This window comes from Halorubrum alkaliphilum, assembly GCF_017873815.1.
Classification (GTDB): Archaea; Halobacteriota; Halobacteria; order Halobacteriales; family Haloferacaceae; genus Halorubrum; species Halorubrum alkaliphilum.
In genome coordinates this window covers 1-57,343 of the sequence record NZ_JAGGKQ010000015.1, presented here as the reverse complement: position 1 = coordinate 57,343, position 57,343 = coordinate 1, and the positions used below count along the sequence as shown (strand labels likewise).

Sequence of the window (57,343 nt, the reverse complement as noted above, 5' to 3'; positions counted from 1 at the left end):
ACCGTGCGGACGACTCCGACTCGCCGACGAGCGCGTCACGGATCGCGTCGTCGCCGACCGCAACGATCGCATTGGCGGTCGCTCGGTCGACGAGCTGGGCTCCCACCTCCTCGATCGCTCGACGGACACGGCACGCCGGCCCCCCGTTTCCGATCACGGCAACGCGGGACGTCGGCTCTCCCATATCCGGAGGGTCCGCGCGGGACGATGGAAAAACCCCCGGTTCGACGGTGTCCCCGATCCCCCGTGTGTGGCCCATGCGGAGTCGATCGATCCGGAACGCGCTCCGGCCGCCTGTCGGCGCTCGATCCTCCGTCACGGGTCGTCGTAACGACTAAGAACGAAACGCTCCTCGGTTACGGTAATGAATCACGAGTTTTTCGCCCGAGGTGGTCCCCGTGGGCGTCGAAATTAAGGAGACGGAGGTGGCGGACGAGGATTTCGAGGAGATGAAGGGGTTCGTCAGGGACTACCTCGCCGCTAGCGTCGAAAGCGAAGAGGACGGCGGCCGGATGCGGTGGTACCCTTGGCACTCGGCCGACTACCGGTTCAACCACATCCTCAACGTCGTCGACCTCGCGGCGGAGATCGCCGAGGCCGAGGGTGCCGACGTCGACGTGGTCCGCGTGGCCGCGCTGTTTCACGACGTCGCCAAGTTGGAGGCGGAACAGGACGTCCACGCCGAGGCCGGCGCGCGCGTCGCCCGCGAGTACCTCCGGAGTCGCGGGAACTACCCCGAGTCGTTCATCGAGGAGGTGTGTAGCGCGGTCGTCGACCACTCGTACACCGGCGACCTCGCGGACGTGCCACTGGAAAGCCGCTGTCTGATCGAAGCCGACGTGCTCGACAAGGTCGGTGCGAACGGAGCCGTCCTGATGCTGTTACGCATGGGCTACGAGTCGCGGACCCACATGGACTCGGCGAAGATGGTGGACCGGGTCCTCGACCGAGGACACGATCACACCGATCGCGTCGTCTCCGACACTGCCGAGAGCATCGCCCACCAGCGGATCAAACGCGTGCGGTGGCTCCGCGAGTGGCTCGAAGAGGAGGTGAGCCGGATGGACTCGGACGGCGTCACCGAACGGTAGGAGCCACCGTCAAGCGTCGGGACCCGTCAAGCGTCAGGGGCCGTCAAGCGTCAGGGGCCGTCAAGCGTCAGGGGCCGTCAAGCGTCGGCGTCGACGCTCGGGAGCGTCGTCGAGAGGTAGCGATCGATCCCCCGCCCGACGTCGTCGACCCAGTCCCGGTCGTTCGTCGTCGCCCACCGGAGCATCGCACCGGAGGAGAGGGCCTGGAGGGTGGCGGCGACCTCGGCGGGCGTGACCGACTCGTCCCCCTCACGCGGGTCAGCGGAGTCATCACCGTCACGCGGGTCAGCGGGGTCGTCCGTGCGGACGGCGACTGCCGCCTCGCGGACCGATCGTTCGAGGAACCGGTGGAACACTCGGTCGCTGCGATCGAAGTGCGCTCGGTAGGCCGCATCGGTCGCCGCCTGTGCGCGCAGTTCGACGACGGCGGTGAGAAACCGAGCGTCCGGCGCGTGCTCCGCGTCGACGGAGGTCGGGTCGGTCATCGCCGCGACGTACGCGTCGAGACGTGCCCGTGGGGAGAGATCGAAGGCGTCAGCGGCGAGTGCCGACTCGAAACCGTCGAGCAGGTACTCTAGGAGGTCCACCAGCAACTCGTCTTTTCCATCGTAGTGGTGATAGACGAGCGAGGGGCTCTTCTCGAACTCCTCGCCGATCCGTTTGATCGTGAGGTCGGCGTAGCCGTGCTCGCAGAGCGCCCGGAACGCGGCCCCGAGGATGGCCTCGCGCGTGTCCGTCGGCTCCGCGAACGGATCCTCCATGCCCGACGTACTACGCCGGGGCATATATCGCTCTTGATTGAACGTTCATTCAACATGCTTATGAGTCGGGAAGCCGAGACGACCGTATGACTCGATTCTGCGGAACCGGGGGGTCGGGATCGCGGGGATCCTCCGGTTCGTCTGCGGACCGCCCCTTCGGACGGATCGCGTTCGGGGGCCACCCATGACGGAGCGAACTCGGCGACGAGGATCGGTGTTGGTGGTGCTCGCCGCCGGCTGTCTCCTCGCTCTCGCCGCCGGCATGGCGTTCGCGGGAGTCGCTGCGGACCCGATCGCCGACGCGGACCCGGCTGCCGACGGCGACGCCGGTACGACGATGGCGCTCGCGGACGATGACGGTCCGATCGCACAGGCCGGCGGCAGTGGCGGTCAGGTCCGCGGATCGCCCGCGTTGGATCTCTTCCTCTCCCAGCCGACCGTCCCGACGGGCGGGACCTCGCAGGTCACCGTCGACGTGCTCAACACCGGCGAGATGCGTTTCGGCAACGAGCTTGACCCACGCGTGACGACCGCCCGGGGGCTCCGGCTGGAGGCCGAGGCGGACGATGACGATCCGATCGAGGTCGAATCCGGGACGATCGCCGTCGGCGACGTCGCCACGGGCGCGCCGACGTCGGTTCCGATCGACATCGCCGTTCCCGACGACACGCCCGACGGCGAGTACGACGTCGAGGTGACCGCACGGTACCGGTTCACCGCGCAGGTGCTTCCGGAGTCCACCAACCACAACGACCGACGAGGAACCGACCGGTTCGACGTCACCGTCGTCGTCGACGACGGCGCTCGGTTCGCGTTCGTCGACGCCGAAACCGACGCGCAGGTCGGCGGGGACGGCGACGTTCGAGCGACGCTGGAGAACGTGGGCGAGGAGACCGCTCGCGACGCGGTCGTCTCCGGAACCGCCTCGGGCAGCGGCGTACAACTAGGCGTCGAGGGGGCCGGTTCGGACGTGTTCGTCGGCGACTGGGAACCGGGCGAGAACCGGACCGTGACGTTCGACTCGACGGTCGGTCCCGACTTCGCGAGCGAGCGTTACGTGCTCCGGTCGACCGTCGAGTACCGGAACCGCGACGGTACCGAGACGACGTCGCCGGCCTCCCGCGTCGGTGTGACGCCGATCCCGGAACAATCGTTCGACGTCGCTGACGTCGAGGGGACACTCGAAGTCGGCTACTCCGGGACCGTCTCGGGGACGATATCCAACGACGGACCGCTCGCGGTCGAGGACGCCGTGTTGGTCGCCGAACCGCAGAGCGCTCGGGTCAGCCTCGGCGAGGACCGATACGCCCTTCCCGATCTGGCGGACGGCGAGTCGGTCGACTTCTCGTTCGACGCGGACGTGAGCGGCCAGGCCGACCCCGGACCGCGACAGGTCCGGTTCACGGTGGAGTACACCGCCGGCGACGCGACGATGACCGCCTCGTCGAGCGATCGCGTTCAGGTCGATCCGCGTCGGCCCGAGTTCGACGTCTCTTCCGACGGAACGTCGATCCCGGCGGGCGAGACCCGACGGGTCACCTTCGAGATAACGAACCAGCGGCCGGAATCTCTCTCGTCGATAAACGCGGGACTGTACGCCGATAGCCCGCTGACGGCCGTCGAGGACGACGCGTTCGTCGACGAGCTCGCACCGGGAGAGTCGACGGAGATCTGGTTCGAAGTCGCGGCGGCCAGGGGCGCGAACGAGCGAACGTATCCGGTCGAGCTGGACTTCCGGTACGACGACGAGCGTGGGAACGACCGGATCTCCGACGTGACACAGTACCCGATCGACGTGACCGAACCGGTCGATGACGACGATGGACTCCCGATCGTTCCGATCGTTATCGGGGTTCTGGTCCTCGTTGCCGTCGGCGGCGGGGCGGTCTGGTACCGCGGTCGAGAGTCGTAACCCGATGACTAGACCCGTCAGGGATCCGATCGATCACCCCGGTCGTGAGCAACGGCGGGGTAACGGTCGACAGGGGCGACCGTGACCGCCGCCGATCGGTTCGTCGAGCGCGTCGACGCGGCCGTCACCGACCGGCCGGCCGTCGTCGTCGCGCTCTTCGTCGTCGTGAGCCTCGTCGCCATCGGGGGAGTGGTCGCGGTCACGACCGCGGCCGGCGCGGACCAGTTCACGCAGGACATCCCCGCTCAAGAGGCCCTCGACGACATCGACGAGGAGTTCGAGTCGTCGATCGGCGGTGCGGCCACCTCGGCCCAGTTGATCGTCTCCGACGACAACGTGCTCTCCCGGCCCGCCTTGGTGCGGATCTTGGAGACACAACACAGACTGGAGACGCGATCGACGCTCCGCGTGGGATCGACATCGAGCCACGCGAACGCGATCGCGACCCGACTCGATCCCACGGCGGAGACCGCCGCCGAACAGCGTGACGCCGTCGAGGAGGCGACGCCGCGCGAGCTCGCGGCCGCTATCGAGGAGGCGGACGCCGCGGGCGCGGTGGGCGCACAGGTGTCCGCCGACTACAACCCGACCGCCCAGCGCGCCGGGACCGCGATCGTCGGCGTCACCTACGACCTGCCGGAATCGGCCACGAGCGTGCGCGTCGAGGAGCTACAGACGCGCAGCGTCGGCGTCGTCGACTCGGTTCCGGGTTCGGAGGCGGGCGACAACGTCATTCTCTTCGGCGACGGGATACTTCAAAACGAGATCGCCGCGCTGCTGACCGACACCGCGATCATCGTGTTCCCCGCCGCACTCCTCTTTATCCTGCTTTTCCTACTGTTCGCCTACCGGGACCCGATCGACATGACGCTCGGGCTCACCGCGCTCGGGATGTCCGTGCTGTGGACGTTCGGGTTCATGGGATACGCGGGGATCCCCTTCTCCGACTCGCTCATCACCGTGTTCCCGCTGCTTCTGGCGGTCGGGATCGATTTCGGGATCCACATCATCAACCGGTATCGCGAGGAGCGACTGGACGGGGGTGAGATCGGAGATTCGATGCGGATAACGACCGATCAGCTGCTGATCGCCTTCATCCTCGTGACGATCACGACGGTGATGAGTCTGCTCGCGAACGTCGTGAGCCCGTTCGAACCGAACCGCGACTTCGGGATCGTCGCCGCCGTCGGGATGGTGTTCACCCTGCTGGTGTTCGGGATTTACCTTCCCGCAGCGAAGGTGCTCGTGGATCGCGGGCGGACGCGACTCCCGATCCCGGAATTCGGAACCACGCCGCTCGGGTCAGGCGGATCGCGGCTCGGTAGCGTGCTCCACGTGGGCGTCGACCTCTCGCGGATCGCCCCGGTCGCGGTCGTCCTCCTCGTGCTCGTCGGCGGGGCCGCCGGTGGCGTCTACGGAACCGGCGTCGACACCGAGTTCTCCGAGGAGGCGTTCTTCCCGGACCAGGACCGACTGGACGCGTACACGCAGTTGCCGGAGCCGTTTGCGCCGACCCAGTACACGTTCCTCCAGGTGTTGACGCTGTTCGAGGAGGAGTTTGAGCAGGACTTCATCGGCTCCGTAACCCTGTACGTCGACCAGTCGGTTCGTGACGACGACAGCCTCGAGCTCATCGATCGCACCACTCGTAATCCGCCGGACACCTTCGAGACGACGGACGACCGGCGGGCCGAGTCGACAAGCATCGTGACCGTCATCGACGATCACGCGGAGGCGGACCCCGCGTTCCGGGAGACCGTCGAGCGCAACGATCGGTTGGGGACGGGCGTTCCCGACCGCAACGTCGACGAGGTGTACGACGAGATACTGGCCTCGCCCGCGGAGGGGCAGGCGCGCGGCTACCTCGCCGCGGATCGAGGGAGCGCTCGGATCGACTACACGATCCGGCCGGGCGTCGACGGCGGGGAGGCTGTCGCCGACGTACAGGCGCTCGCCGACCGAACTCCCCTCGATGCGGTGGCGACCGGCCAGCTCGTCGTGGACGAGGAGGTGATCGAACTGCTGCTCGACTCCGCCGTTCGGAGCCTGATCGCAGCGTTCGTCCTCACCGCGCTCTTCTTGACCCTCTCGTACCGGTATCTGGAGGGAAAGGCGGTGTACGGACTGATCAATCTCATCCCCGTGTTGACCACCGTCGGGCTGCTCGTGGGATCGATGCGGCTGCTCGACATTCCGCTGACGCCGATCAACGCGCCGATCCTCTCGGTGTCGATCGGGCTGGGCGTCGACTACACCGTCCACTTCGTCCACCGGTTCGTCGACGAGTACAAGGGCGGCAAGCCGATCCACGAAGCGCTGGAGGTCACGATGGGCGGTACCGCGGGCGCGCTCACCGGGAGCATGCTCACTACGGTGACCGGGCTCGGCGTGCTCTGGCTCGCCGTGATCCCGCTGATCCAGGACTTCGGCGCGTTGCTCGCGCTCGGCGTGTTCTACGCCTACCTCTGTTCGATCGTGTTGGTCCCGTCGCTGGTGGTCGTGTGGGACCGCTTCGGCTCGGTCGTCGGACTCGGGCTGGAGGCGAACCTCCGCTCCGAGGAGGAGGTTCGGACCGACGGCGGTCGCTGATCGAAACCCACGTAGCAGAACGACTAACTATGTCGCCTCCGCTTTTGACGACATGGACGGACGCGGATCGGACGACAAGGGAACGCTCGCACCGATCTATCCGAGCGAGGCCCCGTCGCTCCCGGATACCGGACGACGATGGGTCGCTCTCTTCCTGTTAGTAGTATTTATAAGTGGATTCGTCGTCTCGTCCGCGCTGTGGATCGTCGGTCTGTTTTAGGCCGCCGAGGCGGTTCGGATCTCACTTCGAGTGCGCTCGTCGGAACGGTCCCGGCGGGAGGCGGAGCTCGTCGAGCTCGGGGACGTGTTTCACGTTGAACACGATCTTCAACTCGTCGGAGACGGGATAGCCGTTACACGAGAGCCGGAACCCCTGCTCCGTGTGGTCCTCGGAGAGGATGGTGTTGACGGGCTGGGAGAGCTCGCCCTCGGCGAGGTAGACCGCGCAGTTCGCGCACGCGCCACCGCGACACGAGAACGGCCACGTGAACCCCCGGCTCTCTGCCGCCTCAAGCAGGCTCTCGTCGGGATCGACCAGCAGGCGACCGTAGTCGGTCGCCCTCAGATCCGCGTCCGACGCCTTCACAAACAGGTCGTCGTCGTCGAGCGCCCAGCCGCGGTCGACGAGGACCTCGTAGTCGAGGAACTCGACGCGAGCCGGCCCGACGGCCGTCGCATCGTCGTCGGTCAGATCGACGTCCCCCACGTCGGCCCGGTCGCCGTTCGACCCGTCGGCCGGTCGCTCCTCCGTGAGTGTCCGATAAGCGCGCCTGACCAGCTGGAACTCTTCGAGGCTGCCGCCTTGGTCCGGATGCGCTCGTTTCACTCGCTCGCGGTAGGCCCGTTCGATCGCGTCCTCGTCGGCGTCGTCGTCGATATTCAACACGTCGAACGGCGACACCATTTGGCTGTCCGATCCTTGCCGTGGGACACACATAAACGTCCCACAACGCACCGCGGCTGCCGGTGTCCTCGCGGCGAGATCACTGGTATATCCGCATTGACGCCGGCGTCGCTCGCCGATGTGATGGTTTAAGAACCGGCGACCCGATAAACCGGTAATGGGAAACGCGGATCTTCGTGACCTCGCGTCGATACGGGAGGTGGCTTTCGAGGAGCTGGACGGAAGCGTCGTGGCCATCGACGCGCACAACTGGCTGTACCGCTATCTGACGACGACGGTCAAGTGGACGAACGACGGAGCGTATACCACCGCGGACGGCACCGAGGTCGCGAACCTGATCGGGATCGTTCAGGGGCTCCCGAAGTTCTTCGAGCACGACCTGATCCCGGTGATGGTGTTCGACGGCGACGTCACCGACCTCAAGGCCGATGAGGTGGCGGAGCGACGGGAGAAACGCGAGGCCGCGGAAGAGCGGCAGGCCGCGGCCGAGGAGCGCGGCGACGCCGTCGAGGCCGCCCGCCTCTCCGCACAAACGCAGCGGCTCACGGACACCATCCAGGAGACGACTCGGGAGCTGTTCGCGTTGCTCGACGTTCCCGTGGTCGAGGCACCCGCGGAGGGGGAGGCACAGTGCGCGCACATGGCCGCGACCGGGACCGTCGACCACGCGGGCAGCGAGGACTACGACACGCTGTTGTTCGGCGCGCCGACGACGCTCCGTCAGCTGACGAGCAAGGGCGACCCGGAGCTGATGGACCTGGAGGCGACGCTCGCGGATCTGGAGCTCGACCGCGAGGGACTGATCGACGTAGCGATGCTGTGTGGCACCGATTTCAACGAGGGCGTCCACGGCGTCGGCCCGAAGACCGCGGTCTCGGCGGTGAAAGAACACGGCGACCTCTGGGGCGTGCTCGACGCACGCGACGCGGAGATTCCGAACGCGGCGGCGGTCCGGCAGTTCTTCCTCGATCCGCCCACCTCGGACGAATCGTTCGACACGGCGATCGAACCGGACGTCGAGGCCGCGCGCGCCTACGTCGTGGACGAGTGGGGCGTCGACCCCGAGGAGGTCGACCGCGGGTTCGAGCGCATCCGCGAGTCGCAGGTTCAGGCGGGCCTCGACCGCTGGACATAGGCGAACCGACGGTCCGCTCGCCCGCGTTGTCGTCGCGGTAGGTTTACGGTGATTCCGCATGAGTAATCGAGCATGAGAGTACTGGTTGCCGGCGGGACGGGATTCATCGGATCGTACCTGTGTCGGGCGCTCGCGGACGGAGGCCACGAGGTGACCGCGCTGTCGCGGTCGCCGTCGGAGACGCCCGAGGGCGTCGACTCCGCCGTCGGCGATGTCACGGCGTACGACTCGATCGCGCCGGCCGTCGACGGCCACGATGCCGTGGTAAACCTCGTCGCGCTCTCGCCGCTGTTTGAGCCGAAGGGCGGGAACGTCATGCACGACCGCATCCACCGGGCGGGGACCGAGAACCTCGTCCGGGCGGCCGAGGAGGCCGGTGCCGACCGGTTCCTCCAGATGAGCGCGCTCGGAGCTGATCCTGACGGCGACACGGCGTACATTCGCTCGAAGGGCCAAGCCGAGGAGATCGTCGCGGGAAGCGACCTCGACTGGACGACATTCCGTCCCTCCGTCGTCTTCGGTGAGGGCGGCGAGTTCGTCTCGTTCACCAAGCGACTGAAGGGGATGTTCGCCCCGCTCGTCCCGCTGTACCCGCTTCCGGGCGGCGGAACAACGCGGTTCCAGCCGATCCACGTCGAGGATCTCGTCCCGATGCTCGTCGCCGCCTTGGAGGACGATGAGCACGTCGGCGAGACCTACGAGATCGGCGGTCCGGAGGTGCTGACGCTCCGCGAGGTGACGAACCTCGTGTACGAGGCGGAGCGGAAGGGCGTGACGATCGTTCCCCTGCCGATGCCGCTCGCGAGGCTCGGACTCACGGTTCTCGGGGCCGTCCCCGGCTTCCCGATGGGGCCCGATCAGTACCGCTCGCTGAAGTTCGACAACACCACCGCCGACAGCGATATTGGCGCGTTCGGCGTCGACGCTTCGGGGATGACGACGCTCGGGGAGCACCTCGGCCTCGAATGACGACGGCGCACGATCCCTCGGCGTCCTACCGGGCCACCGAGTCGCCGGGCGAGGTCACCGAGTCGCCGGGCGAGGTCACCGAGTCGCGCGGGATCGTCGGCGAACCGCCGAGCGATCGTCCTCGAATCGCCGGACTGAAGCGAGGTAGAGTGCGAAACTGTGGGGGCGTGGATCTCAACTCTGGTAACGTCACCAGAAGCCTTATATCCGAGATACCACTCTCATAATTTCAAAGGCCGAGGGAGTTCACGATGAAACTGGCAATGATCGGATTCGGACAGGCGGGTGGGAAAGTCGTCGACAAGTTCTTGGAGTACGACAAACGGACGGGCTCCGAGATCGTGCGAGCGGCCGCGGCCGTGAACACGGCCAAGGCGGACCTGATGGGACTCGAGCACATCGCCGAGGACCAGCGGGTGCTCATCGGACAGTCCCGAGTCAAGGGACACGGGGTCGGCGCGGACAACGAACTCGGCGCGGAGATCGCCGAGGAGGACATCGACGAGGTACAGGGGGCGATCGACTCGATCCCCGTCCACGAGGTGGACGCGTTCCTCGTTGTCGCCGGGCTCGGCGGTGGAACCGGCTCCGGCGGCGCGCCGGTGCTGGCGAAACACCTCAAGCGGATCTACACCGAGCCCGTCTACGGGCTGGGCGTCCTGCCGGGCAGCGACGAGGGCGGCATCTACACCCTCAACGCGGCCCGGTCGTTCCAGACGTTCGTCCGCGAGGTGGACAACCTGATGGTGTTCGACAACGACGCCTGGCGGAAGACGGGCGAGTCCGTTCAGGGCGGCTACGAGGAGATCAACGAGGAGATCGTTCGACGGTTCGGGATCCTCTTCGGCGCGGGCGAGATCCAGCAGGGACAGGAGGTTGCGGAGAGCGTCGTCGACTCCTCGGAGATTATCAACACGCTCTCCGGCGGTGGCGTCTCCACCGTCGGCTATGCGGAAGAAGAGGTCGAGGAACGTACGTCGGGCGGACTGCTCTCGCGGCTCCGGAACGACGACGACGGCGACGAACTCGACAGCGCGCACACGACCAACCGGATCACGAGTCTCGTGCGCAAGGCGGCACTCGGTCGCCTGACGCTCCCGTGTGAGATCGAGGGCGCGGAGCGCGCGCTGCTCGTACTCGCCGGACCGCCGGAGTACCTCAACCGGAAGGGTATCGAGCGCGGCCGCAAGTGGCTCGAAGAGCAGACCGGCTCGATGGAGGTTCGGGGCGGCGACTACCCGTACCGCGGTGCCGGCTTCGTCGCGACCGTTATCCTGCTCGCGGGCGTCACGAACGTCCCGCGGATCAAGGAGCTCCAGCAGGTCGCCATCGAGGCACAGGACAACCTCGACGAGATCCGCGACGAGAGCGAGGAGAACCTCGACGACCTCGTCAGCGACGACGGCGACGAGCTCGAATCCCTCTTCTAACGGGTCGAATGGAGGTTCTGGTCCCCTTCTCCGCTGACCGTCCGAAATCACGGCTTGCAGAGTTCTTTTCGCCGGACGAGCGTGAGTCGCTCGCCCGGTCGATGCTTGATGACGTGCTCCGTGCGGTAACCGGTGCCGGCGGCGACCCACGGCTACTCAGCACCGAGCAGCTGGACCCGCCGGTTGATCACCCGGTTACGGTCGACTCGCGGCCACTCACTGCGGCGGTAAACGCGGTTCTTGCGGAGCGCGAGCCCACCGAGAGCGATCCGCTCGCGGTCGTGATGGCCGACCTTGCGCTGGCGACGCCTCCGGTACTCGGTCGGCTGTTCGATGCCGATGGCGACGTGGTGATAGTCCCCGGTCGGGGTGGCGGAACCAACGCGCTCGTCGTCCGCACTCCCTCGTTCCGCGTCGATTACCATGGGTTGTCCTACCTCGATCACCGCGAGTCGGCCGCGGCGGTTGACGCCGCGGTCACCGTTTTCGACTCTCACCGACTTGCGACCGACATCGACGAGCGGGCGGACCTCGTCGAACTACTGATACACGGCGACGGGGCGGCCACGGACTGGCTTCGAGAGGCCGGCGTCACGCTCGATATCGACGAGGGACGTGTCGGCGTGGGCCGTAGCGACAACTGAGAGGCCGACCCGGATCCGGGACCACATCGCTTTTGAGACCGCATCGCGGAGAGGCTCTCGTGTTCACGGCGGCCGACGAGTACGGGATCCGGATCGACATCGACGACCGTGAGGTGGAGCGACTGCTTTCCGTGACGCCCGCGGACGCAGAGACGCCGGATCGGCTGTCGTTCGCAAGGAACGTGTTTATCCCGTTGACGACCGCCTGTCGATACACCTGTACCTACTGTACGTACTACGATGTCCCCGGGGAGGCGTCGCTACTGTCGCCCGAAGAGGTCCGTCAGCGATGTCGCGTGGGTGCCGACGCGGGATGTACAGAGGCGCTTTTTACCTTCGGTGACGAGCCGGACGATCGCTACACAGCGATCCACGAAACCCTCGACGAGTGGGGGTTCGACTCGATCCATGACTACCTCTATCGTGCCTGTGAGATCGCGTTGGAGGAGGGGCTGCTCCCGCACTCGAATCCCGGCGACCTCACCGAATCCCGGTTCGCCGATCTCCGTGAGGTGAACGCCTCGATGGGCGTCATGCTGGAGACGACCGCCGATGTCGACGCCCACAGTGGGGGCCGGCGCAAGACTCCCGGACAGCGACTCAACACGATCCGCGCCGCGGGTCGACAGGGCGTCCCGTTCACGACCGGGATCCTCGTCGGTATCGGCGAGGGGTGGCGGGATCGAGCCGAGAGCCTGCTCGCGATCCGCGACCTCCACGAGCGTCACGGCCACGTCCAAGAGGTGATCGTCCAGAACGTCGTCCCGAACAAGCGCTCGGACTTCCCGAAGCCGGATCTCGAAACGATGCGCCGAGTCGTGGCGATGGCGCGAGTCGCGCTTCCGCCGGAGGTGTCGGTACAGGTTCCGCCGAACCTCTCGCCGGCCGCGGAGCTCGTTGACTGCGGGATCGACGACCTCGGCGGCGTCTCACCGGTCACGGACGATTACATTAACCCGGAGTACGCATGGCCCGATCTCGACGGGCTCCGTGCGGTCGCCAACGCCGGCGGGATGCCTCTCCGCGAGCGGCTCCCGACGTACGCTCGGTTCCTACCGACTGATATCCGTCCCGCCAGCGTCGACGCCGCGCCGACACCGACGAACCGCGAGGCATGGCTCCCGGACGCCGTCACGGATCGGATCCGCGAGGACGACGTTCACGGTCGTCGGCTACGGGCGGTCGCACGCGGGGACGGGCCGCTTCGACCCGACGCGCGACAAAAAACCGCCGATGGGGCTCGGAATCGACGCCGCCAGTAGTTATTTTAAATACGGTCCGAAACAGGCGGGCAATGGTACCGCTACCGCTCCAGTTCGACGTGGACGCTCTGGTCGGAACGCTCGTCGATTTCCTGCTCGCGCTTCTCCTGTTCACGGTCGGGTTCGTCGGCGTGCTACTGATCGGTAAGCTCCTCGTGCTTCCGTCGATCCAGCGCGCGCTGGGCTCGAAGGAGTTCGACGACGCCGTCAAGAGTCTCGGAACCAGCGTCACGAACGCGGTGATCTGGGTCGCCGCGGTCGCGATCGGATTCACGATCGCCGGGTACGGCGCGTTCCTCTCGGCGTTCGCGGTCTTCGGCGGTGCCATCGCGCTCGCGGTTGGCTTCGCCGCACAGGACCTCCTGGGCAACTTCGTTGCCGGAATCTTCATCCTGAAAGACAAGCCCTTCGAGGTCGGCGATTGGATCGAGTGGGACGGCAACTCGGGTCGCGTCGAGGACATCGATCTCCGCGTTTCGCGGATCCGGACCTTCGATAACGAGCGGATCACGGTCCCGAACGGTGATCTCGCGAACAACGCGGTCACGAACCCGGTCGCCTACGAGACGCTCCGGCAGAAATTTGTCTTCGGTATCGGCTACGACGACGATATCGCACGGGCGACAGACATCATCGTCGAAAGGGCCGAGGCCCACGAGGCGATCCTGGAGGATCCCGGTCCGTCGGTCCGACTCGTCGACCTCGGCGACTCGGATGTCGGACTCCAGGCGCGCTGGTGGATCGAAGACCCCGACCGCGGCGACTTCGTGAAGGTCCGTTCCGAGTACGTGACGGACGTGAAAGAGGCGTTCGACGAGGCGGGGATCGACATCCCATACGTCCACCGCCAACTCACCGGGAGCGTCGAGGTCATCGAATCGGTCGCCGACGAGTAGGCGTCTCGTCGCGATCAACCCTCGATAGCAGTTCTCTTTCGTCCGCACGAGGAACGAGAGCGCAACCGTTTTGCGATTACCACCGAACCATACCACCGATGGATCCAACGACGTGGCGAACGTACCTCGTGACGGGAGCGGCTCACTCGGCCGGTCGTGACACTCCGAGCGTCGTCGCCGACGCGCTCGACGGCGGGATCGACGCCGTCCAACTCCGGGACAAGGAGGCCACCGCTCGCCAGCGGTACCACACCGGCCAGCGACTTCGAGAACTGACGGAGGCGGCGGGCGTTCCGCTCGTCGTTAACGACCGGATCGACCTCGCGCGGGCGATCGACGCCGACGGCGTCCACCTCGGACAGTCGGACCTGCCCGCCGAGGTCGCTCGCGACCAGCTCGGACAGTCCGCGATCGTGGGCGTTTCCGCGTCCACGGTCGCCGAGGCGACGACGGCCGAGGCCGCCGGCGCGGACTACCTCGGCGTCGGAGCCGTGTTCGGAACCACGTCGAAGGACGTCCCGGACGAGGAGAACGGGATCGACACGGAGCGGGTCAAGGCGATCGCGGACGCAGTCGACATCCCCGTCATCGGGATCGGCGGGATCGACGCGACCAACGCGGGTAGCGTCGTCGAGGCGGGGGCGACCGGAGTGGCAGTCATCTCCGCGATCACGGCGGCAGACGATCCGCAGGCCGCGACCGCGGCGCTTCGGGAGGTGGTCTCCGATGTCTGAGGAGCCGGCGTCGACGGCTTCGGAAGCCCTCGGCGACGACGGCCTCGCGGACGCGCTGACGGCGATCGACGAGACGGCTCCGCTGGTTCACCACCTCACGAACGACGTGACGACGAGCGAGACGGCGAACGTCACGCTCCACTGGGGCGGGCTCCCCGTGATGGCCGACGCGCCCGCGGAGGCCGGCGACATGGCTACCGGGGCGGACGCGGTCGTGATCAACACTGGGACGGCGTCAAGCGTCGACGTGGACGCGATGATCGACGCCGGGCAACGAGCCAACGAGACCGACGTGCCGGTCGTTCTCGACCCGGTCGGCTACGGCGCGACGCCGCACCGCGTCGAGTCGGTCGGCCGGCTGCTCGACGCCGTCGCGTTCGACGTCATCAAGGGGAACGTCGGGGAAATACGCGGGCTTGCGGGCGAAGAAGCGACCGTCAAGGGCGTCGAGTCCGTCGACGACGCCGTCGACGGCTCGGGCGTCGTCGACGCCGCGCGTGCGCTCGCGGCCGAAAGCGGCGCTACCGTCGTCGCGTCCGGTTCGAGGGATGTCGTCACCGACGCGGACGGGACGGCGTACGAGCTCGCGGTCGGTCACGAGCGGATGGGCTCGTTCGTCGGGTCGGGCTGTATGCTCGCGAGCACGCTCGGGACCGTGGCAGCGCTGACTCGCGAGCCGGACGCGACGATATCGACGGCGACGGAGGCAGCGCTGGTCGCGACCGCGGCGTACGGGCTGGCAGGCGAGCAGGCAGCGGCGACGGAGCCTCCCGGGCCGGCGAGCTATCGAACGGCGTTCATGGACGCGATCGCGGCGATGGCGGCGGATCCTTCGGGTGTCGACGCCGCTCTCGGCGATCGGCTGTCGAAGCTATAGGGGCGAACAGGCGGTGCGCGTGACCGGCGGAACCGCACGAGCCGGCTTCCGGTTCCGCCGGCGGCTCCGCGCGGGACCGCACCGCACACCCGCGTTCCCCCGCGCGGCGAGGAGGTCGGACACGGGGCGTCTGGCCTCGGTATCGGGTAAAAACAGTCGGGCCGCTCGGTCCCGGCTATCGTGTCGCCTGCTTCCACTCGCGCAGGCCGAGCCGGTCGCCGTCGAGTTCCTCGGCGGGTGCTTCGGTCGCCGCCCAGACGAACAGCGGGGCGACGCTCTCGGGGTCTCGGGCACGCTCCATGCCCGTGAGGTCGGTCGCGACGAGCCCGGGGTCGACGACGCCGACGGTCGCGTCGAGGTCGGCCGCAAAGCCGCGGGCGACCGCCTCGGCAGCGGCCTTCGAGACGGCGTACGCGCCCATCCCCGCCTTCGACTCGTGAGCGACCGAACCGGACGGCACGATCAGCCGGGCGTCGTCCGCGAGGTGCGGGACGGCTTCGGCGAGCGTCGCGAAGACGCCCCGGGCGTTCGTCCGCATCGTGTCGTCATAGTCGGCGTAGCTCGTCTCATCGGTCGGATTCTCGCCGGGTGCGCCGTGAAGGACTGCCGCGTTAGCGAGGACGACATCGATGGGGCCGGCCTCGCGGGCGACACGCTCGAAGAACCGCTCGAGGTCGAACTCGTCACGCACGTCGACGCGGGCACCCCATGCGGTGCCGGACGCGGAATCCGGACCTCCCGTGGTGGCCTCGTCATCACCGGGCTCGTTCAGCTTCTCGACGGTTCGATCGACCGCGTCTCCGTCGCGGCCGGAGACGGCCACGAACGCGCCCGCCTCGACGAACGCCGCGGCGGCCGCCCGCCCGATCCCGCTCGTTGCTCCGGTGATCGCGACCGTGAGATCCATGTGTCACGAAGTACGGCCGTGGTCGACTTAGTCGTACCCACTTGAGGCGTCTGTGTGGTATTTATACCGTTCCCGCCCTACGATCGGATATGGACGCGGCCCCGGACATCGACTCCGTAGCTGGCGAATCCATCGTCGTTATTGGCGGCGGGTTCGGTGGTCTCTCGACAGCCTGTTACCTCGCCGACGCCGGCGCGGACGTCACGCTTCTCGAGAAGAACGAACAGCTCGGCGGACGCGCGAGCCGCCTCGAAGCGGACGGGTTCCGATTCGACATGGGCCCCTCGTGGTACCTCATGCCCGACGTGTTCGAGCGCTTCTTCGGCCACTTCGATCGCTCGCCCGAGGAGTACTACACGCTCTCGCATCTCGACCCCCACTACCGGGTGTTCTGGAAGGACGGCGATCAGGTCGACGTGCTCCCCGATATGGAGCACAATCGCGACCTCTTCGAGTCATACGAGCCCGGTGCGGGCGACACGCTCGACGAGTATCTGGCGGAGTCGAAGCGGACCTACGAGATCGGCATGGAACACTTCGTGTACGAGGACCGCCCGAACCTGCGTGACTACGTCGACACGGACGTGCTCCGCTACTCGTGGGGACTCTCGCTTCTGGGCAAGATGCAGGGCCACGTGGAGGGCTACTTCGACCATCCGAAGCTCCAACAGCTGATGCAGTACACCCTCGTCTTCCTCGGCGGGTCGCCCACGAACACGCCCGCGCTGTACAACCTGATGAGTCACGTCGACTTCAACATGGGCGTCTACTACCCGGACGGCGGGATCGGTGCGGTCGTCGACGGCATCGTCGAACTCGGCGACGAGCTGGGCGTAGAGTACGTCACCGACGCCGAGGTGACGGCTATCGAGGGGCGGTACGGTGCGTTCGCGGTCGACACGGCCGGGAACGGGGACGGCTCAGACGGGGACCGCTACCTCGCCGACATCGTCGTCTCCAACGCCGACTACGCCCACACCGAGCAGGAACTGCTGCCGGAGAAGAAACGTCAGTACACAGAGGAGTATTGGGAGTCACGAACCTTTGCTCCCTCGGCGTTCCTGCTGTACCTCGGCGTCGAGGGCGACGTGCCGAACCTCGAACATCACACGTTGGTGTTGCCGACCGAGTGGAACCAACACTTCGATCAGATATTCGAGGAGCCCGCGTGGCCAGACGACCCGGCGTACTACCTCTGTGTGCCCTCGAAGACGGACGACACGGTCGCCCCGGAGGGCCACAGCAACCTGTTCGCGCTGGTTCCCATCGCGCCCGGGTTGGAGGACACGCCTGAGCTGCGCGAGGAGTATCGCGAGGTCGTCCTCGACGACATCGCCGAGAACACGGGCGAAGAGCTCCACGACCGGATCGTCTTTGAGGAGACGTTCTGCGTCGCGGACTTCGCCGACCGCTACAACAGCTACGACGGGAGCGCGCTCGGGTTGGCCCACACCCTCCGTCAGACGTCGCTGTTCCGCCCGCCACATCAGTCGGAGACGGTGGACGGACTCTACTTCACCGGGTCGACGACGACGCCCGGTATCGGTGTCCCGATGTGTCTGATAAGCGGCGGCATCACGGCCGAACGAGTTGCGGACACGATCTGAACGCGTGAAAACGACGGATCCGAACGGAACGGATGCGAGCCCCTCGAAGGCCGGTGACGGCGTACTCGGTCACCTCCGTTACCTGCTCGTGTTATCCCGGCCGCGGTTCTGGCTGTACCTCGCCGGCCCCGTCGCGGTCGGCGTCACCTACGGTATCGGTGACGTGAGCGAGCTGTTCACGCCCGTAACGGTCGCGCTCGCCGCGTACTTCCTCGTGCCGGCCAACGTCTTTCTCTACGGCGTCAACGACGTGTTCGACGCCGACATCGACGAACTCAATCCGAAGAAGACGGATCGGGAGGCGCGCTGGCAGGGGGACCGGCTCGTCGTCGCGGCCGTGCTCCTCTCGGCGCTGCTCGGGCTCGGGACGTTTTTCATTACGCCGACCGTCGCGTGGCCGTATCTCGCGGGGTTCCTGCTGTTGGCCGTCGGCTACAGCGCGCCGCCAGTCCGGTTCAAAACGACCCCGTTCCTCGACTCGCTCTCGAACGGGCTATACGTCCTTCCGGGCGCGGCGGCGTACGCGACCGTCGCGGGCGCGCACCCGCCACTCGCCGCGCTCGTCGGCGCGTGGCTCTGGACGATGGGAATGCACACGTTCTCCGCGATTCCGGACATCGAGCCGGACCGTGAGGCGGGTATCCGGACGACGGCGACGGTGCTCGGCGAGTTCCGGACGTACGGCTACTGTGTTGCGGTCTGGACCGCGGCGGCGATCGCTTTTGCCGCTGTCGACGTCCGACTCGGGGCGCTGCTCGGCGTCTACCCCGTGTTCGTGGCATGGGTCGCCGGGTCCGGTGTCGACGTCGCTCGCGCGTACTGGTGGTTCCCTGCGGTCAACACTGTCGTCGGGACGCTGCTCGCGATGGGCGGGCTCTGGCGGGTCTACCCGCTGTGGGAGGTGGTCGGATGAGCCGCGACGACTCGCCGACGGCGGCCTCGACGAGTGCGGCCGGATCGATTCGAAGCCGGATACCGGACACTCGCGAGGGGGTTGAGGCCGCCCTCGACCGGATCGTCCGTGAGAATCGGTTCACGATTGCCGTGCTCTTCCCCGCTATCGGCGCGATCACGCTCGTCGGGAGTGCGGAGGGGTGGATGCCCGACCCGCTCGCGTTCAACCCGTGGTTCGTGCTGTTCGGCGTCGCGGTGATGCGGTCTCCGCTCGTGGTCGGTGTGCTTCCGACGCTCGACCGGCGGGCGGTCGGCTGGATCGGCGTGTTGATCGCGTACACGTACTTCATCGAGCATCTCGGCGTTAGAACCGGCTGGCCCTACGGCACGTTCGAGTACACCATCAGTCTCGGCCCGATGCTCGGCGGGGTCCCGCTCGCGCTACCGATCTTCTTCATCCCGCTTGTGATGAACGCCTACCTGCTGTGTCTGTTGTTGTTGGGCGGACGGGCGTCGAGCGGGTGGGTTCGGCTGTTTGCCGTCATCCCGACCGTGGTGGCGATGGACGTGGTGTTGGATCCCGGCGCGGTCGCGGTCGGCTTCTGGGACTTCGGCGGCGGGGCCTTTTACGGAGTTCCGCTCTCGAACTACGCCGGCTGGGTGTTGTCGGCGACGGTCGCGGTGATCACGCTCGACCGCGCGTTCGACATGGCTGCGATCCGCGACCGGCTAACGAACTGTGAGTTCATGCTCGACGATATGGTGAGCTTCGTGATCCTCTGGGGTGGGATCAACCTCTTTTACGGTAACTACGTCCCGGCAGCGCTCGCGGCCGCGTTCGGGATCGGACTGGTCCGCACCGACCGATTCGACTCACAGCTGTTGCGGCCGTGGGGATAGCGGGAGCAGATCGGTTTATAAAGCCCGTCACAGTTGACGGCAGCGACGTTCGACGCTCCAAACCGGAAACGGGTCGGCGGAATCGTTTTTTCGACTGTCGATCCCTGCCGCCGACTCGAAATCCCTTATATACCTCCCGCTCCTGTCTTCTGTATGGAACGGATGTCGAGCGGAGGAGACCGACTACGTGGAGTCGATGAGTAGTCTGGCGATCGAGTACGGAACCCACGAGCGGGTTCGGGAGATAGTCGACCGGCTTCGGTTTTGTGCGGAACACGTCAGCGTCGATTTCGACGGCTGGGATGAGCCTCACGTAAAAGGGCCGGGACTGTACTTCGCAGTCGTCGCCGACCGCGACTACGGCTCATACGCGGACCCGATGGGGGACAACCAGTGGCCTCGGGACCGATGTGCGTCCGTTTTTGAGGAGGATGCGTTCGTCGAGGCCGCGGAACGCGTGAGCGTTCGAGCGGACGGCGGCATCGTCGTCGCCGTCGACGGCGAGTTGGAGGGCCAGATGGTTCGGTTCCGCGATCTGGGAACGAGAAGCGACGAGACCGAGCTCGTCGACGACGTCGCCTACGAGCCGTGGATGGGGTCGCGGCACATGAGCGCAATCGAGACCTCTGTCCGACCCGAGGTGATCGCGACGATTACCCTCAGCGAGGAGACCGGTCGTGTAAGCGTCTTCCGCGACGGCGAGGCAGACTCTACACCCCGCGGAGAGATCGGCGGCCCCTGGCGCGGCGACTGATCGGCGGCCTCTGGCGTGGCGACTGATCGGCGGCCTCTGGCGTGGCGACTGACTGTCGGCCTCTAGCGTGGCGACTGATCGGCGGCTCGGTTCACCTGTGGATCAATAACTCGGACCGCCAATCGTTATGAGTCCACCCGACGAATGACCGCGTATGTACGACGACCTGCTGGTGCCGACCGACGGAAGCGAGGCGGTCGAACGCGCACTCGATCACGCGATCCCGCTCGCGGTCGACCACGACGCGACGCTTCACGCGCTGTACGTCGTCGATCGGAGGGTGGCGACCGCGGGATCCAGCGAGCTCCACGACGAGGTGATAGCCGATCTGGAGAGTCAAGGCGAGACGGCGGTCTCAGCGGTCGCGGACCGGGCCCGCGAGGCCAGCGTCGATGTCGAGACGGTCGTCAGAACTGGCACGCCTGACACGGAGATCGTCGCGTACGCCGATGAGGCCGGTATCGATGTCATCGTGATGAGCCCCGAAGGGAAGTCTCCGAGAGAGCGGATCCGCTCTCTCGGCAGCGTCTCGGACCGCGTCACGGACGACGCGACCGTTCCGGTGTTTCTGATAAAATGAACCGCAGCAGGATCGATCCCTGAACACTCGACCAGATTATATGTAGCTGCGGGCGTAGCGTGGCGTATGGAACTCACGGTTCTCGGTACCGGCAGTGCGATGCCGGTTCCGGAGCGCGTCCAGGCCGGGTACCTCCTCGACGACGACGATCGGTCGTTGCTCGTCGACTGCGGAAGCGGCGTCCTCCAGCGACTCGCCGGAACCGAAACGGGCTATGAAGGTGTCTCGACCGTTCTGCTCACCCATCACCACCTCGACCACGTCGCAGCGCTCATGCCACTTATCAAGGCGCGCTGGCTCGCCGGCGAGGAGCATCTCGAGGTTGTCGGCCCGTCCGGAACGAAAGCGCTCGTCGACGGCCTCCTCGACGTTCACGCGTATCTCGACGGCCGGATCGACCTCGCAGTTCGTGAGGTGTCGCCGGCGCGATCGTTCTCGGCAGGTGGGTTCGATGTCGCCGCCCGCGAGACGCGCCACTCGATGGAGTGTTTTGCCTACCGGTTTTCCCCACCGAGCAGCGGTGTGGACCCCGCGGACGGGCCGCTGACGCTGTCAGGTGACACGGAGGCGTTCGCGGGCCTCGCGAGTTTCGCAGACGGAAGCGACGTTCTCGTTCACGACTGTGCGTTCCCCGACGGGATCGACGTGTCGAACCATCCGACACCCACCGAACTCGGCGAGTCGCTCGCGGGCACCGATGTCAAGACGCTGTTGCTCTCGCACCTCTATCCACACACCGGCGGCCGAGAAGCGGAGATGGTCGAGAGCGTCCGAACGGCGGGCTTCGACGGTGATGTCCGGGTCGCCGAGGACGGGCTGCGCGTCGACATCCCCACCGAGTAACTGTTGAGGGTTACGTCGACCGGACCACGACCCGGACTCTTAAGCGCTCGTAGTCGCTTCCATCCGGTATGACCGAGCCGCTCGCCGACGACTTCGGGCGGGAGGTGACGGGGGTACGGATCTCGCTCACCGACCGCTGTAACTTCGACTGTATCTACTGCCACAACGAGGGGCTCGGCGACACGCGCGGTCCCATGGAGCCGAGCGAGGACGAGATGAGCGCCGACGACGTCGTTCGGTTCCTAGAGGTCGTCGAGGAGTACGGCGTCGACTCCGTGAAGTTCACCGGTGGAGAGCCGATGCTTCGACAGGATCTTGAGGAGATCATCGAGCGCACGCCCGACTCGATGGAGGTCTCGATGACGACGAACGGGACCTTCCTCCCCGGGCGCGCAGAGGACCTGAGGGCTGCCGGGCTCGACCGCGTCAACGTCTCACAGGACGCGCTCGATCCGGACGACTTCGCGGAGGTGACGAAGTCGGGCGCGTACGAGCAGGTCTTGGAGGGCGTGAAAGCCGCCGTCGACGCCGGGCTCGACCCCGTGAAACTCAACATGGTCGTGTTCACCCACACCGCGGGCTACGTCGAGGAAATGGTCGAACACGTCGCCGACAACGAGGGACTCCAGCTCCAGCTCATCCAGTACATGCCGGAGCTCACCGGCAAACCCGAGTGGAACGTCGACATCGGACGCGTCCACGATTGGCTCGCTGACATCGCCCACCGTGTCGAGCACCGCGCGATGCACGACCGCAAGCGATACTTCGTGGGCGAGGAGGGTGATAGCGACGCTGACGCCGACGGGGAGGGGAGCGGCATGGTCGAGATCGTCGACCCCGTCGAGAACGAGGAGTTCTGTGCCAACTGCGGCCGCGTCCGCGTCACCCACGAGGGATATTTAAAAGGGTGTCTCAACCGAAACGACGACCTTCGCTCGATGGGCGAGATGACACGCGCGGAGATCGCCGAAACGTTCGAGGCGGTGGTGGCGAACCGCGTTCCCTACTACGGCGAGTACCTGATCGAGAACGACGACGGCGAGTACGAGATCAACGAGAAGTACCTCGGGACGCCGAAAGTGGCGGACTGAAGGGATCTTAACCGCCGTTGAGGGCCCCGGAAACACCCCGATAACCGACGGTTTCCGGACGGACACGATGGGACCCCCGTGAGTGTAGCGAACGGGAGTTCATCGTGCCCGCGAACGGAAGAGCCGAGCACGATGGGATTCGAACCAAAATCAGACGTGCTCACTCGCTTCGCTCGCAGAGAGCGAGCACGATGGGATCGCCGTGAGCGGAGCGAACGGGGATTCATCGTGCTCGTGAGTAACCGGAGGGAGCGAACGAGCACGATGGGATTCGAACCCATGACCATCGGATTAGAAGTCCGACGCTCTATCCTGGCTGAGCTACGTGCCCTCACGTCACCCGTCGGCGGCACCGATTAAAAACGGTCGTGATCCGACTCCGGAGAGCTCCGGAGTCAACGTACCCGTTCGGTGTCGACGGACCGAACATAGCAAGTTTTTCAAACGAATCTCGTGAGTAACTGTCATGGGTTATGACCCATCGGACGGCGGTGGCGGAATCGGAAGACGCGGGTTCTTGGGCTTGGCCGGCGCTACGCTCGGTACGGCGGCGGTCGCGTCCGGCTCGTCGTTTTCCCCGGTATCGGCACTGACGAACACCGAAGTCGATCTCGATGCGGTCTCCTTTTACTCGCCGGCGAGCCAGATAGCGTCCGACGGCGAGAGCGAACTGGCGGATCCCGAGCACGTGGTGATGTGGGCACCACCGGGATCGGAGAACTTCGAAACGACGGACGACGGGCCGGAGACCGTCGTCTACGAGGACGAGCCGATCCCGCTCGTCTCCGAGGACGGGCCGGTGGTCGGGTTCGGCTCCGTCGACCTCGTGAGCGACGATCAGGGCGGCTTCGATCTGGACAACGAGGAGTTCCTGCTGAACGTCTTCGACGAGAAGCTTGGCGGCGAGGGGACCGTGCTCTGGGACGAGGGCCACGACCAGTTCGGCGGGCTCGCGCTCTCGAACTACAACTCCTTCGACCAGTACGCGGCCAACGCGGGGTACGATATCCAGTCGACCGTCGAGATACTCGGAACGTCCTCGCTTCTGTTCCCGTCGACGGCGAGTCAGGTCGACCCGAACGGCGGGCCGCTGACGAACCCCGAACACGTGATGGTGTGGGCGGAGTCGACCGCGGAGAACGTCGACGACGACGGGGACGAGGCCGCACACGTCTACGGCGACGACGAGGAGATCCCGCTCGTCTCTCGCGACGGCGACGTGGTCGGGCTCGGCACGCCGGAGCTGATCGAGGACGGCGATTTCACCACGGCGAACGAGCAGTTCGCGCTCAACCTGCTCGCTGACACGGTCGGCTCGGAGGGGACGCTGGTGTGGGACGACGCCCACGACAGCTTCTACGACTCCTCGACGTTCGGCGCGTTCGCCGACACGGTCGAGAGCGAGGGGTACACCTTCGAGGCGGCCGCCGACCTGCTCGATGGAGCAGTGGAATCGGGCGGCGTCGACGAGTTGGAGTTCTTCTCGACGGCGAGCCTGCTCGACGAGAACGAGGAGCCGCTCACTGACGAGAGCCTGATCGCGGCGTGGGCGGAATCGACCGCCGAGAACGTCGACGAGGCGGGAACCGGCTTCGTCGACTACGCGGACATCGACGCCGACATCCCGCTCGTTGCGGTCGACGACGGCGTGGTCGGCGTCGGCTCCGAGCTCGCTCCGGACGCGAGCGACGAGGACGACAACCGGACGTTCCTCGTCAACGCGTGGGAGGATCGGCTCGACGGGACGGGCACGGTGCTGTTCGACGAGAGCCACGGGCAGTCGCTGTCGCTCGACGACTTCTCCGGACTCGCGTCCGAGGCTGAGGACCGCGGATTCGACGTGGAGTCGGTCGCGGACGACGCCGCCTTTGCCGCCGCGGTCGACGACGTCGATCTGCTGATGATCGCCACGGAGGACGACGACCTCGCTGACGGTTTCCCCGGCGACGACCTCGATGTCATCGCCGACTTCGTCGCGGACGGCGGCGTCCTCTTCCTCCACGACACCGCGGACTTCGAGGGGGATTCGACGGACACGCTCAACGACATCGCGGCGGCGGTTGACGCCGGCTTCCGGTTCAACACGGACCAAGTCGTCGACGAGGAGAACAACGGCTTTGCGCCGTTCGTTCCCCGAACGAGCAACTTCAACGACGAGTTCGACTTCTTCACTGCGGGCGACGGCGGCGACGGAGAAACCGAGATCCCGGGCGACGCGCTGTTCGTCCCCTCGCCGGCCGACGCCTACACCGACGCTGAGCTCGACGCGCTCGTCGACTTCGTCGCGGACGGCGGGAGTCTGTTCCTGCTCGACGAGTCAGAGTTCACCAACGAGGAGACGGCGAACCTGAACGCCATCGCCGACGCGCTCGACCTGTCCTTCCGGTTCAACGCGGATCAGGTACAGGACTTCGAGAACAACGCCGGCCAGTCGTTCCTCCCGACGACGACGAACTTCAACGAGGGGTTCGACGTGTTCACCGGGCTGGAGTCGCCCGGACTCGACGAGGCCGACGGGCTCGTCGTCCCCTCGCCGGGCGAGGCGTTCTCGGGGGCCGAGCTCGACGCGATCGACGACTTCCTCGCGGACGGCGGGAGCCTCTTTTTGTTCGACGAGTCCGACTTTGGCGGGCAGGGCAACACCGCGTTCGGCTTCGACGAGACGGAGAACCTGAACGCCATCGCCGACGCGCTCGACCTGGCCTTCCGGTTCAACTCGGATCAGGTCAACGACCCGACCGGCGACTTCGACGTGGCGACTTCGAACTTCAACACCGCGTTCGACTACTTCGGCGCGCGTGACGACTCGATCGGGATCGAGTTCCAGCGCGACGAGGCGTACTACGGCCGCGTCGTGCGCGTGTTCGACGGGGACACCTTCGAGGTGGAGTTCGACTCCGAGTACGACTACCGTGACGTGATCCGACACCTCGGGTTCGACACGGCGGAGACCGCGCCGGCGACCAACGATCCCGAAGAGTGGTTCGGGATCGAGGACCTCGACCACCTCGACGAGTGGGGTGGGTTGGCGACCGACTTCGCGCTTGAGTTGATGGCACCCGACGCCGACGCCGGCGAGACGAACGTCGAGGGTCGCCGCGTGAAGATGGAGTTCGACGAGGTGGAGCCGATCCGCGGCAACTTCGGGCGGCTCCTCTCGTACATGTACTACGACTCGGACGACTTCGACGCGGACGCCGGCAACGCCGACGATCCGGACGCCACCTACGAGGGCGACTACGACGTGGACTACAACCTCGAAACGGTCGAGGAGGGTTACTCCCGCGTCTACTCGTCCGGCTTCTCGCGACACGACGAGTTCGCGGCCGCCGAGGAGGCGGCGCTGGCGGACGGACGCGGCGTCTGGTCGGCCGCCGACTTCGACGCGCTGGAGCCGGTTCGTAACGACCCCGTCGAGGAGGTGTTCGTCCCGCGGACCTCCTCGATCACGACGGCGGACGGGCCGCTCACCGCCGACCGCGTCCCGGTGTACGCCGGTGAGGAGGCCGAGCAGGAGACGTTCGAGGGCGGCGACAGCGGCGGAGACGGGTTCGACGCCTACGAGGACGCGCCGCTCGTCGGCGTCGACGAGGATCGTCGCGTGGCGATGGTTGGCGGCATGCTGTTCAACGAGGCGTACGAGGGGATCGAGGGAGTCGAGGAGTTCGGCAACTTCCCGTTCCTCTACAACCTCGCGACGTACCTCTCGAACAACGACGGCGACGTGCTCATCGAGGGGGGTCACGCCCAGTTCGACGTGGACGGCTCGCTCTCCTTGGAGCGCGTCGAGACGTTCCTCCGGTTCGTGGAGGGGATCGGCAATCGTCTCCGTCAGTTCAACGACGTAGTGAACACCCTCCCGGCACAGGACGAGCCGACGGCGGTGTTCCTTACCTCACCCGGCCGCGCGTACACAGACGACGAGCTCGACGCCTTGGCCGACTACCGCGACTCGGGCGGTGCCGTCGTTCTCCTCGGCTCGACCGCGGCCTCGGCCGAGAACCGCTCGAACCTCGACGCGGTCGCCGCGGGGCTTGGCTCCGACCTCCGACTGAACGACGACCGAGTCGTCGACGCCGCCGAGAATCTCGACGGCGACGCAGCTGTTCCGGTCACGACGCGGTTTGACGCCGACTTCCCGCTGTTCGATCCGGTCGGTGAGGGACCGATCGCCGGCCTCGATCCCGAGACGCAGGCGTATCTCGAACTGATCGCGAACGACGACGGCGAGATCGACCGCGACGCGCTCGACGGCGCGACCGCCGACTGGGCCGCTGGGCGCATCGACCGCGACACGCTCGACGTGGTCGTTGAGGCGTACACCGAGGGCACGACGGTGGTGGCGCCGTGAGCACTCGCGAAACGGGCGGCGGCCGCGACCGGCTTCGTGCGGTCGCGCTGGCCGCGGTCATGCTCCTCGCCGTCGTCGCGATGGCTCCCGTGGGCTTCGGTGCCGCGAGCGACGGTCCCGCGGAGAGCCTGACGCTCGACGCCGATCCGGCGACGGCGAACGCCGACTCCACACACACGTGGGCGTTCGACGATGTCGACTTCGAGGGCGAGGTCGACACGATCAGCGTCTCGTATCCCGACGAAACGAGTCTCGACGGACTCACCGACGATGACGTGACCGTCACGCTCACGCGGACGCTGTCGAGCGGCGAGGATACATCCGAGATCAGCGTCAACCAAGACAGCTACGCCGGCAACGCGGCGACGTTCGATCTCAGCGGCCTCGCCACGACGGACATCGCCGGCGAGGGATCGGTCGTCATCGACGGGGTCGTGAACCCCGACGCCGGCGAGTACGAGCCGACGATCACCCTCACCGGTGACGAGGACGAGGTGACGGTCACCGCCGACGTCACCGTTGACTCCGGAGACGACGCGGATGACGGCAACGATGCGGATGACGACGACGGTCCCGCGACGGGACTGTCGTTGACTGCGGATCCGGCGGCGGCGAACGCCGACTCCACGCACACGTGGGCGTTCGACGACGTCGACTTCGAGGGCCAGGTTGACGAGATCGTCGCCGACTATCCGGACGCGGCGAGCTTCGACGGACTGACGAACGACGACGTGACCGTCACGCTCACGCGGACGCTGTCGAGCGGCGAGGACACCTCCGAGATCAGCGTCAACCAGGGCAGCTACGACGGCAGCGCGGCGACGTTCGATCTCAGTGGCGTCGCGACGACTGACATCGCCGGCGAGGGATCCGTCGTCGTCGAGGGGGTCGAGAACCCCGACGCCGGCGAGTACGAGCCGACGCTAACGTTCGTCGGCGAGGAGGACGAGGTGACCGTCGCCGGTGATCTCGTCGTCGGCGAGGACGACCCCGAACCCGGCGACGAACTCGCGGCCACGATCACCGACGGGGACGGCGACCCGCTCGCTGACACCGATGTCGTCGTGACGCTCGACGGCGCGGACGACGCCACCGACGGCGAGGAGGTCGTCGAGTTCGCGACGACCGACGCGGACGGCGCGATCACCGTCGAGGCACCGGTCGCGGGCGCGTACGACGCAACCGTCACCACGCAGGAGGCCGGCGAGGCGTCCGAGACGGTCGAGGTCGACGGCGAGACGACAGCGACGTTCGCGGTGATCGCGGGCGAAACCGGCGCGCTTGACGCGCTCGTCACCGACGCCGACGGCGACCCCCTCACGGAGGGGACGTGGGTGACGCTCTCGGCCGACGACTTCGCGGCTCCGCTGACGGGACAGGTCGACGCCGACGGCGTCCTCTCGATCGAGGGCGTCGCGCCCGGCGAGTACGACGTGACCGCCGAGACCGTCGCAGACGGCGGGACCGACCCGGTCTCGGTGAGCGTCGACCCCGGTGAGACGGCGACGACGGAGTTCACCTACGGAGAGGCACCGACGACCGCGACGCTCTCCGGCACGGTGACCGACGCCGACGGCGAGCCGGTCGCCGACGAGACGGTCGTCGTCGCTTACGACGCGCTCGATGGGGACGCGTCCGACGGCGCGACCGTGGTCGAGACCGACGCCGACGGCGGCTTCGCGGTCGACCGCGTCGCGCTCGGTACCTACGAGGTCACGGTCACCTCGCAGGACAGCGGCGAGAGCGACCCGGTCACGGTCGATCTCGGTTCCGACGAGACGGCCGATGTGACGCTGACAGCGCCCGAAACCGGCACGCTGGAGGGGACGGTGACGGACGCCGACGGCGAGTCGCTCGCCGCCGGAACGTGGGTGACGTTCTCCGCTGATTCCGACGCGTTCGGACCGGATCGCACCGTACAGGTGAGTGACGACGGGACGTTCGCATTGACGGACGTGCCGCCCGGATCGCTCGACGTCGTCGCCGAGACGCTGGACTTCGGCACCACCGAGCCGGTCAGCTTCTCCGTCACCGCTGACGAAACAACGACGACGACGTTCACCTACGACGAGACGCCGGACGGCGTCGACGAGGTGCGACTGAACAGCGAGGATGTCGACGGCGACGTGGTCGTCGGACCGGTCGACGGCGACGTCGTTCTCGGCGGTGACACGACCGTCGACGGCGAGGTCCGCGTGGTCGGCGATGTCGCGGGCGACGTAATCGTCCGCGGCGCAGCCACCGTCGAGGATGTCGCTGTGGAGGGTGACGTGGCGGGCGACGTGCGTCTGCTCGGCAGCGGCACCGTCAGTGGCGACCTGACGGCGGAATCCGCCGACGAGGTCGCTGTTCGCGGAAACGCGGCGGTCGCGGGGACGCTCGCCGTCGAGTCGGTCGGCGACGTCTCCGTCGTCGGATCGGGGTCGGTCGGTGCCCTCGAGATCGGTACCGGAGCCGACGCCGAACTGGTCGGTGGGTCCTCCGTTGGCGCGGTGTCCGTCGCGGGCGACCTCGACGCCTTCGAGGCTCGTGGCGGCGCGACGGTAGACGGGGACGTGACGCTGGCGACCGTCGACACGCTCCGTCTGTCGGGCGGCGTCACAGTTGCCGGCGACCTCGTCGCTGACGAGGTCCGGGAGACGCTCGATGTCCCCGACCGCCTCGTCGACGGCGAGATCCTGATCGAGGAGCGGCCGGCGGACGGTTCCGATGACACGCCCGGCAACGGACCGGGTGACGGAGCCGGCAACGGAGACGGGCCGCCCGGCAACGGTAACGGGCCGCCCGGCAACGGTAACGGGCCGCCCGGCAACGGAGACGGGCCGCCCGGCAACGGTAACGGGCCGCCCGGCAACGGTAACGGACCGCCAGCGCTTACCGGCGGACTGTAGCCGGTCCGAGTCGTTTACGGCCCGGTCGACGGCTGGCCCGCGCTTTTTTCACGGGCGTCCAACAGCAGACCTAAGTCCGGCACGGCAGTAGCCGTCGGTAATGAACGTCATCGGTACCGTCGGCTTGCCGGGCAGCGGCAAGGGCGAGGCGGCCAACGTCGCCGAGGCCGCCGGCGTCCCGGTCGTCGTGATGGGCGACGTGATCCGCGAGGAGTGTCGCGAGCGCGGACTCGACCCGGCCGAACATCACGGTCGAATGGCCGGCCTCCTCCGAGAGGAGGAGGGCGACGACGCGATCGCCGAACGGTCGCTGCCGCGGATCCGCGAGGCTGCCGCGGCCCACGACGCGGACACGGTGCTCGTCGACGGCCTCCGCTCGACCGTCGAGTTGGAGCGCTTCCGCGAGGCGTTCGGCGACGAGTTCACCCTCGTCGCCGTCCGCGCGCCCTTCGAACTCCGCGCCGAGCGGTTGGGAGAGCGCGGTCGTGACGACTCCGACTCCGACCTGAAGGCGCTTCGCGAGCGCGACGATCGCGAACTCGATCTGGGGCTCGGAGCGACCCTCGAACGTGCCGATGTCGAGATCGACAACACCGGGTCGCTGTCGGCGTTTCAAGAGCGTATCCGCGGGATACTCGGCGTGAGCGAGCCCGTCGACGGCGGTGGTCACCAGTGATCTACAGCGTTGACGTCAGGATCGTCGCACCGGTCAACGACACCGAGGTCACCGACCGAGTCGAGGACGCGATCCGCAACGTGTTCCCCGACGCGGAGCCCGTCCACGAGGAGGGGCGGCTGGTCGCGGAAGCACACGCCCTCGACGCCTTTTCAGACGTCCTCCACGAACAGGAGATACTCGACACCGCTCGACGGGTGTTCCTGCGGAACTCGACGGCGGACGGGTTCGAGTTCGCGTTGAAAAAGCAGGCGGCGTTCGAGGGGATCGTCAACTTCGCCGTCGGCGAGCCGGACGAACTCGGCGAAATAACCGTCGAGGTCCGCGTGCGCGAGCCCGACGTGGAGTCGTTCATCGACTATGTCGCACCGGAGACCGACGAGGGAACTCCCGTCGATCCGATGCGGGAGTACGGCGACCGGTACGATCCCGAGAGCGGCGAGTACTGATCCGCTCCCGGCGGGCGGATCGACCGGTCGATGACAACGATGCCTCGATCGATGCCGGACGTGGATCTCGTCCGGTCTTGGAGCGGCCGTTTATAACCGTACGAGTGGTGTTGCTGGCGGCCGTTTATAACTGTACGAGTGGTGTTGCTGGCGGCCGTTTATAACTGTTCGACGGGACGGTGAACGTGCTCAAACCACCAGCCGTTTGTTTATAAGTGAGAGACCGCGGATCGACGGTGGAGACCTCCGAAACCCCCAGTCGGTATTTATAAGCGATCGTCGCCGTCGCTCACAGCCATTTATATACGGCCTCGCCACCATCGACCCGAGTGGCCGACTCCCGATATCGTTCGCCGCCCGTTCCGGACTGAACGCAACCGGGTCACTGCTCCGGGTCGATCACGTCGTCGTCGACCCGTCGAAGGCTCTCGGCGAGTCGCGAGTCGTCGGGGACGGCATCGAGGAACGCCCGGGACCCGAACGCGGCGTCCCCGTTCATCGAGAGGACCCCCAGATCTTCGGGGTCGCCGTCGAGTCCGGTGAGGAACGCGACGACGCTCTCCGTCGTCACGCTCCCGGCGCTGCCGGCCGTGTCGACGGAGCCATACAGGGTTCGGTTCGTCGCCACGTGGTGAACGCAGGTCGGCGTCGGCGCGAACAACAGGAGATAGCGGGCGGCCGGACCGTCGCGACCGAGCTTCGGCTCCAGCCGATGCGCGTCGTCCGCGTGGAAGTATCGCTCCATCCGGCGGAACTGCCGGAGCACTTCGTTCGCGCCGGTCGCGCGGCGCACGGCGGTGTCGGATTTGAGTTCGATGACGGCGTCGACCGGCTCGGGCGTTCGACGACGGACGTACACGTCGACGACCCCACGGCGACCCTCGGCGTCGTACGGCTCTTCGAGACGGACCGCAGGGTCGTCGTGTGCGGCCGCGTAGTGGTCGACGACGCGCGTCGCCAGATCGTCCTCCCGCATGTCTCGGCGGACGCGACGGCGGCGGTTAAGCCCTCCTTCCCCGTTCGTCCCGCCGTTTCGGTCGACGGGCGTACAGAACGCCATCCGTGCCATTGTGTGTCTAACGCGTCCGCTATCATGAGGTTTGTAAGTCTTCGAAGCATACATTAGATGATGACGAAAGAACTGTCCAGACGGCGGTACGTCGCTGGCACTGGTGCGGCCCTCACGGTCGGCGCGCTGGCCGGGTGCGCCGACGACGAGGACCCCGAAGACCCCGATGACGGGGGGAACGGCGGCGACGACGGAAACGGTGGCGACAACGGGGACGATACCGGCAGCGACGACAACGGCGGAAACGGTGGCGACGACGTCCCGGGAGCCATCGACGACTTCCTCGCTGACGCACAGCTGTACGACGGAACCATCGAGGACCACACCGGCGAGGACGAGGTAGTGGTCGAAGTCGGGGGCGGAAACGGGCTCGCCTTCGACCCACCGGCGATCCGGATCGACTCCGGAACCACGGTCCGCTGGGAGTGGACTGGCGAGGGGGGAGCACACAACGTCGTCTCCACGGAGGAGTCGAGCTCCGACTTCGACAGCGGCGACACCGTAGACGACGACGGCGAGGTCTTCGAGTACTCCTTCGACGACGACGGCATCCAGCTGTACCAGTGTGTGCCACACATCGGTAGCGGCATGCTCGGCGGCATCGACGTCATCGACTGAGACCCTCGGTTCACCCCGTTGGAGACGGTTTCCCGGTAACACCGGTGTCAGCTGGTTCGGTTCCTGTTCGCGCGCATACAAGTACCCGCGGAGCGTAGCCCATACCATGAGCGAGACACTCGAAACGCCCGGCATCCACCACGTGACCGCCATCGCGAGCGACCCGAGCGCCAACCACGCGTTCTACACGGAAACCCTCGGACTCCGGCTCGTCAAGCGCAGCGTCAACCAAGACGACGTCGGCGTCTACCACCTGTTTTACGCCGACGACACGGGGAGTCCGGGAACGAGCATGACCTTCTTCCCGTACGTCGGCGCGAGATCCGGTCGTATCGGGGCCGGACAGGCTTCGACCGTGTCGTTCACGATCCCCGCAGCCTCCGTCGACTACTGGGTCGACCGGCTCGACGAACGCGGGCTCGACCCGGAGACGTTCGACCGCTTCGGCGACACCGTCGTCGCCTTCGAGGATCCCGACGGGCTTCCCCTCGAACTCGTCGCCCGCGCGGACGCCCCGGCCGGCGATCCGCCCGCGGGTCCGGTCCCGGAGGCCCACGCGATCCGCGGCTTCTTCGCGGTCGAGCTCTCTCTGTCCGACGCCGACGCCACCGTCGAGTTGCTGGCAGCGATGGGGTACGAGGAGACCGAGAGCGACGCGGCTGACCACCGCCGACGCTTCGAGACGGACGGCGAGGTCGGCTTCGTCGTCGACGTCGTGACCGATCCCGCGACCCCGTCCGGCAGCCCCGGTGCGGGCACCGTCCATCACGTCGCGTACCGCGTGACCGACGCGGAACAGGAGTCGTGGCGGGGGCTGCTCCAGGAGCACGGGCTCCGACCCAGTCAGGTCATCGACCGCAAGTGGTTCCGCTCGGTGTACGCCCGGACTCAGGGCGGCGTGCTCTTCGAGTTCGCCACGAAGGAACCCGGCTACGACGTCGACGAGCCGCAGTCCTCGCTCGGCGAGTCGCTCGTCCTGCCCGAGTGGCTGGAGGACCGCCGTGAAGAGATCGAGAGCGGGCTTCCCGACCTCGACGCCGCGGCGACGCCGGAGTGATCCCGCCACGAGCGACGGTCCCGTGTCGGGGCCTTTTCAGCGCAGGCACGACCAGCGAACGTCGACTATCTGATCGCGTTTTCCCTGTACCGTCGACCTCGCGAGGTAGTCGTTCGCGTTCACGCCGTGCTCCGCGAGCGCGACGAGCGCCTCCTCCAGCGAGCGGTCCGAACGCTCGATGCCCGCCTCACGGACGTAGGGCACGTCCATCGGTTCGTCGGGCGAGTTCGCGGTCGCGATCCGGTCGGTGAGGTCGCTTCCGAACGCGTACGGCGGCTGGTGGAACTCCCACCCGTTCACGGTGACCAGAAGCCAGACGTCGCCGTTGATCGCGTGATACTCGCCGGCGACGAGCGAGGGGTCGTGAGCGACGATCCGGTTCAGAACCGTCGTCTTTGTCCGATACAGCGCGTTCTTTCGGGCCGAGCAGACGTTGCTCCGGGTCGCGTCTCCGCGGTCGTAGGCCTCCGTGGCCTCGTCGGCGAGCTGTTTGGCAACCTTGTTAGTGACGTACAGCGATTCGAGCAGGTCGTCGTCGGGTTCGATCGGTTCCACGTGGATCCCCGGTCCCGGACGCGTCCGTAACCGGTAGACGGTCGACGAGCCGCGGGCATAGGCGTTTCGTCGTCGCGCTCGACTGAGCCGAGCGCCCACCGGACGGGCGTCACGCTCGGATGGATACTTCTTTAAGCACACGAACCAACCCCCATTCAACAATGGCGTCCCACTCCGTGAAACTGTACACGGCAATATACGTCGCTCTGCTGGGGTTGGCGGCCTCGAAGTTCATCTTCTTCGAGTTCGACCAGTTCTTCACTTACGGGCAGGCGTTCGCCGGGACGATGATCGCGGGCGCGATCAAGTCCGTCCTCATCGTCGCGTACTTCCAGCACCTCCGGTGGGAGAACCGCTCGCTCACGTACCTGATGCTGCTCGCGTTGGGGCTGGCGATGCTGTTGATGGCCGCCGCGACGTACTCCATCTCGTAGCTCGCGGGGCGATCCTCCCCCTCCGACGCGGTCCTCCCCCTCCGACCCGGCGCAGAACTTTTTGTACTCTCGCGTGGATCGGATCGTATGAACCTACGAACCGCGACCGACGACGACGTCGAATCGATCCGCGAGGTAGCGTTGGCGTCGCTGACTGCCTCGTACGGCCACGCGGTCGAGTCCGATCTGCTGTCGGCCGCCGTCGAGAAGTGGTACGGCGCGAGCGACGTGGGTGACGACGTCGCCGACCCCGACACCGTCTGTCCGGTCGCCGTCGTCGACGGGAGCGTCGTCGCCTTCGCGGAGAGCTACGTCGTCGACCGCCGCGAGCGGGTCGGCGAGATCGACTGGCTCCACGTCCACCCGGACCACCGGGAGTCGGGAATCGGGTCCGCGCTCCTCGAACGGGTCGAGGCCGAACTCCGCAAGCGCGACGTCGACAGCATCGAGGGGCGAGTCCTCGTCGACAACGAGGCCGGCACGGAGTTCTACGAGCGCGAGGGATACGACGTGTCCGGGGAGCGCGTCGTCGACGTCGGTGGCGAGTCCTTCCGGGAGCGGATCTATCGGAAGCGGATCGGTCGGGACGCGGCGCTCCGGGCGGCGGTCTACGAGACCGGCGACGGCGAGACGGTGTACGTCGACTTCGACGAGAGCGACCGCGGATCGATCGCGCCCCTCTACGCCGCCTATGCGGACGAGGCCCACGAGGAGCGGTACGGATACTTCTGTGGCTACTGTGAGAGCACCGATGTCGCCATCGACACGATGGACGCCGTCCAGTGTCTGAACTGCGAGAACCGGCGGAAGCCGACGCGCTGGGACGCGGCGTACTGACCCGACGGTCACGCGTCGGCGCTCGGAAGCCGCACCTACTCGACCCTGTATGAGACGGCGATGCCCGACCCGACCGGCAGTATCGCCGTCTCGACCGCGTCGTCCTCGCGAACCGCGTCGAGGTACGCGCCGATTCCACGGGTTTCAGCGTCTGCCTCCGCCTCGGGGAGCGGTTCTCCGTCGGCGGCGTGATCGACCAGTCGTTCGAAATCGATCGGGCCGCTCGTCACGTTGTCGGCGACGACGACACCGCCGGTTCGAAGCTTCGGGAGGACCGTCCGATACGCGTCGAGGTATCGAGACTTCTGGTGGTCGATCAGAACGATGTCGAAAGGGCCGTCGTGTCGATCGATCGTCTCCATCGCGTCGCCGACCTCGAAGGTCACGGCGTCGGCGTAGCCGTGCGCGTCCGCGAACGCGCGGCCGCGCTCGGCCTCCTCGGCGTCGAACTCTGTACAGACGACCGCGTCGGCACCGCCGCGCAGGAACCACGTCGCGGAGTAGCCGAAGCCGGAGCCGAACTCGAACACCCGCTCCGCATCGGTCAGGCGGGCAAGCAGCCGGAGGACCGCCCCCGCGTCGGGGCCGATGATCGGGAACTCCCACTCGTCTGCGAGCTCGGCCATCTCGGCCTGAACCGAGGTGTGGTCGGGTGCCGTCGCGGTCAGGAACCGTCGTCCCGTCGCCGAGAGTACGTCCATGTCGACGGCGTCGCGGCCCCAACACTTGAACGTGGTCGACAACGATTAAGTCGCCGTCGGCCGACCGTCTTTATAATGTTCGACCCCGAGGAACTGGAGGCGATCCGCGAGGCCAAGGAGTCGTGGGAGGAGAGAACCTACGGCGAGACCGTCGATCGGTTCGGGGAGCGCGAGGCGGAGTTCACGACCGACACCGGCGGCCAGTCCGTCGATCCCTTATATACGCCCGCGGACGTGGCCGACCACGACTACCGCGAGGACGCCGGTTTTCCCGGCGAGGAGCCGTACACCCGCGGCGTCTATTCGACCATGCACCGCGGGCGACTCTGGACGATGCGGCAGTACGCGGGGATGGGCACCGCCGCCGAGACCAACGAGCGATTCAACTACCTGATCGACGAGGGCTCCTCCGGGCTCTCGATGGCGTTCGACCTTCCGACACAGATGGGCTACGACTCCGACGCCGCGATGGCCGAGGGCGAGGTGGGGCGCTCGGGCGTCGCCATCGACACCTTGGACGACCTCGAGACGGTGTTCGATTCGATCCCGCTCGACGAGGTGTCGACGTCGATGACGATCAACGCCCCCGCCGCGGTGCTGCTCGCGATGTACGTCGCGATGGGCGACCAGCAGGGTGTCGACCGGACGGCGCTTCGGGGCACGATCCAGAACGATGTGATGAAGGAGTACGTCGCGCGAAACCTCTACATCTACCCGCCGGAGCCCTCGATGCGGCTGGTCACCGACATCTTCGAGTACTGTGCCGCGGAAGTACCCAACTTCAACACCATCTCCATCTCCGGGTACCACATCCGCGAGGCCGGGTCGACGGCGGCCCAAGAGGTCGCGTTCACGCTCGGTAACGGAATCGAGTACGTTCAGGCGGCCGTCGACGCCGGACTCGACGTCGACGACTTCGCCCCGCAGCTCTCCTTCTTTTTTAACGCCCACAACAACGTCTTCGAGGAGGCGGCGAAGTTCCGCGCGGCTCGTCGGATGTGGGCACAGATCATGGAAGAGCGGTTCGGTGCCGAGAACCCGAAATCCAAACAGCTCAAGTTCCACACACAGACCGGCGGCTCCACGCTGACGGCCCAACAGATCGAGAACAACGTCGTGCGCGTGGCGTATCAGGCACTCGCCGCGGTGCTCGGCGGCACCCAGAGCCTCCACACCAACGGGAAGGACGAGGCGCTCGCGCTCCCGACCGAGAAGTCCGTCCGGACCGCGCTCCGGACCCAGCAGATCCTCGCCCACGAGTCGGGCGCGGCAGACACGATCGACCCGCTCGCGGGGAGCTATTACGTCGAGAGTCTCACCGACGGAATCGAGGCGGACGCCTTCGAGATCATCGAGGAGGTCGACGAGCGGGGCGGGATGTTGCCGGCGGTCGAGAGCCAGTGGGTCCAACGGCAGATCCAGGACGTCGCCTTCGAGCGACAGCGGGAGATCGAAGAGGGCGAGCGCGTCATCGTCGGCGTCAACGAGTTCCAAGTCGACGAGGAGCCGGAGATGGACCTCGAGGAGGTCGACCCCGAGCAGGAGGCCGAACAGCGCGCGCGCCTGGAGGAAGTCAAAGCCGACCGCGACGACGAGGCGGTCGAGGCGGCGCTCGCCGGGCTCCGAGAGGCCGCCCGCGGCGACGAGAACGTCATGCCCCACGTCGTCGACGCGGTGAAGGCGTACGCGACGGTCCAGGAGATCAGCGACGTGTTCCGCGACGAGTTCGGGGAGTACCAGCCCGGACGGTGAAACCGGATTGAAACCGTCGACGCGTTCCGCCTACCGCAGCCGAACCGCCGTCCCGTATGCCAGTATCTCCGCGCCGCTGTCGGCGATGGAGGAGGTCGTGAACCGGACGTTGACGACCGCGTCGGCGTCGAGTGCCTCCGCCTCCTCGACCATCCGCGCCTGTGCCTCGTCGCGGGCGTCGGTCATCAGCTCCGTGTACCCCTTCAGCTCGCCGCCCGCGAGGTTGCGGAGACCCTGTGTGAAGTCGCGGCCCACGTTGCGCGCGCGGACCGTGTTTCCGCGGACGACGCCGAGCGTCTCGACGACCTCGCGACCGGCGATCCCGTCAGTGTTGGAGAGCTCCATGGGCGACGATCGCGGAGGAAGTATTTAAAAACCGTCGTGGATACGGCCGATTCCGGGCGTCTCACTGCCCCGGATCCGCCGGTAGCGGTCTAGTCGCCGCGGACGAACGTGACCGGGCAAGGGGCGTTCAACATCACTTCCTGTGCGGTCGATCCGAAGACGGCCTTCCCGGTCGGCGACCGCTTGCGGCCGCCGACGACCACGAGGTCCGCATCGATCTCGTTCGCGAGGCTCACGACCCGTTCGCCCTTCGTCTCGTCGTTCACGATCCGGCCGTATCGCTCGAAGCTCACGCCGGACTCGGTCAGCGCATCACCGAGGCGGCGGATCGTGACGTATCGTTTCGCGACGGCGTCCGGCGTCACCTCGCCGTCCGGGTCGAAGTCCAACTCCCGTTTCGCCCGCTCGTACTCCTCCGACCCGAAGACGTGAGCGAGCGCAACGGTCGCGTCCCCGGCCGTGCTCAGGTCCGTCGTCGTCCGCGCGAACGTCTCCAACCGCCCCTCGTCGCCGTCGCCGACGGCGACCAGTATCGTGTCCATGCTCATACCTCCCGTACTCGTCGTGGACGGATAAGGCTCTCGAATAGTTTACTCGAAACCGAATTATTATTCATGTCCTGTCGACCCCCGCCGTGATCGGGTAGGGACGACCGTGGGATCGTTCGCGTGACTCACGCCGGCGACCGCCGGGTATCGCTTATAAGTCGGCGACGGCCGAACGGTTCCGCATGCGCTTCGATCACGCCGGCGTCGCCACACGGGACGCCGCCGACCTCGCCGAGCTGTTCGCCGACCTGCTCGACGCGCCGGTCGCTCACGAGGAGACGTTCGACGGCATGCGCGTCGTCTTCCTCGAACTCGGCGGCGGGTACATCGAACTCTTAGAACCAACCGAGGGTGGCCCCATCGCGGACTACTTGACCCGGGACGGGCCGGGGATCCACCACGTCGCGTTCGCGACCGACGATCTGTCGGCGGCGCTCGACCGCGCTCGCGAGTGCGGCGTCGACCTCGTCGACGAGGAGCCACGGCCCGGCGCGTGGGGCCACGACGTCGCCTTCTGTCACCCGCGCTCGACCGGCGGCGTGCTCGTCGAGTTCGTGGAGCACTGATACGTGGGAGTCGTGTATCCGTTCCGGTTCGTTTATTTATAAGTGGTCGTGACGGAGTTCGCTGTTGGAGGATCGTTGATCGCTTATAAATCGTTGCTAGCGCGGTGAACACCGCCGAAGCCCCAGCCGATCACTTATAAATCGTTGCTAGCGCGGTAAGTACCGCAGAATCCCCAGGCGATTGTTTAGCTCTGTAGAAATAATATTATTCAGACATGTTCTTGTCTGAAACAGCTGGTCGATGAAGACTGCGTATTGACAGGGTCACTCCGAAAATGCGGATTCCAAGGGTGTGCGGTCGAGGCCGACAGTGTCGTAGTCTTGCTCGGTCGAAAGAACGCGCTCCTCGCCGGTTGTGACGAGTCCGGCATGAAGTGCGTCGAATGGTGTGAGCTCGTACTCATCGAGGAACGCTGCGGCGGCCAGAACCGCGTCCTCGTGTTCTTTCGGTACGATCGGAACTAGTTCGAGCAGGTTAGTGATTGCCCGCGGTGCGTCTATCTCATACTCGGCAGTCTCACGGTCGTAGAACAACACCAGCATCTCGGCATATGCAAGTATCGATGTGTGAATGTCATCGCGCTCGTCGAGGGCGCGGATTGCGGCCTCCTGAAGCCAGTCATCATTCTTTACCAACGCTGTGAGAAAGTCAGTCTCGACGTACACAGGTCACTCCTCACCGGCCTGTGACCTGGCTTCTGCTTCCTCTCGAACCTCTCGAGAGATCGCCTCACGCGCGTCTGTTTTCAGATCGGCAGTTTCCGCCTCTACGAACGCATCGCCAACGGCAGCTCGGAGCCCCGCTATCGGGTTCTCGTCGACGGGGAAGAGGGCGACATGACTCGGGAGTTCGACGATGCGATACTGGTTACCGAACCTCTCTCGAACGTCTTTTGGGAGGTAAATCCGCCCTCGTTCGTCCGTCGATTTCGACATGGTGTACTGCCTTATTGTACGGGAAGATTCAAAAACTTTCCCGTGATTCTTATAGACTTCACGTCTGCCGTCCCGTCTCTACCTGTACCGACTTTCTGTTCACCGACTGCCTGTCTCGTACTGAGCGATCCGTGAGTCCCCTGTACTGAGCGATCGAGGGTGTGAAACTATCAACCACTGAGGATTTCAACAAGGCCGATTATTTATAAATTATTGCTGGCGCGGTGACCCCTTCGAGTCCCACCCAACCGCGACCGCGACCGCAACCGCGCCTCAGGCCTCCCCAGCCTCGACCGGCGGCGACCGCGAAACCGCACCGCAGTGCGGCCGCCGCCGGTCTCCCTCGCGCCGTCGTCGCCGGCGCTACGCGCCGGCTGCCAGAGGGACCTTCGGTCCCTCGCGGTTCGCGCCCATAAAAGGGCGCGAACCGGGGCGCGCCACCGCATCTGATTCGGTTCGTCTCAGTCGGTGGATCCGTCGTCGACGGAGCCTCAGTCCTCGCCGTCGTCCTTCCCGTCCTCGCGTGCCGGGTCGTGGGTCTCGTACCAGTCGAGGATCGACTCCAGCCGGTGGATCGCGCGGTCGGGGTCGCCGATGTTGTGATGTTCTTCCGGGTAGACGACGAGTTTCGCGTCGACGCCGGTCTTCTTCGCCGCGACGTACAGCTGCTCGGACTGGCTCGGCGGACACCGCCAGTCCTCCCCGCCGGCCATGACGAGCAGCGGCGTCTCGATGGCCCCCGCGTCGAGGATCGACGAGGAGGCGTCGAACGCCTCCGGCTCCTCCCACGGGAGCCCGTACTCGTGTTCGATCCAGATGTGCGTGTCGTCGGTGCCGAACGCCGACCGCAGGTCGTAGATGCCGTGTTCCGGCGCGGCCGCCGTGAACAGGTCGGGCTCCTGGGTAACGAGGAACCCCTGTGCGATCCCGCCGTAGGAGAACCCGTGTCCGAAGACGCGATCGGGGTCGGCCCAGCCGCGGTCGACGAGCGACTCTACCCCCGCAGCGATGTCCGTCACCTCCGCGGTGCCCCACGCGCCCCGGAGCTCCTCGGCGAAGGCCCGGCCGCGCGAGGACCCGCCGCGGTAGTTCGGCCGGAAGACGACGTATCCCCGGCTGGTCAAGGCTGCGTGCGAAAACGAGAAGACGGGCTCGTCATAGGAGACCGGTCCCCCGTGGATCGCGACCACGAGGGGGTGTGACCCGTCGGCCGGATCGATGTCGGGATCGTGATACACCACGCCGTCGAGAGTCCACCCGTCGGACTCCCACGCGACCCGCTCGACCTCCGGCATCGGATACGACTCGATCAGGTCGTCGTTGACGGCGGAGACGCGCACCAGCGACGCCGGCTCGTCGGGAAACGATCCTACTCCCTCGTCCTTGGCGACCGCGACGGGGTCATAGGGGTCCGGCGACGGTGCGGGCTCGCCCGTCGCCGGATCGACATCGACGAGGTCCGCGGCGTCGATGGTGAATGCGTCGCTTCCGTCCGCCGGATGCGAGAGCACGAGTCCCACCGTCTCCCCGTCAGCGGAGACGTCGACGCCCCCGACCGCGCGCTCGTCGCCCTGCGCGTCGAACAGCCGGACGACCTCCCCGTCGGTGGTGGCCCGAACGAGTCGCGTCCGCGAGTGGTCGGCGATCGTCGTCAGCACCGCGTCGCCGACCCACGCAACGCCCCCGCCGCGGGCGACCGTCCGGTCGAGGCCGCCGGTGACCGACTCGAACGTCGCGTCCGGGTCGAGGTCGCCCCCGGCGAGCGCGTCGCCGACGAACAGCTCCGAGGGACGGGCGGCGTTCTCCGGGTATCCCGCGACGAAGCCGAGGGTCCCGTCCCCGCGCCACGTCGGGGCCGAACAGCCCAGATCGCTGCCGGTGAGCTTCGTCGCCTCGGGATCATCCGCGTCCGGGTCGATCGCGTACACGTCCTGAACGGTCGTGTCGTCCGGGTTCTTCTGTCGGTAGGACGTGAACGCGACGTACCCCTCCTCGCCCCAGTCCGGATTCAGCCCGGAGAGGTCGGCGAACGCGCCCCCGCCGTAGGCGTCGTCGAGGCGGCGCTCCTCGCCCGTCTCGACGTCGACGACGAACAGGTACGTCCGCACCTCGTCGGTCCACCCGACCCCGTTGATCTTGTGCTGGAGCCGAGTTGTCTCGACCGGTCCCCCCTCGGTCCGTGATTCGCGGTACTCGCGCTGCTCGTCGGTCGGATCGTCGGCGGCGACGACGAGTTGGTCGCCCTCCGGCGACCAGTCGAACGCCGAGACCCCGTCCTCGCGGTCGGTGACCTGCCGCGCGTCGCCGCCTAGCGCGAGGTCGAACAGCCAGACCTGCGGGGACGGGTCGTCGCCGCCGGGCTCAGAGCTCTCGTCGGCTTCGTCGTCGCCGCCGTTCGCGTCCTCGTCGTCGCCGACGTCCGACTCCTCGTCGCCTTCCTCGGGTTCGTCCTCGTCGATCCCTCCGTCGTCCTCGTCGGAGCTCTCTGCGTCGTCCCGCCCGACACGCCGCGCTGGGTCCTCCTCGCGGGCGGCGATGAAGGCGAGTCGGTCGCCGTCGGGCCCCCACGACGGGCTCCCCGCGCCGGCGACCCGCGTCAGCCGGTGGGGCTCCCGCGAGCCGTCGGCCGGGGCGACGAACAACGATCCGACCGACTCATCATCGGTCTCGTCGTACTCGGTGGTCGTGAACGCGACGCGGTCGCCCGCGGGCGAGACGGCAGTCTCGCCGATCTGTGTGAGATCGTAGTACGCCTCCAAGGGGAGCTCCGACATGTCCTCACCGAACGCCGGGCGTCGCAAATACGTTCGGGAGCCGGAAGTCGACGGTGAACCCCGAAGACCGCGGAGAGCGCTACTCGTCGCTCCCGGTCGCCTCACTCTCGGCTCCGTCGGCTCCGTCCACGGCGACCCCATCGGCGAGGGCGGCCGCGATCCCCGTGTAGCCGGCCGGGGTCAGCGCGCGGAGCTCCTCCCGGACGGCGGGGTCGATGTCGAGATCGTCGAACAGCGCCCGAAAGTCTTCCAGGGTAACTCGCGAGCCACGAGAGAGCTCCTTGACGCGCTCGTACGCCGCCGTGTCTCCCTCACGGCGGAGGATCGTCTGGACCGCTTCGCCGATGATCTCGGGGGTCGCCTCCAACTCCTCGCGCATCACGACCTCGTTCGGAACGACCGTCGAGAGCCCGTCAGTCGTCTTCGAGTAGCCGATCAGACAGTGAGCGAACGCGGCTCCGACGTTCCGCTTCACGGTCGAGTCCGAGAGGTCACGCTGGAGCCGCGAGGTCGTGACGTAGTCCGCGAGGAAGGTGAGATCGCTGTTCGCCTTCGAGAGGTTCCCCTCGCTGTTCTCGAAGTCGATCGGGTTCACCTTGTGCGGCATCGTCGACGACCCCGTCTCGCCCTCGACCGCCCGCTGACCGAGATAGCGGTCCGAGACGTAGAGCCACGCGTCGACGTCCAGATCGAGGAGCACGTTGTTGACGCCTCGAAGCGCGTCGAACAGCGCGGCCAGATCGTCACAGGGGTTTACCTGCGTCGCGAGCGGCTGGTGGTCGAGACCGAGCCCCTCCACGACCGACCGGGAAACGCCCTCCCAGTCGACCTCGGGATAGGCGGCGACGTGAGCCGCGTACGTCCCCGACGCGCCCGCGAGCTTCCCGGAGAGATCGTCAGTCGCGGCCTCGACGCGGCCGAGCGCCCGGCCGAGTCGGGCGGCGTACACGGCCATTTCCTTCCCGAACGTCGTCGGCGTCGCTGGCTGGCCGTGGGTCCGCGCGAGCATCGGTGTGTCGCGATGCTCGTGGGCCAGCTCGACGAGCGCGTCCCGCACTTCCCGGACCGCGGGGACGAGAACCTCGCTGACCGCGGGGACAATCAGTAGACGCTGTGCGAGATTGTTGACGTCCTCGCTCGTGAGCCCGAAGTGGATCCACGGGAACAGCATCTCCGCGTCGTCGATGGGGGCGATCGGGTCCGCGCCGCCTCCGCCGTCCGCGCCGCCCGCATCGTCGTCCGCGCTGCCCTCGCCGCCCTCTGAACCCTCCGCGATCTCCGTCAGTCGAACGCGCAGGAAGTATTCGACCGCCTTCACGTCGTGGTTCGTCGCCGCGTAGCCGGCCGCTCCCTCGGTCTCCAGTCGTTTTATTAGCCGAGCGTCATCACCCGAAAAGGACCCGTAGAGGTCGCGGAGAGCGGCGACCGCGTGGGTGTCGAGATCGATCGGGGTCGCCTCCAGCGCGGCGAGTTGGATCAGATACTCCACCTCGACGCGGGTCCGGGCCCGCATGAGCGCGGCCTCGCTCGCGTACGGCGAGAGCGACGCGGTTCGGCCGGCGTATCGGCCGTCGATCGGCGATACCGCCGCGAGCGGATCGTCGCGGGAGAGCCCGGGGATTGTCCCCCCGTCTGCCGGCTCGGCGTCGGTTGGATCTGCGGCGTCGGTCATGCTCGCGACTGCCCCCGGAGCGCGCAAAAGCGTGTCGATGACCTGCCCGCCACGACACACGGTAGTGTATACTGGTTCGCGGAGAGCGGTCCTTGGACGGAGTATGTAACCACGATCGTGGATATCCTGTCGGAACCGACCGTAATCGATATACGCGATCGGTCGGTCGGATCGACCATGAAGATCGCCGGACTCGCCAGCAATCGCGGACGCAACCTCCGACACATCGCCGACGTCGCGCCGGGGGGCGCGGAGCCGTCGGTCGTTCTGACGAACCGTGAGGGCGCGCCGGTCATCGAGGCCGCCGCGGAGCGCCGGATCCCGACCGAGGTCGTGGTCCGCGAGGACGACGAGTCCCGCGAGAGCCACGAGAAGCGGATCCTCGACCGACTCGCCGCCTACGACTTCGATCTCGTCTGTCTCGACGGCTACATGCGCGTGCTCACGGACGAGTTCCTCGACGCCGCGCCGACGACGCTGAACGTCCACCCCTCGCTGCTGCCGGCGTTCCCGGGCACCGACGCTCACGAGCAGGTGCTCGATGCGGGCGTGCGGACCACCGGCTGTACCGTCCACGTCGTCACGGAGGCGGTCGACGACGGGCCGATCGTCACCCAAGAGCCCGTTCCGGTCTACGAGGACGACGACGAGGACACGCTCAAACGGCGCGTGTTACAGGAGGCGGAGTTCACCGCGTACCCCCGGGCGGTCCGCTGGTTCGCGGAGGGATCGGTCGACGTCGAGGCGGACGCCGACGGAACCCCGGTGTCGGTCGCGGTCGACGGCGACACCGGAGGGTCGTTCCCGGCGCGACGGTTCGCCTCGGAGGACCGGGCCGCATCCCTCCGGTACGGCGAGAACCCGCATCAGGACGCCGCGCTGTACGCCGACCCCGCCTGCGAGGAGGCTAGCGTCGTCGGTGCGGACGCGCTGAATCCCGGCTCGAAGGGGATGGGCTACAACAACTACAACGACGCGGACGCCGCCCTCGGGCTCGTCAAGGAGTTCGACGCGCCCGCGGCCGCCGTGATCAAACACACCAATCCCGCGGGCTGTGCGACCGCGGACACGCTCGCCGGCGCGTACGACCGCGCGCTCCGGACCGACGCGAAGTCGGCGTTCGGCGGGATCGTGGCCCTAAACCGTCAGTGTGACGCCGACACCGCGGAGGCCATCGTGGAGTCGTTCAAGGAGGTTGTCGTCGCGCCCGGCTACACGGAGAGTGCGCTCGACGTGCTTCGCGAGAAGAAGAACCTCCGCGTGCTCGACGTCGGGCCGCTCGGCGCGGGCGACGAGCGCTTCTCCGAGCGGTTCGTCGAGAAGTCGATCGTCGGCGGACGGCTCGTGCAGGAGCGGGACCTCCAGTCGCCGAGCGTCGACGATCTCGAGATCGTCACCGAGCGCGACCCGACCGATGAGCAGTTGGAGACGATGATCTTCGCGTGGAAGACGCTCAAACACGTGAAATCCAACGGCATCCTCTTCGCGACCGGCACCGAGACGGTCGGGGTCGGGATGGGGCAGGTGTCCCGCGTCGACGCCGTGACGCTCGCAGCGATGAAAGCCGAAAAGGACGCCGAGGGCAAGTCTGCCGCGGGAGCGGTGATGGCCTCCGACGCGTTCTTCCCGTTCCCGGACGCCGTGGAGGAGGCCGCGGCGGCCGGCATCGAAGCCGTGATCCAGCCGGGCGGCTCCGTCAACGACGAGGACGTGATCGAGGCCGCGAACGACCACGACATGGCGATGGCCTTCACCGGATCGCGCTGCTTCCGCCACGACTGAGCGATCGACGGATCACGAGGCCATCACCGAGGTCGGCTTCGGACCTTTTAAGCCCGCGACGGACGCTTCACAGGACAATGAGCGAGGGAGACGACCAGGACCTCGGGATCACCGAGTCCAAATCACACAACACCGGCGAGTGGTACGCCGAAGTCGTGCGGAAGGCGGGGTTGGCCGACTACGGCCCCGAAGGGATGAGCGGCTTCATCGTCACGCGTCCGCGAGCGTACGCCATCTGGGAGCGCCTCCAAGGGTTTCTCGACGCGAAGTTCAAGCAGACTGGCGTCCAGAACGCCTACTTTCCGCTTTTCATTCCCGAGTCGTATCTCGAACGGGAAAAAGAGATAGTCGAGGGGTTCGATCCAGAGGTCGCGTGGGTGACCGAGGCGGGAACGAAGGAGTTGGAGGAGCGACTCGCGGTCCGACCGACCTCCGAGTCGATCATCACCCCGTACATAAGCCAGTGGGTGCGGAGCCACCGCGACCTCCCGTTGCGCGTGAACCAGTGGTGTTCGGTCGTTCGATGGGAGGCGACGGAGACGAAGCCGTTCTTCCGCACGAAGGAGTTCCTCTGGCAGGAGGGTCACACCGCTCACGCGAAAAGCGAGGACGCGTGGGAGGAGACGATGACGCGACTCGACCAGTACGAGTCGGTGTACGAGGACTTCTTGGCGCTCCCGGTTTTAAAAGGACAGAAGCCGGACCACGACACGTTCCCGGGCGCGGACACGACGACGACCGTCGAGGCGCTGATGCCCGACGGGAAGTCGGTTCAGGCCGGCACCTCCCACCACCTCGGGCAGTCGTTCGCGGAGGCGTTCGACATCACCTTCTCCGACGAGGACGAGGAGGAGCGCGTCGCCCACACCACCTCGTGGGGGCTCTCGTGGCGCGCGCTCGGCGCGTTGATCATGACCCACTCCGACGAGCAGGGACTCGTCCTGCCGCCGACCGTCGCGCCGACGCAGGTCGTTATCGTCCCCATCTGGCAGGAGGACACCAAAGACGACGTGCTCGACTACGCCGAGGGCATCGCCGACGATCTCGAAGCGGCCGGGGTCCGCGTCGAACTCGACGACCGCGACGAGCGGAATCCCGGATTCAAGTTCAACGAACACGAGCTCAACGGCGTCCCGCTCCGGATCGAGATCGGCCCCTACGAGGTCGACGACGCCGAACTGACGCTGAACCACCGGCCGGACGGCGAAGAGCGCGTCGTGGACCGCGAGAACGCGGCCGACACGATCCGTGATCACCTTGATGAGGTGTATGCTAAGCTGTACGCGGCCGCCGAGGAGACGCTCGACGGCGAGGTCCGTGAAGCGGACGACCGCGCGGAGATCCTCGGCACGCTCGGCCAGCACGGCGGCTACGTGACGAGTCCGTGGTGTGGTGACGAGGCATGCGAGGAGCCGATCAAGGAACCGATGGCCGCGGAGATCGTAATGGTCCCCTTCGAGGACGACGATCCGCTCGTGGGGAGCGACGGCGACGAGACGTGTGCGATCTGCGGTGACGACGCCGAGCGGACGGCGTACTTCGCGAAGTCCTACTGACTCACGCGGGGAGCGGGACTCGCCGCGCGGGCGATCCCGGACGACACCTGCCCCGGTTTATAGGTCGCGGGAGCGACCCAAATGGAGCAGTTCTCCGCCGCAGTCACAGCGTCCCGACTCCTCGGACCGCGCGCCGCATTCGAAACACTCGTACAGTTCTTCGCCGGATGTCGTGTAATTCGGTCTCATGATACCGTGTATCATGGCCATCCACATATCTGTCGTCCTAATACACGTAGTATTGTTTAATCGATCTCCGATCCCCGGTGGACGAACGATCGGATCCGGGCGATACGATCGCTCGGGGACGAATCGGTCTCGTGAGGACGAATCGGTTTCGTGAGGACGAATCGGTTTCGTGAGGACGAATCGGTTTCGTGAGGACGAATCGGTCTCGGGGGCGGTTCCGTCGACGTCGGCCTCGGCGGAGGGCCGTCCGGCACTCAGATGCCGAACGTCGCACGTAGCATGTCACGCGTTCCCGGACCGAGTCCGACGGCTAACACAGTGATCAACAACAAGAGCGTGTACCGCGGCGACTCCTCGAACAGTTCGCCGTTGAACACCCACACGACGAACGTGGCCGCGGCGAGTTTCACGAGCAGGAAGGGCCACGCGTCCTTGGTGACGACGACGATGGCTTCGGGAAGCAGCCGTCCGGTCCAGTTCACGATCAGCTCGTTCACCACGTGTTTGGGGACGAGATTCGCGGTCCCGGTCAGCTCCGGCATCCAGTTGAGCCCGATGACGTTCGCGACCCCGTCGACCGCGTGTCCCCAGATGATTACGAAGCCGGCGAACCCAGTCGACTGGTTGATCGAGGGCTTCCACCCTCCGATCACCTTCCACGTCCCGGCCGTCGCGGCGGTCGCGAGGACGAGCGTCAGGACGAGCACCTGCGGATACATGGTCACGTAGTCGGTGGCAACCGAGAGATAGCCGAGATACCCGACGGTCGCGACGAGAGCACCCGTACCCATCCCGAACAGCGGGCGGGCGTAGTCTTCGGTCAGTCCGCGTTCAGCGAGCGCGTACGCGGCGAGCACACAGCCGAGCGTCACCCCGAAGACGACGAAGTAGATGAACGGACTGATGATCAGCGCGCTCCACGGGAACGCGATCAGCGGCTCGGCTCCGTTGCGCAGGGCTGCGATCCCCGCGTCTTCGACGGTACGGAGGGCTCCGCCGAACAGCATGAACGGGAACAGCGCGTAGAAGAACCGGTACTCGTCGCCGATCTCCAGCCGGCGGAGCAGGAAGACGACACCGATCAGCATCGCCAACAGGATGAACACGTAGCTCACCGTCGAAACGGTGGTGTATCCCGGCTCCGCGACGACCCGGCCGGCGGCGATCGCCTCCGCGCAGGCCGCGTTGCTCGTCAGGAGCTCGGTCCCGCCGCTCTCGGGCCGCACGGCACACTGTGCGCCCTGCCCGTCCGCCGCGACGGGTCCCCAGAAGTACCGCCAGAGGAACCGATCGTACACCTCCCGTGGAAAGACGAGCGAGCCGACGACGAGGAGCCCGGTGACGAGCGTGACCGCCGCGGCCCAGGCCCGTTCCGGCGAGAGCCCGAGCCGCTCCGCAACCCATGAACTCATATCAAGGGTTCGGGCGCTTCCCGAGTTGAGCGTTCCGGTCCCGGGCGCGCGGACTACGCCTCCGTCCCGGCTCAGATCGTTTTCCGTCCCGGCTCAGATCGTTTTCCGTCCCGGCTCAGACCGTCCCGACCCCGCCTGTCTCGCCCGCGGACCGTCTCAGATCGGCGGCCCGTCCGCCTCGTAGTCGGTCCCGAGGACGATCATCGTCTGTGACCGCGAGAACCCGTCCATGTCGGCGATCCCCTCAAACATGAGCTCTCGAAGGCTATCGGTGTCCTCGGCGACCACCCGGAGGATCACGTCCCACTCGCCGGTCGTCAGGTGGATCGCCCGAACGCCCTCGATCTCTCTGAGGCGTCCGAGCGCGTCCTCCTCGCGGCCCTGCTCGACTCGGAGCCCCACGAGCGCACGGACGCCGTAGCCGACCGCTTTGGGGTCGACCGTGGCGTGATACCCCTCAATGACTCCGGCCTCCTCCATCCGACCGACCCGATCGTGGACGGTCGCACTGGACATATCGATTCGCCTCGCGATCTCCGAAAACGGGGTTCTCGCGTCCGCTTGGAGCATTCGAAGGATCTCCCGATCCGTGTCATCGAGTTTCATAATGGATGGTGGTCGCCGCCGGTCTTTGCGTTTGTGCTACGAACACCGGTCGAGCCGGGTCCCCGGCCGACCTGATCGGAACTCGAAGATTTAAGTATCTGCCAACCAACGCCGGAACGATGCCCTCCAGACGCCCTCTGATGAGACGTGTGCTTGCGCTCGCCACCGGCGGAACGGCTCTCGGATCGACGCTCGGGACCGCGACCGCTGCGGACGATCGAACGACGAGCAGCGACCGACGATCCACGGGTTCGCGGTCGTCGGCTGACCGCTCTCTGAAACACACGCCATACGACGCGAGCATCGTCGCGGACGGTGACACCGTGATCACTGCGACCGTGGATCCGTCCGTCGTCTCCACGACCGGACTCCCGGTCCCGTGGGCGGACCGCCTCCTCGACGCTCAGCGGCGTGCCGACGGGGTCTCGATCTCGGATGTCACGCGATTGACCGGCAGCGCGGTGATCGACGAGGAGACCGTCGAAGGGGGCGCGGTCGCCCGTGGATCCTTCGACACGGACGCGGTCGTCACGGCAGTCACGGAGCGTGTCGGTCCCGTCCGTGAACACGCGGACGGGTCGCTGCGACGCGTTGTCGGGGTCGATGACCCGTTCGCCCTCGCAGTCGACGACTCCGAGGTCGTGGTCGGATACGGCCCCGACGCGGATCGCGCCGTCGAACACGTCGACGCGGCGCTCGAACGGGGGACACGCCACGAGGAGGCCTCCGCGAACTACGGCTCGCTACCGTCCGGTCTCGAGGGCGACGCCGTCGTCTACGCCGACCTCGGTCGTTCGGGTCGCGAGCGCGTGCGCCCGGTGCTCGCGGACGCTCCGGACGCGCTCTCGACGGCGGTGTCCGCCGCCGGTGCCGTCGGCATCGCGCTTCGTGCCCGGCAGAACGCGCCGGCGAGACTCCGCTACGGAGCCGTCGCCGACCCGAAACGCCTCACGCGTGACCGCGTCGAGCGGCTCGCGGCCGAGGCGGAACGGGGTGCGGACTCGCTCGACGAGACGACGATAACGCGCCGAGGCCGAACCGTCGTCGTCGACGCGGTCGCGGACGACGACTCCCTCCTCGCCGCGCATGCCGACCTCGTCGGCGAGTCGGTCGACGCGACCCGCGACGTCGACGTCGCCTGAGGGGGCCGCCGCGTCGCCCGAAGGGCCGACCGTCGCTCGGGAGGGACCGTGCGGGGTCCGAACGCCCGCGGTAGCCACGCGTATCCGATATTTTTCTCTATTTGGATATAATGATTTAAGTAACCGCACTCTCCTGATAAGATCGCATGCCAATCGGCCCCGTAACGAACGTGAGCAGGCGGCAGGTCCTCGTGGTCGTCGCGGTCCTCGCCGTTGCCGCCGGTGCCCTCCTCGCACCGCAGGTGTACAGCACGGTAACCGACTCCGACGGAACGGTCGCGGTCGTGGAGATCGACGGTACGATCTCCACGCCGATGGCTCAGGACGTCGAGGACCAACTTCGGGACGCGCGAGCGAACGACAGCGTCGACGCGGTCGTCCTCGAGGTCGAGAGCGGCGGTGGCCTTCCCGCACAGAGCGAGCGGATGTACGCCGCCGTCGACCGAACCGCCGACGAGATGCCGGTGATCGCCGCGGTGGACACTCTCGGCGCGTCCGGCGCGTACCTCGCGATCGCGCCCGCCGACGAGATATACGTCGCTCCGTCCGCACAGGCGGTCGGAAGCGTCGGCGTCGCCGGCACCGCGCCGGCACCGAGCGGGCCGAACGAGGGAACCTCCGGCCCCGACAAGAGCGCCGCGAGTCCTTCGGAGCAGCGCGAGCGACAACAGGTGCTCGCGAACCTCTTCATCGAGAACGTGATCGAGCAGCGTGGCGACGAGATCGACCTCGACCGTGAGGAGATCGCCCACGCCGACGCCTATCTCGGCACGCAGGCGGTGGACAACGGCTTCGCCGACGAGTTCGGGTTCGTCGACGACGCGATCGACGACGCCGCCCGCGAGGCCGGCCTCGGATCGTACGAGATCGAAACGCACCGGAGTGGGACGCCGGGCGGGCTGGATATACCCCTCATCGAGAACGCCGACGGCGAGATCGTCGTCGCGGACGACACTGAGGCGCTGAACGCCGGACTGATCCTCGCGGTCGCACCGCAGGTATGGGACGAGACCGTCGGCGAGGACGTCGAGATCCGGAGCTACTCCGGGGACCACCCGGTCGACGGCGAGGACACCGGAGGTGATGACGAATGAGTACGCTGCGAACCGCGATCGGCGTGTTCGCGCTGGTGTTCGCCGTGACGCTCGGCGTCGTCGCGGTCGGCGGCGTCGTCCTCGACGACGGGACGCCCTCGAACGCCGAGATCGAGACGGACCACTGGGAACTGGACGAGGTCGCCGCGGAGTCCGCCGAGAGCAGTGGCGAGATCGACATGGAGAGCGCCGAGCTGGGGAACACGGTCGTGATCCACGTCGGCGTCGCGGCGGCAGGCGGCGGCGAGCCGCTCGCGATCCCGATCGACGGGGAGCGTGACCCCACTGAGGCGTCCGTCGGGACGATCGGCGGTGCGGAGCGTGACGTCGGACCGCTGGCCTCGACGCTCGTGGCGAACGGCCACGACGTGGTCTTCTATCAGGACGAGTTCGCGGACGGCCCGCTGCCACAAGTGCTGGCCGATGCCGACGCGTTCCTGACGACGAACCCGGCCGCGCTCGGGCCCGCCGAGGCCGACGCAGTCGAGGAGTTCATCGAAGCCGACGGCCGGACGGTGGTCGCGGCCGATCCCGGTAGCGCCGGGGCGACGACCGAACTGCTCGGGCCGCTCGGAGCGTACGCCTCTCCGGGCTACGTGTACGACATGGGGAACAACGATGCCAACTATCTCAGTCCGTTCGTGACGCCCGCGGCGGATACGGAGCTGACCGACGGCGTCGAACGAGCCGTCTTCCGCGGGATCGCACCCGTGGGGGTCACGGACAGACAGGGCGACGCCGTCTTCGAGACGGGAGAGGGCGCACGGCTCTCGACGACGCGGGAGGCGGGCACGTATGACGCCGCGGTGACGGCCGGCGAGCTCGCACTGATCGGTGATTCGAGCTTCCTCGCGCCGGAGAACGCGTACCGCGCCGACAACGACGTCCTGATCGGCAACGTCGCGGACTTCCTCGTGACCGGCGAGGAGCCGGACGTGGACCCGACTCCGCCGGGTGGCGAGCCGATCCCGCCGGGTGGCGAACCGATCCCGCCGGGTGGTGAACCGATCCCGCCCGAGGACGGCGACGAGGAGGAGCTTCCCGATGAGGAGCCGGACGACGAACCGCCTGCGGAGGACGGTGACGACGTCGACGATAGCGAAACCACTGCCGACGAGTAGCCGAACCGATACCCGGCCCTTCGCCTTCGGTTTTTACCTCCCCTTCTGATTCCTTCTCTGTTCGTGTGACAGCCGAGAACCGCACCGAAGTCGCCGATAGCACAAGGGTATTATCGGCGACCGATCAACTACCGAGTAGTCGAATCGAGGCACGTCCCAATGCTTGAACCCGGACGATACGGTAGCCGATGAGGAACCCGACCACGGCAGTGACGGACGGGTTGGGCGTGAACCCGCAGGTGCTGGCGTTGGCGCTCGCTCGAATGTCCGAGTCCGTCGGGAACTCGTTTCTCATCGTCGTCTTGCCGCTGTTCATCGCGTCTGATCTCGTCGGCGGTGGAACGTTCGGACTCACGGAGGTGTTCATTACCGGGTTCATTCTCTCCGTGTTCGGCTTCGTCAACAGCCCGCTTCAGCCGTTCACCGGGCGACTCTCGGATCGAACCGCCCGCCGAAAGGTGTTCGTGCTGTTCGGGTTGGCGCTTATCGCGGTCGCCGGCGTCGGCTACGCGTTCGCCACGACGTACTGGCAGCTCGTCGGCCTACGCGTGTTACAGGGGATCGCCGGCGCGTTTATTATCCCGACTACCGTCGCGCTCGTCAACGACCTTGCCACCGACGAGAACCGCGGCGGAAACATGGGAACGTACAACACGTTTCGGCTGGTTGGATTCGGAGTCGGTCCGATCGCCGCTGGCGGCGTCGTTGCCGCCGGGCCCTTCTCGTTCTCGGTCGGGGCGACGACCCTCTCGATCACCGGCTTCGACGCCGCGTTTTATTTCGCCGCCAGCACCGCGGTGCTCGCGTTCCTGCTCGTAGCGACGCTCATTCGGGATCCCGATATCGAGCCGACGGAGAGCGAGGAGTCGTTCCTCGACTCGCTCGCGATCCGCGATCCGACGGGCACACAGCTGCTCGACCCGGTGTTTGCCCTCGCCGTCGTGTCGTTTTTTATGGCGCTCGGAATCGCGGTCTTCGCCACGCTCGGCGACATCGTGAACGCCGAACTCGATCAGGGCCCCGATATGTTCGGACTACAGTTTGCCGCGTTCGTGCTCGCACAGATCTTTCTACAGGCACCGATCGGGCGCGCAACCGATTTTTATGGCCGAAAAGTGTTCATTCTCCTCGGAACGGTTCTTCTCGTACCGACGACGCTCGCACAGGGACTGATACCGGACTACTCGCTCGCGTTCGGGTTGATCTCGGACTCGTGGGTCATGTTCGTTGCTCGGTTCTTCCAGGGCGTCGGTGGTGCGATGGTGTTCGCACCGGCGCTGGCGCTCGCCGGCGATATCGCAAAGGAGGGAGAGTCCGGCACCACGCTCTCCGTTCTCACGATGGCGTTCGGCTTCGGAGTCGCCGCCGGACCGCTGCTTTCTGGATGGCTCGTCGCGTGGGGATTCGTCGTTCCCTTTGCGCTCGCGGCCGGACTCGCCGCGGTCGGCGTCGTCGTCGTTATCACCCAGGTCACCGAGGTAAACGCGCCGCGACGACCGATCCCGTTGGTCGGCTACGTGACCTGATCCGACTGCTCGTCGACGACATCACTCGTCGGTTCCGAACTCGCCCTCGCGGATCGCGGCCTCGGCCGCCGAAAGCGCCGCCTCGGGGTCAAACGAGTCGACGATGGAGCGCAACTCCGCTGGCGACGCGTTCGCGAGGTCGCGGGCGTGTGCCGTGACGCTCGGAACTGCGCGGATCACGTTGTCGATGATCGGGATCGCCGCGGCCCTCGGCGACCGGCTTCCGGGGTTGAGATCGATCACGATCTCTGTCTTGCCGGCCGCCGCGAGTGCCTCCGCGCGGTCGCCGTCCTCCAAGGGAACGACCACGACATCGGCCGCGCCGATCCCGTCAGCATCGACGATGCCGCGGGCGTGGTCTAGCCCGGGGATCTCGCCGTCGCCGGTCAACCCCTTCACCGACTCCGCGCCGTGTTCACGAAGGTGGTCGGCGATCGCCTTCATTCGTTCCTCAGTTCGGTTGAACAGGTTGACTTCGAGGTCGGCGTCGACCGCCTCCGCGAGTGCGACAGTTTCCTCGGGCACGAGCGCCGCCACGTTTCCGTTTACGGAGATAACGGGGTGGTCGGCGAGCAGGAGGCGTGCGGCCGCGGCTCGTTCGGCGGCGTCCGCGCTCGGGAGGGTCCGCTCGCCGAGCAGGTAGTCGAACGCCTCGCCGCGGCCCTGTGCGATGAGCCCCTGTCGGGAGGTGATCCCCGCGTCGACGCCCGCCTCGATCCGGTGGCGAGTGACGAGCGAGGCGTATCTGGGATGGTCCTCCGGAACGTCCGTCTCCGTCATACTCGAAGCACGGAACGCGGCGAGTAAAGTGCCGCGTTGTCCGGCGACCGAGGGGGGCCACCGAACCTGTAAGCGACCAATAACTAAGTCATGGGAGTGCGTAGACCAAGTCGTAATGAACCGGACCGGCAAATACACGGTCGTCAAATCGTGTAACGACCACGGGGCGGTAACGCTGCGGGACCACCCGCGGAACGGGACGTTCCACGTCGTCGAGTACGGCGACAGCGACGCCGAGGAGGCACTGGCCGACCTCGATGCCGGTTCCGTCGTCCAACTCGAACTCGAACGGACCGGACGACGAGGGAACGCGTGGCGTGTCGCCGCCGCGGAAACCGTCGAGAGCGGATAAAACTGATCACCTGTCGTCGCGGATCCGTTTCCGTGGTTCTCCTGACTGCCGGGGATTGTGATCGATTCCGGGAGTGGGTGTCTCACATCGGTGGTGGCAGGATCGTATTTAAACGGACTGTAAGCGACAGCGACGATCGTTTATAAACGGACGATACTGTGGCGCGCCCCGGTTCGCGCCCTTGAAAGGGCGCGAACCGACGGCGCGAGGTCGCCGGCGCTCCGCGCCGGCTGCCAGAGAATCTTCGATTCTCGCTGGAGCCCGGAACGGCGCTTGCGAGCGCCGTTCCGGCGAGGCTGGGGAGGCGTGAGGTGCGGTTGCTGTGCGGTGCGGGGTGGGACTCAAAGGGGCAGTCGCCGGACTACGTCCGGCTGCCCGAGGCGCGGAGCGCCTCGCTGCCGTGCGGGCGGCGTAGGCGTTCACGAGAGCAGAGCTCTCGTGAGCCAATCAGAACGCGTAGCGTTCTGATGACGATGTAAGCACCGCAACGAGGGAGCCTGCGACCGAGTGAGGAGCGCAGCGAGCGTACGCCGCCCGCACGGCTGGGGCTTTGGAAGTGTTCACCGACGATCCGTACTCAACCACTTATAAACGAACAGCTGGAGGGGTAGAAGCGTTCACCACAGCATCATCTACGTATAAACAGCCGCCAGCAACTCCAATAGCTCGTTCGCTCTTGTGAAGTACATTGTTGGTGACTCAGAGAACTGCTCGGACAATGTCTTTCAATGCCTCTTGACCGGGTTTGCGAAGGATTCGTCGCCGAAGTTGG

The 57,343-nt window shown here is 66.8% G+C and carries 52 protein-coding genes and 1 tRNA gene (1 of these 53 cut by a window edge); 36 read left to right on the top strand and 17 right to left on the bottom strand.

All coding sequences use genetic code 11. The features are described 5' to 3' along the window. Positions 1 to 184, bottom strand: partial view of an NAD(+)/NADH kinase gene (locus tag J2751_RS10315; RefSeq protein WP_209485797.1) — the beginning only. 605 nt of this gene lie to the left of the window's left edge; the window shows 184 of its 789 coding nt (coding positions 1–184); the start codon lies at positions 182 to 184; its stop codon lies beyond the left edge, outside the window. A 205-nt stretch (positions 185 to 389) separates the two neighbouring features. Here J2751_RS10315 and J2751_RS10310 point away from each other — a divergent pair, with 205 nt between their 5' ends. Next, positions 390 to 1,091, top strand: a complete 702-nt coding sequence (locus J2751_RS10310; RefSeq protein WP_209485796.1) for an HD domain-containing protein — start codon at positions 390 to 392, stop codon at positions 1,089 to 1,091. Between the two features lie 77 nt (positions 1,092 to 1,168). Here J2751_RS10310 and J2751_RS10305 read toward each other — a convergent pair whose 3' ends face one another. Next, a complete protein-coding gene (locus J2751_RS10305; protein WP_209485795.1) occupies positions 1,169 to 1,852 on the bottom strand; it encodes a TetR/AcrR family transcriptional regulator in 684 nt (227 codons plus the stop codon). Between the two features lie 184 nt (positions 1,853 to 2,036). Between J2751_RS10305 and J2751_RS10300 the strand changes: the two genes are divergently transcribed. The 3 genes from J2751_RS10300 to J2751_RS10290 all read left to right on the top strand — a co-directional run bounded on the left by J2751_RS10300 (position 2,037) and on the right by J2751_RS10290 (position 6,573). After that, positions 2,037 to 3,764: a COG1361 S-layer family protein gene (locus J2751_RS10300; protein WP_209485794.1), complete on the top strand. Its 1,728-nt coding sequence runs from the start codon at positions 2,037 to 2,039 to the stop codon at positions 3,762 to 3,764. Between the two features lie 81 nt (positions 3,765 to 3,845). After that, entirely contained in the window at positions 3,846 to 6,353 is a 2,508-nt protein-coding gene (locus J2751_RS10295) for an efflux RND transporter permease subunit (RefSeq protein WP_209485793.1), read from the top strand. 52 nt (positions 6,354 to 6,405) lie between these two features. Further along, the gene (locus J2751_RS10290; RefSeq protein ID WP_209485792.1) at positions 6,406 to 6,573 is read left to right on the top strand and encodes a hypothetical protein; all 168 of its coding nucleotides are present in this window, start codon (positions 6,406 to 6,408) and stop codon (positions 6,571 to 6,573) included. 21 nt (positions 6,574 to 6,594) lie between these two features. Here J2751_RS10290 and fer read toward each other — a convergent pair whose 3' ends face one another. Next, positions 6,595 to 7,257 (bottom strand): ferredoxin Fer, encoded by a 663-nt coding sequence (gene fer / locus J2751_RS10285; protein WP_209485791.1) that lies wholly within the window; start codon positions 7,255 to 7,257, stop codon positions 6,595 to 6,597. A 157-nt stretch (positions 7,258 to 7,414) separates the two neighbouring features. Between fer and fen the strand changes: the two genes are divergently transcribed. The 8 genes from fen to thiM all read left to right on the top strand — a co-directional run bounded on the left by fen (position 7,415) and on the right by thiM (position 15,204). After that, positions 7,415 to 8,392, top strand: a complete 978-nt coding sequence (gene fen, locus J2751_RS10280; RefSeq protein ID WP_209485790.1) for a flap endonuclease-1 — start codon at positions 7,415 to 7,417, stop codon at positions 8,390 to 8,392. A gap of 72 nt (positions 8,393 to 8,464) precedes the next feature. Beyond that, positions 8,465 to 9,361 carry a complex I NDUFA9 subunit family protein gene (locus tag J2751_RS10275; RefSeq protein ID WP_209485789.1) on the top strand — a complete coding sequence of 299 codons (897 nt, stop codon included), beginning with the start codon at positions 8,465 to 8,467 and terminating at the stop codon, positions 9,359 to 9,361. Between the two features lie 251 nt (positions 9,362 to 9,612). Next, on the top strand, positions 9,613 to 10,791 hold the full coding sequence (locus J2751_RS10270; RefSeq protein ID WP_209485788.1) for a tubulin/FtsZ family protein: 1,179 nt from the start codon (positions 9,613 to 9,615) through the stop codon (positions 10,789 to 10,791). Positions 10,792 to 10,799: 8 nt separating this feature from the next. Continuing rightward, positions 10,800 to 11,435, top strand: a complete 636-nt coding sequence (cofC, locus tag J2751_RS10265) for a 2-phospho-L-lactate guanylyltransferase (RefSeq protein ID WP_209485787.1) — start codon at positions 10,800 to 10,802, stop codon at positions 11,433 to 11,435. A 59-nt stretch (positions 11,436 to 11,494) separates the two neighbouring features. Continuing rightward, entirely contained in the window at positions 11,495 to 12,697 is a 1,203-nt protein-coding gene (gene cofG, locus J2751_RS10260) for a 7,8-didemethyl-8-hydroxy-5-deazariboflavin synthase subunit CofG (RefSeq protein WP_209485786.1), read from the top strand. Between the two features lie 32 nt (positions 12,698 to 12,729). Next, positions 12,730 to 13,593, top strand: a complete 864-nt coding sequence (locus tag J2751_RS10255; RefSeq protein ID WP_209485783.1) for a mechanosensitive ion channel family protein — start codon at positions 12,730 to 12,732, stop codon at positions 13,591 to 13,593. A gap of 98 nt (positions 13,594 to 13,691) precedes the next feature. Beyond that, complete coding sequence (gene thiE, locus J2751_RS10250; protein ID WP_209485781.1) at positions 13,692 to 14,327, top strand: thiamine phosphate synthase; 636 nt, start codon at positions 13,692 to 13,694, stop codon at positions 14,325 to 14,327. Next, on the top strand, positions 14,320 to 15,204 hold the full coding sequence (gene thiM, locus J2751_RS10245) for a hydroxyethylthiazole kinase (protein ID WP_209485779.1): 885 nt from the start codon (positions 14,320 to 14,322) through the stop codon (positions 15,202 to 15,204). Before thiE ends, thiM begins: the two co-directional genes overlap by 8 nt. A gap of 175 nt (positions 15,205 to 15,379) precedes the next feature. Here thiM and J2751_RS10240 read toward each other — a convergent pair whose 3' ends face one another. Beyond that, complete coding sequence (locus J2751_RS10240) at positions 15,380 to 16,111, bottom strand: SDR family oxidoreductase (protein WP_209485777.1); 732 nt, start codon at positions 16,109 to 16,111, stop codon at positions 15,380 to 15,382. Between the two features lie 89 nt (positions 16,112 to 16,200). Here J2751_RS10240 and J2751_RS10235 point away from each other — a divergent pair, with 89 nt between their 5' ends. The 7 genes from J2751_RS10235 to moaA all read left to right on the top strand — a co-directional run bounded on the left by J2751_RS10235 (position 16,201) and on the right by moaA (position 22,780). Beyond that, positions 16,201 to 17,718: a phytoene desaturase family protein gene (locus tag J2751_RS10235; protein ID WP_209485775.1), complete on the top strand. Its 1,518-nt coding sequence runs from the start codon at positions 16,201 to 16,203 to the stop codon at positions 17,716 to 17,718. Positions 17,719 to 17,800: 82 nt separating this feature from the next. Further along, positions 17,801 to 18,631, top strand: a complete 831-nt coding sequence (locus J2751_RS10230; protein WP_245202724.1) for a prenyltransferase — start codon at positions 17,801 to 17,803, stop codon at positions 18,629 to 18,631. Beyond that, the gene (gene cruF / locus J2751_RS10225; protein WP_209485771.1) at positions 18,628 to 19,512 is read left to right on the top strand and encodes a bisanhydrobacterioruberin hydratase; all 885 of its coding nucleotides are present in this window, start codon (positions 18,628 to 18,630) and stop codon (positions 19,510 to 19,512) included. The genes J2751_RS10230 and cruF overlap by 4 nt, the downstream gene beginning before the upstream one ends. 196 nt (positions 19,513 to 19,708) lie before the next feature. Then, on the top strand, positions 19,709 to 20,266 hold the full coding sequence (locus J2751_RS10220) for a diadenylate cyclase (protein ID WP_209485769.1): 558 nt from the start codon (positions 19,709 to 19,711) through the stop codon (positions 20,264 to 20,266). A 154-nt stretch (positions 20,267 to 20,420) separates the two neighbouring features. Next, a complete protein-coding gene (locus tag J2751_RS10215) occupies positions 20,421 to 20,846 on the top strand; it encodes a universal stress protein (protein WP_209485767.1) in 426 nt (141 codons plus the stop codon). A 66-nt stretch (positions 20,847 to 20,912) separates the two neighbouring features. Beyond that, positions 20,913 to 21,689 carry an MBL fold metallo-hydrolase gene (locus J2751_RS10210; protein ID WP_209485765.1) on the top strand — a complete coding sequence of 259 codons (777 nt, stop codon included), beginning with the start codon at positions 20,913 to 20,915 and terminating at the stop codon, positions 21,687 to 21,689. Between the two features lie 68 nt (positions 21,690 to 21,757). After that, positions 21,758 to 22,780 carry a GTP 3',8-cyclase MoaA gene (gene moaA, locus J2751_RS10205; protein WP_209485763.1) on the top strand — a complete coding sequence of 341 codons (1,023 nt, stop codon included), beginning with the start codon at positions 21,758 to 21,760 and terminating at the stop codon, positions 22,778 to 22,780. 256 nt (positions 22,781 to 23,036) lie between these two features. Here the strand turns inward: moaA and J2751_RS10200 are convergent. Next, positions 23,037 to 23,111: transfer RNA gene (locus J2751_RS10200), tRNA-Arg, on the bottom strand. A gap of 135 nt (positions 23,112 to 23,246) precedes the next feature. Here J2751_RS10200 and J2751_RS10195 point away from each other — a divergent pair. From J2751_RS10195 to J2751_RS10180, 4 genes are all read left to right on the top strand, one after another. Then, a complete protein-coding gene (locus J2751_RS10195) occupies positions 23,247 to 27,131 on the top strand; it encodes a hypothetical protein (RefSeq protein ID WP_209485761.1) in 3,885 nt (1,294 codons plus the stop codon). Beyond that, on the top strand, positions 27,128 to 30,022 hold the full coding sequence (locus J2751_RS10190; RefSeq protein ID WP_209485759.1) for a carboxypeptidase regulatory-like domain-containing protein: 2,895 nt from the start codon (positions 27,128 to 27,130) through the stop codon (positions 30,020 to 30,022). The genes J2751_RS10195 and J2751_RS10190 overlap by 4 nt, the downstream gene beginning before the upstream one ends. A gap of 100 nt (positions 30,023 to 30,122) precedes the next feature. Then, the gene (locus J2751_RS10185; RefSeq protein WP_209485757.1) at positions 30,123 to 30,698 is read left to right on the top strand and encodes an AAA family ATPase; all 576 of its coding nucleotides are present in this window, start codon (positions 30,123 to 30,125) and stop codon (positions 30,696 to 30,698) included. Continuing rightward, the gene (locus J2751_RS10180) at positions 30,695 to 31,147 is read left to right on the top strand and encodes an RNA-binding domain-containing protein (RefSeq protein WP_209485755.1); all 453 of its coding nucleotides are present in this window, start codon (positions 30,695 to 30,697) and stop codon (positions 31,145 to 31,147) included. Before J2751_RS10185 ends, J2751_RS10180 begins: the two co-directional genes overlap by 4 nt. Before the next feature lie 382 nt (positions 31,148 to 31,529). Here the strand turns inward: J2751_RS10180 and J2751_RS10175 are convergent, their stop codons facing one another. Beyond that, complete coding sequence (locus J2751_RS10175) at positions 31,530 to 32,123, bottom strand: hypothetical protein (protein WP_209485834.1); 594 nt, start codon at positions 32,121 to 32,123, stop codon at positions 31,530 to 31,532. Positions 32,124 to 32,276: 153 nt separating this feature from the next. Here J2751_RS10175 and J2751_RS10170 point away from each other — a divergent pair, with 153 nt between their 5' ends. Further along, positions 32,277 to 32,834: a halocyanin domain-containing protein gene (locus J2751_RS10170; RefSeq protein WP_209485753.1), complete on the top strand. Its 558-nt coding sequence runs from the start codon at positions 32,277 to 32,279 to the stop codon at positions 32,832 to 32,834. Positions 32,835 to 32,940: 106 nt separating this feature from the next. Then, a complete protein-coding gene (locus J2751_RS10165; RefSeq protein WP_209485751.1) occupies positions 32,941 to 33,891 on the top strand; it encodes a VOC family protein in 951 nt (316 codons plus the stop codon). A 36-nt stretch (positions 33,892 to 33,927) separates the two neighbouring features. Here the strand turns inward: J2751_RS10165 and J2751_RS10160 are convergent, their stop codons facing one another. Beyond that, positions 33,928 to 34,446, bottom strand: coding sequence for a hypothetical protein (locus J2751_RS10160; RefSeq protein WP_209485749.1), 519 nt, complete (start codon positions 34,444 to 34,446; stop codon positions 33,928 to 33,930). Positions 34,447 to 34,607: 161 nt separating this feature from the next. On the opposite strand from J2751_RS10160, the gene J2751_RS10155 reads away from it, so the two are divergent. Together J2751_RS10155 and J2751_RS10150 are read left to right on the top strand one after the other, a co-directional pair. After that, positions 34,608 to 34,880: a cytochrome C oxidase subunit IV family protein gene (locus tag J2751_RS10155; protein ID WP_209485747.1), complete on the top strand. Its 273-nt coding sequence runs from the start codon at positions 34,608 to 34,610 to the stop codon at positions 34,878 to 34,880. An 87-nt stretch (positions 34,881 to 34,967) separates the two neighbouring features. After that, on the top strand, positions 34,968 to 35,717 hold the full coding sequence (locus J2751_RS10150; RefSeq protein ID WP_209485745.1) for a GNAT family N-acetyltransferase: 750 nt from the start codon (positions 34,968 to 34,970) through the stop codon (positions 35,715 to 35,717). Positions 35,718 to 35,752: 35 nt separating this feature from the next. Here the strand turns inward: J2751_RS10150 and J2751_RS10145 are convergent, their stop codons facing one another. Further along, the gene (locus tag J2751_RS10145; protein ID WP_209485743.1) at positions 35,753 to 36,418 is read right to left on the bottom strand and encodes an O-methyltransferase; all 666 of its coding nucleotides are present in this window, start codon (positions 36,416 to 36,418) and stop codon (positions 35,753 to 35,755) included. Between the two features lie 75 nt (positions 36,419 to 36,493). On the opposite strand from J2751_RS10145, the gene J2751_RS10140 reads away from it, so the two are divergent. Next, a complete protein-coding gene (locus J2751_RS10140; RefSeq protein WP_209485741.1) occupies positions 36,494 to 38,170 on the top strand; it encodes an acyl-CoA mutase large subunit family protein in 1,677 nt (558 codons plus the stop codon). Positions 38,171 to 38,200: 30 nt separating this feature from the next. Here the strand turns inward: J2751_RS10140 and J2751_RS10135 are convergent, their stop codons facing one another. Beyond that, positions 38,201 to 38,515, bottom strand: a complete 315-nt coding sequence (locus J2751_RS10135; RefSeq protein WP_209485739.1) for a YbjQ family protein — start codon at positions 38,513 to 38,515, stop codon at positions 38,201 to 38,203. A gap of 89 nt (positions 38,516 to 38,604) precedes the next feature. Continuing rightward, complete coding sequence (locus J2751_RS10130; protein ID WP_209485737.1) at positions 38,605 to 39,063, bottom strand: universal stress protein; 459 nt, start codon at positions 39,061 to 39,063, stop codon at positions 38,605 to 38,607. A gap of 182 nt (positions 39,064 to 39,245) precedes the next feature. Here J2751_RS10130 and mce point away from each other — a divergent pair, with 182 nt between their 5' ends. After that, complete coding sequence (gene mce / locus J2751_RS10125; RefSeq protein ID WP_209485736.1) at positions 39,246 to 39,629, top strand: methylmalonyl-CoA epimerase; 384 nt, start codon at positions 39,246 to 39,248, stop codon at positions 39,627 to 39,629. Between the two features lie 264 nt (positions 39,630 to 39,893). Here the strand turns inward: mce and J2751_RS10120 are convergent, their stop codons facing one another. The 4 genes from J2751_RS10120 to purB all read right to left on the bottom strand — a co-directional run bounded on the left by J2751_RS10120 (position 39,894) and on the right by purB (position 45,011). Beyond that, positions 39,894 to 40,295: a PIN domain-containing protein gene (locus tag J2751_RS10120; protein WP_209485734.1), complete on the bottom strand. Its 402-nt coding sequence runs from the start codon at positions 40,293 to 40,295 to the stop codon at positions 39,894 to 39,896. Between the two features lie 3 nt (positions 40,296 to 40,298). Then, positions 40,299 to 40,565, bottom strand: a complete 267-nt coding sequence (locus tag J2751_RS10115) for an AbrB/MazE/SpoVT family DNA-binding domain-containing protein (protein ID WP_209485732.1) — start codon at positions 40,563 to 40,565, stop codon at positions 40,299 to 40,301. Between the two features lie 491 nt (positions 40,566 to 41,056). Then, positions 41,057 to 43,339 carry a S9 family peptidase gene (locus J2751_RS10110; RefSeq protein ID WP_209485730.1) on the bottom strand — a complete coding sequence of 761 codons (2,283 nt, stop codon included), beginning with the start codon at positions 43,337 to 43,339 and terminating at the stop codon, positions 41,057 to 41,059. 79 nt (positions 43,340 to 43,418) lie between these two features. Next, entirely contained in the window at positions 43,419 to 45,011 is a 1,593-nt protein-coding gene (gene purB / locus J2751_RS10105) for an adenylosuccinate lyase (RefSeq protein WP_209485728.1), read from the bottom strand. Between the two features lie 177 nt (positions 45,012 to 45,188). Here purB and purN point away from each other — a divergent pair, with 177 nt between their 5' ends. Together purN and proS are read left to right on the top strand one after the other, a co-directional pair. Further along, complete coding sequence (purN, locus tag J2751_RS10100; protein ID WP_209485726.1) at positions 45,189 to 46,793, top strand: phosphoribosylglycinamide formyltransferase; 1,605 nt, start codon at positions 45,189 to 45,191, stop codon at positions 46,791 to 46,793. 77 nt (positions 46,794 to 46,870) lie between these two features. Next, positions 46,871 to 48,349, top strand: a complete 1,479-nt coding sequence (gene proS, locus J2751_RS10095; RefSeq protein ID WP_209485724.1) for a proline--tRNA ligase — start codon at positions 46,871 to 46,873, stop codon at positions 48,347 to 48,349. Positions 48,350 to 48,792: 443 nt separating this feature from the next. Here proS and J2751_RS10090 read toward each other — a convergent pair whose 3' ends face one another. Both J2751_RS10090 and J2751_RS10085 read right to left on the bottom strand, forming a co-directional pair. After that, positions 48,793 to 49,950: a DUF63 family protein gene (locus J2751_RS10090; RefSeq protein ID WP_209485722.1), complete on the bottom strand. Its 1,158-nt coding sequence runs from the start codon at positions 49,948 to 49,950 to the stop codon at positions 48,793 to 48,795. 156 nt (positions 49,951 to 50,106) lie between these two features. Continuing rightward, on the bottom strand, positions 50,107 to 50,556 hold the full coding sequence (locus J2751_RS10085) for an Lrp/AsnC family transcriptional regulator (RefSeq protein WP_209485720.1): 450 nt from the start codon (positions 50,554 to 50,556) through the stop codon (positions 50,107 to 50,109). 119 nt (positions 50,557 to 50,675) lie between these two features. Here J2751_RS10085 and J2751_RS10080 point away from each other — a divergent pair, with 119 nt between their 5' ends. From J2751_RS10080 to J2751_RS10065, 4 genes are all read left to right on the top strand, one after another. Next, positions 50,676 to 51,698, top strand: a complete 1,023-nt coding sequence (locus J2751_RS10080; protein WP_209485717.1) for a hypothetical protein — start codon at positions 50,676 to 50,678, stop codon at positions 51,696 to 51,698. Between the two features lie 146 nt (positions 51,699 to 51,844). Further along, complete coding sequence (locus tag J2751_RS10075; RefSeq protein WP_209485715.1) at positions 51,845 to 52,792, top strand: S49 family peptidase; 948 nt, start codon at positions 51,845 to 51,847, stop codon at positions 52,790 to 52,792. Continuing rightward, positions 52,789 to 53,913, top strand: coding sequence for a hypothetical protein (locus J2751_RS10070; RefSeq protein ID WP_245202719.1), 1,125 nt, complete (start codon positions 52,789 to 52,791; stop codon positions 53,911 to 53,913). Before J2751_RS10075 ends, J2751_RS10070 begins: the two co-directional genes overlap by 4 nt. Before the next feature lie 188 nt (positions 53,914 to 54,101). Then, positions 54,102 to 55,439 carry an MFS transporter gene (locus J2751_RS10065; protein WP_209485713.1) on the top strand — a complete coding sequence of 446 codons (1,338 nt, stop codon included), beginning with the start codon at positions 54,102 to 54,104 and terminating at the stop codon, positions 55,437 to 55,439. Between the two features lie 21 nt (positions 55,440 to 55,460). On the opposite strand, the gene J2751_RS10060 is transcribed toward J2751_RS10065, so the two are convergent. Next, positions 55,461 to 56,219 carry a 4-phosphopantoate--beta-alanine ligase gene (locus J2751_RS10060; RefSeq protein WP_209485711.1) on the bottom strand — a complete coding sequence of 253 codons (759 nt, stop codon included), beginning with the start codon at positions 56,217 to 56,219 and terminating at the stop codon, positions 55,461 to 55,463. 115 nt (positions 56,220 to 56,334) lie between these two features. On the opposite strand from J2751_RS10060, the gene J2751_RS10055 reads away from it, so the two are divergent. Next, positions 56,335 to 56,571 carry a hypothetical protein gene (locus J2751_RS10055; RefSeq protein WP_209485709.1) on the top strand — a complete coding sequence of 79 codons (237 nt, stop codon included), beginning with the start codon at positions 56,335 to 56,337 and terminating at the stop codon, positions 56,569 to 56,571. Positions 56,572 to 57,343 lie beyond the last annotated feature (772 nt).

Excerpts from the sequence above, each read along its gene's own strand:
- J2751_RS10170 (WP_209485753.1), top strand. The coding sequence starts at position 32,277 with ATGACGAAAGAACTGTCCAGACGGCGGTACGTCGCTGGCACTGGTGCG.
- thiE (WP_209485781.1), top strand. The coding sequence starts at position 13,692 with ATGGATCCAACGACGTGGCGAACGTACCTCGTGACGGGAGCGGCTCAC.
- mce (WP_209485736.1), top strand. The coding sequence starts at position 39,246 with ATGCGCTTCGATCACGCCGGCGTCGCCACACGGGACGCCGCCGACCTC.
- J2751_RS10055 (WP_209485709.1), top strand. The coding sequence starts at position 56,335 with ATGAACCGGACCGGCAAATACACGGTCGTCAAATCGTGTAACGACCAC.
- J2751_RS10300 (WP_209485794.1), top strand. The coding sequence starts at position 2,037 with ATGACGGAGCGAACTCGGCGACGAGGATCGGTGTTGGTGGTGCTCGCC.
- cofC (WP_209485787.1), top strand. The coding sequence starts at position 10,800 with ATGGAGGTTCTGGTCCCCTTCTCCGCTGACCGTCCGAAATCACGGCTT.
- J2751_RS10130 (WP_209485737.1), bottom strand. The coding sequence starts at position 39,063 with ATGAGCATGGACACGATACTGGTCGCCGTCGGCGACGGCGACGAGGGG.
- J2751_RS10110 (WP_209485730.1), bottom strand. The coding sequence starts at position 43,339 with ATGTCGGAGCTCCCCTTGGAGGCGTACTACGATCTCACACAGATCGGC.
- J2751_RS10305 (WP_209485795.1), bottom strand. The coding sequence starts at position 1,852 with ATGGAGGATCCGTTCGCGGAGCCGACGGACACGCGCGAGGCCATCCTC.
- thiM (WP_209485779.1), top strand. The coding sequence starts at position 14,320 with ATGTCTGAGGAGCCGGCGTCGACGGCTTCGGAAGCCCTCGGCGACGAC.
- J2751_RS10060 (WP_209485711.1), bottom strand. The coding sequence starts at position 56,219 with ATGACGGAGACGGACGTTCCGGAGGACCATCCCAGATACGCCTCGCTC.
- proS (WP_209485724.1), top strand. The coding sequence starts at position 46,871 with ATGAGCGAGGGAGACGACCAGGACCTCGGGATCACCGAGTCCAAATCA.
- J2751_RS10075 (WP_209485715.1), top strand. The coding sequence starts at position 51,845 with ATGCCAATCGGCCCCGTAACGAACGTGAGCAGGCGGCAGGTCCTCGTG.
- J2751_RS10085 (WP_209485720.1), bottom strand. The coding sequence starts at position 50,556 with ATGAAACTCGATGACACGGATCGGGAGATCCTTCGAATGCTCCAAGCG.
- J2751_RS10150 (WP_209485745.1), top strand. The coding sequence starts at position 34,968 with ATGAACCTACGAACCGCGACCGACGACGACGTCGAATCGATCCGCGAG.
- J2751_RS10240 (WP_209485777.1), bottom strand. The coding sequence starts at position 16,111 with ATGGATCTCACGGTCGCGATCACCGGAGCAACGAGCGGGATCGGGCGG.
- J2751_RS10210 (WP_209485765.1), top strand. The coding sequence starts at position 20,913 with ATGGAACTCACGGTTCTCGGTACCGGCAGTGCGATGCCGGTTCCGGAG.
- J2751_RS10215 (WP_209485767.1), top strand. The coding sequence starts at position 20,421 with ATGTACGACGACCTGCTGGTGCCGACCGACGGAAGCGAGGCGGTCGAA.
- purB (WP_209485728.1), bottom strand. The coding sequence starts at position 45,011 with ATGACCGACGCCGCAGATCCAACCGACGCCGAGCCGGCAGACGGGGGG.
- J2751_RS10065 (WP_209485713.1), top strand. The coding sequence starts at position 54,102 with ATGAGGAACCCGACCACGGCAGTGACGGACGGGTTGGGCGTGAACCCG.
- J2751_RS10220 (WP_209485769.1), top strand. The coding sequence starts at position 19,709 with ATGAGTAGTCTGGCGATCGAGTACGGAACCCACGAGCGGGTTCGGGAG.
- J2751_RS10235 (WP_209485775.1), top strand. The coding sequence starts at position 16,201 with ATGGACGCGGCCCCGGACATCGACTCCGTAGCTGGCGAATCCATCGTC.
- J2751_RS10080 (WP_209485717.1), top strand. The coding sequence starts at position 50,676 with ATGCCCTCCAGACGCCCTCTGATGAGACGTGTGCTTGCGCTCGCCACC.
- J2751_RS10155 (WP_209485747.1), top strand. The coding sequence starts at position 34,608 with ATGGCGTCCCACTCCGTGAAACTGTACACGGCAATATACGTCGCTCTG.
- J2751_RS10090 (WP_209485722.1), bottom strand. The coding sequence starts at position 49,950 with ATGAGTTCATGGGTTGCGGAGCGGCTCGGGCTCTCGCCGGAACGGGCC.
- J2751_RS10255 (WP_209485783.1), top strand. The coding sequence starts at position 12,730 with ATGGTACCGCTACCGCTCCAGTTCGACGTGGACGCTCTGGTCGGAACG.
- fer (WP_209485791.1), bottom strand. The coding sequence starts at position 7,257 with ATGGTGTCGCCGTTCGACGTGTTGAATATCGACGACGACGCCGACGAG.
- J2751_RS10290 (WP_209485792.1), top strand. The coding sequence starts at position 6,406 with ATGGACGGACGCGGATCGGACGACAAGGGAACGCTCGCACCGATCTAT.
- moaA (WP_209485763.1), top strand. The coding sequence starts at position 21,758 with ATGACCGAGCCGCTCGCCGACGACTTCGGGCGGGAGGTGACGGGGGTA.
- J2751_RS10185 (WP_209485757.1), top strand. The coding sequence starts at position 30,123 with ATGAACGTCATCGGTACCGTCGGCTTGCCGGGCAGCGGCAAGGGCGAG.
- J2751_RS10275 (WP_209485789.1), top strand. The coding sequence starts at position 8,465 with ATGAGAGTACTGGTTGCCGGCGGGACGGGATTCATCGGATCGTACCTG.
- J2751_RS10165 (WP_209485751.1), top strand. The coding sequence starts at position 32,941 with ATGAGCGAGACACTCGAAACGCCCGGCATCCACCACGTGACCGCCATC.
- J2751_RS10070 (WP_245202719.1), top strand. The coding sequence starts at position 52,789 with ATGAGTACGCTGCGAACCGCGATCGGCGTGTTCGCGCTGGTGTTCGCC.
- J2751_RS10195 (WP_209485761.1), top strand. The coding sequence starts at position 23,247 with ATGGGTTATGACCCATCGGACGGCGGTGGCGGAATCGGAAGACGCGGG.
- J2751_RS10270 (WP_209485788.1), top strand. The coding sequence starts at position 9,613 with ATGAAACTGGCAATGATCGGATTCGGACAGGCGGGTGGGAAAGTCGTC.
- fen (WP_209485790.1), top strand. The coding sequence starts at position 7,415 with ATGGGAAACGCGGATCTTCGTGACCTCGCGTCGATACGGGAGGTGGCT.
- J2751_RS10145 (WP_209485743.1), bottom strand. The coding sequence starts at position 36,418 with ATGGACGTACTCTCGGCGACGGGACGACGGTTCCTGACCGCGACGGCA.
- J2751_RS10175 (WP_209485834.1), bottom strand. The coding sequence starts at position 32,123 with ATGCGGGAGGACGATCTGGCGACGCGCGTCGTCGACCACTACGCGGCC.
- purN (WP_209485726.1), top strand. The coding sequence starts at position 45,189 with ATGAAGATCGCCGGACTCGCCAGCAATCGCGGACGCAACCTCCGACAC.
- J2751_RS10135 (WP_209485739.1), bottom strand. The coding sequence starts at position 38,515 with ATGGAGCTCTCCAACACTGACGGGATCGCCGGTCGCGAGGTCGTCGAG.
- J2751_RS10115 (WP_209485732.1), bottom strand. The coding sequence starts at position 40,565 with ATGTCGAAATCGACGGACGAACGAGGGCGGATTTACCTCCCAAAAGAC.
- J2751_RS10140 (WP_209485741.1), top strand. The coding sequence starts at position 36,494 with ATGTTCGACCCCGAGGAACTGGAGGCGATCCGCGAGGCCAAGGAGTCG.
- cruF (WP_209485771.1), top strand. The coding sequence starts at position 18,628 with ATGAGCCGCGACGACTCGCCGACGGCGGCCTCGACGAGTGCGGCCGGA.